26 protein-coding genes and 4 tRNA genes (1 of these 30 only partly in view) are annotated in these 40,587 nt (G+C 34.8%); 27 read left to right on the top strand and 3 right to left on the bottom strand.

Annotated features, from left to right (window positions below; translation table 11 throughout):
• Positions 1-802: the 3' portion of a S8 family serine peptidase gene (locus BC748_RS11520; protein ID WP_133533642.1), read on the top strand. 1,124 nt of this gene lie to the left of the window's left edge; 802 of the gene's 1,926 nt are visible here — the last part of the coding sequence; its start codon lies off the left edge, out of view; it ends in the stop codon at positions 800-802.
• 123 nt (positions 803-925) lie between these two features.
• Positions 926-2,806 carry a putative porin gene (locus BC748_RS11525; protein ID WP_246014039.1) on the top strand — a complete coding sequence of 627 codons (1,881 nt, stop codon included), beginning with the start codon at positions 926-928 and terminating at the stop codon, positions 2,804-2,806.
• Here BC748_RS11525 and BC748_RS11530 read toward each other — a convergent pair.
• Positions 2,783-3,058 carry a hypothetical protein gene (locus BC748_RS11530; RefSeq protein ID WP_133533644.1) on the bottom strand — a complete coding sequence of 92 codons (276 nt, stop codon included), beginning with the start codon at positions 3,056-3,058 and terminating at the stop codon, positions 2,783-2,785. The genes BC748_RS11525 and BC748_RS11530 overlap by 24 nt on opposite strands.
• Between BC748_RS11530 and BC748_RS11535 the strand changes: the two genes are divergently transcribed.
• A complete protein-coding gene (locus tag BC748_RS11535; RefSeq protein ID WP_133533645.1) occupies positions 3,046-4,407 on the top strand; it encodes a pyridoxal-phosphate dependent enzyme in 1,362 nt (453 codons plus the stop codon). The genes BC748_RS11530 and BC748_RS11535 overlap by 13 nt on opposite strands.
• A 71-nt stretch (positions 4,408-4,478) precedes the next feature.
• On the opposite strand, the gene BC748_RS11540 is transcribed toward BC748_RS11535, so the two are convergent.
• A complete protein-coding gene (locus tag BC748_RS11540) occupies positions 4,479-6,125 on the bottom strand; it encodes a GLPGLI family protein (protein WP_133533646.1) in 1,647 nt (548 codons plus the stop codon).
• 55 nt (positions 6,126-6,180) lie between these two features.
• Between BC748_RS11540 and BC748_RS11545 the strand changes: the two genes are divergently transcribed.
• From BC748_RS11545 to BC748_RS14210, 23 genes are all read left to right on the top strand, one after another.
• The gene (locus BC748_RS11545; RefSeq protein ID WP_133533647.1) at positions 6,181-7,449 is read left to right on the top strand and encodes a DUF2851 family protein; all 1,269 of its coding nucleotides are present in this window, start codon (positions 6,181-6,183) and stop codon (positions 7,447-7,449) included.
• A 3-nt stretch (positions 7,450-7,452) separates the two neighbouring features.
• Positions 7,453-7,680: a PspC domain-containing protein gene (locus BC748_RS11550; RefSeq protein WP_133533648.1), complete on the top strand. Its 228-nt coding sequence runs from the start codon at positions 7,453-7,455 to the stop codon at positions 7,678-7,680.
• The gene (locus tag BC748_RS11555; RefSeq protein ID WP_133533649.1) at positions 7,677-8,558 is read left to right on the top strand and encodes a ComEA family DNA-binding protein; all 882 of its coding nucleotides are present in this window, start codon (positions 7,677-7,679) and stop codon (positions 8,556-8,558) included. Before BC748_RS11550 ends, BC748_RS11555 begins: the two co-directional genes overlap by 4 nt.
• Before the next feature lie 30 nt (positions 8,559-8,588).
• A complete protein-coding gene (locus BC748_RS11560; RefSeq protein ID WP_133533650.1) occupies positions 8,589-9,758 on the top strand; it encodes an acyl-CoA dehydrogenase family protein in 1,170 nt (389 codons plus the stop codon).
• Between the two features lie 247 nt (positions 9,759-10,005).
• Positions 10,006-10,200, top strand: coding sequence for a 30S ribosomal protein S21 (gene rpsU / locus BC748_RS11565; RefSeq protein WP_133533651.1), 195 nt, complete (start codon positions 10,006-10,008; stop codon positions 10,198-10,200).
• A 66-nt stretch (positions 10,201-10,266) separates the two neighbouring features.
• A complete protein-coding gene (locus tag BC748_RS11570; RefSeq protein ID WP_133533652.1) occupies positions 10,267-11,163 on the top strand; it encodes a tyrosine-type recombinase/integrase in 897 nt (298 codons plus the stop codon).
• 33 nt (positions 11,164-11,196) lie between these two features.
• Positions 11,197-11,499 (top strand): ribosome hibernation-promoting factor, HPF/YfiA family, encoded by a 303-nt coding sequence (hpf, locus tag BC748_RS11575; RefSeq protein ID WP_133533653.1) that lies wholly within the window; start codon positions 11,197-11,199, stop codon positions 11,497-11,499.
• 90 nt (positions 11,500-11,589) lie between these two features.
• Positions 11,590-11,663: transfer RNA gene (locus BC748_RS11580), tRNA-Thr, on the top strand.
• A 33-nt stretch (positions 11,664-11,696) separates the two neighbouring features.
• Positions 11,697-11,778: transfer RNA gene (locus BC748_RS11585), tRNA-Tyr, on the top strand.
• Positions 11,779-11,858: 80 nt separating this feature from the next.
• Positions 11,859-11,930 (top strand) — tRNA-Thr (locus tag BC748_RS11590).
• Between the two features lie 57 nt (positions 11,931-11,987).
• Positions 11,988-13,175: an elongation factor Tu gene (gene tuf, locus BC748_RS11595; RefSeq protein WP_133533654.1), complete on the top strand. Its 1,188-nt coding sequence runs from the start codon at positions 11,988-11,990 to the stop codon at positions 13,173-13,175.
• A gap of 59 nt (positions 13,176-13,234) precedes the next feature.
• Positions 13,235-13,305 (top strand) — tRNA-Trp (locus tag BC748_RS11600).
• Positions 13,306-13,320: 15 nt separating this feature from the next.
• Positions 13,321-13,518, top strand: a complete 198-nt coding sequence (gene secE, locus BC748_RS11605; protein ID WP_133533655.1) for a preprotein translocase subunit SecE — start codon at positions 13,321-13,323, stop codon at positions 13,516-13,518.
• Positions 13,519-13,528: 10 nt separating this feature from the next.
• Positions 13,529-14,080: a transcription termination/antitermination protein NusG gene (gene nusG, locus BC748_RS11610; RefSeq protein ID WP_133533656.1), complete on the top strand. Its 552-nt coding sequence runs from the start codon at positions 13,529-13,531 to the stop codon at positions 14,078-14,080.
• A 63-nt stretch (positions 14,081-14,143) separates the two neighbouring features.
• Complete coding sequence (gene rplK / locus BC748_RS11615; protein ID WP_133533657.1) at positions 14,144-14,584, top strand: 50S ribosomal protein L11; 441 nt, start codon at positions 14,144-14,146, stop codon at positions 14,582-14,584.
• 8 nt (positions 14,585-14,592) lie between these two features.
• Entirely contained in the window at positions 14,593-15,282 is a 690-nt protein-coding gene (gene rplA / locus BC748_RS11620) for a 50S ribosomal protein L1 (RefSeq protein ID WP_133533658.1), read from the top strand.
• A gap of 23 nt (positions 15,283-15,305) precedes the next feature.
• Entirely contained in the window at positions 15,306-15,806 is a 501-nt protein-coding gene (gene rplJ, locus BC748_RS11625) for a 50S ribosomal protein L10 (RefSeq protein WP_133533659.1), read from the top strand.
• A 53-nt stretch (positions 15,807-15,859) separates the two neighbouring features.
• Positions 15,860-16,234, top strand: coding sequence for a 50S ribosomal protein L7/L12 (rplL, locus tag BC748_RS11630; protein WP_133533660.1), 375 nt, complete (start codon positions 15,860-15,862; stop codon positions 16,232-16,234).
• 263 nt (positions 16,235-16,497) lie between these two features.
• Positions 16,498-20,310: a DNA-directed RNA polymerase subunit beta gene (gene rpoB / locus BC748_RS11635; RefSeq protein ID WP_133533661.1), complete on the top strand. Its 3,813-nt coding sequence runs from the start codon at positions 16,498-16,500 to the stop codon at positions 20,308-20,310.
• A 271-nt stretch (positions 20,311-20,581) separates the two neighbouring features.
• Positions 20,582-24,892 carry a DNA-directed RNA polymerase subunit beta' gene (gene rpoC, locus BC748_RS11640; RefSeq protein ID WP_133533662.1) on the top strand — a complete coding sequence of 1,437 codons (4,311 nt, stop codon included), beginning with the start codon at positions 20,582-20,584 and terminating at the stop codon, positions 24,890-24,892.
• A 3-nt stretch (positions 24,893-24,895) separates the two neighbouring features.
• Positions 24,896-25,207, top strand: coding sequence for a DUF3467 domain-containing protein (locus tag BC748_RS11645; protein WP_133533663.1), 312 nt, complete (start codon positions 24,896-24,898; stop codon positions 25,205-25,207).
• A gap of 285 nt (positions 25,208-25,492) precedes the next feature.
• Positions 25,493-28,141, top strand: a complete 2,649-nt coding sequence (locus tag BC748_RS11650; protein WP_133533664.1) for a MopE-related protein — start codon at positions 25,493-25,495, stop codon at positions 28,139-28,141.
• Between the two features lie 590 nt (positions 28,142-28,731).
• Entirely contained in the window at positions 28,732-28,893 is a 162-nt protein-coding gene (locus BC748_RS14210) for a hypothetical protein (RefSeq protein WP_162846458.1), read from the top strand.
• 702 nt (positions 28,894-29,595) lie between these two features.
• On the opposite strand, the gene BC748_RS11655 is transcribed toward BC748_RS14210, so the two are convergent.
• Entirely contained in the window at positions 29,596-33,711 is a 4,116-nt protein-coding gene (locus BC748_RS11655) for a T9SS type A sorting domain-containing protein (RefSeq protein WP_133533665.1), read from the bottom strand.
• A 410-nt stretch (positions 33,712-34,121) separates the two neighbouring features.
• Between BC748_RS11655 and BC748_RS11660 the strand changes: the two genes are divergently transcribed.
• A partial coding sequence (locus BC748_RS11660) for a MopE-related protein (RefSeq protein ID WP_211338559.1) occupies positions 34,122-40,587 on the top strand: 6,466 nt, incomplete at its 3' end.

The following is a 40,587-nucleotide window of genomic DNA, read 5'->3' on the forward strand; positions in this document are numbered from 1 at the left end:
TGCAGCTACTATAAAAGGTTTAGTTTGTCATACAGCATTAGACGACACTAGTAACATTGGTCCTGATCCATATTTTGGTTGGGGATTTTTGGATGCAAATTCAAGTGCAAGCTTAATAAGTAATGCTAGTTCTCCAAATCCAACTGCTTTAATAACAGAAAGAACTATTTCGCAATCTGGTGTTAATAGTACTTATTCTTTTCAAGTAACTGTTAATGATCCCAAAACATTGAAGGCTACTTTGTGTTGGACTGATATTGCTGGTTCGTCAAGAGATAACCAGCTTAATTCATCAACTAGAGCATTATCTCATGATTTAGATTTAAAGATTATAAAAAACTCGGAAACTTTTTTTCCTTGGAAATTAGATTTAAATAATTTAGCTGGTCCAGCTATTAAGGGTGAAAATTTAGTTGATAACGTTGAAAAAGTTGAAGTAGATAATGCGATTGGTACTTATACAATACAAATAACTAAAAAAGGATTTTTATCTGGAGGTTCCCAAGCATATAGTTTAATTGTTTCAGGTTTTGATCAAGTAAGTCTATCAAATAGTCAGTTTTCGCAGAATAAAATTGCTGTTTACCCAAATCCTGTTAATGATATTTTATATGTAAATAGTGAAGTAAATAATTTTACAGCTTATGAATTATTCGATATTCAAGGTAGACTAATAAAAAAAGAAATAGTTTCAAATTTAAATAGCTTTGAAATTGAAACATCTTCATTAATAAAAGGAGTTTACATGCTAAACTTAAAATCTGACAATGGTGTATTTACACAAAAGATAGTTAAGAGATAATACAGCAGTTATTTTTTTATGTTTAATTTCTCATTACATTTGCTTTGTTAAGTAATTGTAATGAGAAATTTTATTTTATTTTGTTTTTGTATTTATTCTATTAATATTTTTTCCCAAAGATCTTTGAGTATTGGAGGTGGTAAAAGCGAGAAAGACACTACATCCACAGCGAGTAAGGAGAAAAATTTTAAAACTTCAACTTTCGACCAATATCGAATCATAACCCTTCAAAAGGACACAACCTACGTTGATACATCTTTAACCATAAAAAAAGAATACGAATACAATTATCTTCGTAAAGATATTTTTGGACTTTTACCTTTTGCCAATGAAGGGCAAACCTATACAGCATTAGATTATGGTTATAAAAAACAATTTTCGTTCCCTGAAATTGGTTTTTCTGGCAAGCATTTCAATTATATGCAAGTTAACGACATTAACTATTATTCAGTTGCAACACCAATAACTGAGCTATATTTTAAAACCGTCATGCAACAAGGGCAATCAGTTGATGCATTAATAGCGGTTAATACCTCAGAAAGATTTAATATGTCTGTTGCTTTTAAAGGACTACGTTCTCTTGGAAAATACATCAACCAGTTATCAAGTACAGGAAATTTTCGTTTTACGACAAGTTATAACACTTTAAACAAAAGATATTTTCTAAACTTTCATTTTACAGGACAAGACTTTCTTAACGGTGAAAATGGTGGAATAACCACTATTGAAGATTTTGAAGGAGAAAATCCAGACTTTGATAATCGTGCGCGACTTGAGGTTTATCTAACAGATGCCAAAAGTTTTATGAAAGGAAAAAGATATTTCTTAGACCATAATTTTAGAATTAATTCTAAAGCTGCTAGCAATAATCTTTTCATAACACATCAATTCAATTACGAAACCAAGTTCTTCGAATACAATCAACGCACAGTTCCATCTACTATCGGAACAACAAGAATAAATCGTTTTGGAGATTCATATCTAACTGCTGGTATCAATGACCATACGCGCTACAACCGAATGTATAATAAAGTCGGTGCAATATATGAAAACACAACACTTGGAAAGTTTCAGTTCTTTGCCGAAGATTTTCGATATAATTACTTTTACAACAAAATCTTAATTCTAGACTCAGGAATTGTTCCAAGCAAATTATCAGACGAAATTAATACCGTTGGTGGTCAATACGAATACAGAAAAAACAAATGGAACGGAATATTTCAATACTCAAATTCCATTTCAAATCAACCAATGACAAATCTTGATGCGCAACTGACATATAAACTCAACGAAAAAAACGAGTTTCATTTTCAGTACCAAATGTTGAATAAAATCCCAGATCATATCTATAATTTATATCAAAGCAGCTATGTGCAATACAACTGGGCAAATGATTTTAACAACGAAAAAATAAACAATCTTCAAGCAACAGCTAAAACGCAATGGTTCGATGCAACACTAAAAATAAGTTCCATCAACGACTACCTATATTTTAGTAATGCTGCAACAAATCCTCTTCAACAAATCATTTCCCCAAAACAATACGACAAAACCATCAACTACCTTTCCATAAAAGCTAGTCGCGAGTTCAAATGGTGGAAACTTGCCCTAGACAACACCATTTTATATCAACAAGTTGACCAAAAAGACGATATACTAAATGTGCCACAAATCACCACTAGAAACTCACTTTATTTCACTAATTTTTTCTTCAAAAAAGCACTTTTTCTACAAACCGGTTTCACGCTCAACTACTTCACCAAGTATTACATGAATGACTACAACCCAGTCGTTACTGAAGCTTTTGTACAAACCGATAGGAAAATTGGCGACTTCCCAATGCTAGATTTCTTTGTAAATGCACGAATTCGTCAAACAAGAATTTTTCTCAAAGCCGAACATTTTAACACGCTTTTCTCGCCAAACAAATACTATACAGCACCAAATTATCCCTACCGCGACTTCATGGTTCGCTTCGGATTAATCTGGACTTTCTTTCAATAGAAACCAATCGGTAGGATTATCAGCAAATGCAATTCCTGCTGTCCGTTTCAATCTGTCATTGCGAGGAACGAAGCTAATCACATCAACAATTTGATATGCAATGACAGGATTTCCACTACCATCAGGGTTAAACGATAAACTATCCGAATTTTTGGAAACAATACAAATAGCATTACCTTTGTAAAGAAATAAAAGTCTATTATCTATCAGTCTATTATCTCTTTTCTCAAAATTTAAAAATGAAATACGCAAAAAACATACTCGAAACAATTGGGAATACGCCATTAGTAAAACTAAACAAAGTCGTAGAAGGAATTGATGCCTTAGTTCTAGCAAAAGTAGAAACCTTCAATCCAGGAAATTCTACCAAAGATAGAATGGCTCTAAAAATGGTCGAAGATGCCGAAGCCGACGGACGATTAAAACCAGGCGGAACCATCATCGAAGGAACATCTGGAAACACCGGAATGGGATTAGCATTAGCTGCCATTGTAAAAGGATACAAATGTATTTTTGTAATCACGGACAAACAATCCAAAGAAAAAATGGACATACTTCGAGCCGTTGGCGCAAAAGTAATCGTTTGTCCAACTGATGTTGAACCAACCGATCCGCGTTCGTATTATTCCGTTTCAAAACGATTAGGAACAGAAATTCCAAATTCTTGGTACGTAAATCAATACGATAATCCATCAAACGCAACAGCACATTACGAACAAACAGGACCAGAAATTTGGGAACAAACCGAAGGTAAAGTTACTCACTTTGTGGTTGGCGTAGGAACAGGTGGAACCATTTCTGGTGTTGCAAAATACCTAAAAGAAAAAAATCCAAACATCAAAATTTGGGGAATTGATACGTATGGTTCGGTTTTCAAAAAATACCACGAAACTGGGATTTTTGACGAAAACGAAATCTATTCATACATCACCGAAGGAATTGGAGAAGACATTCTTCCAAAAAATGTTGACTTTTCGCTAATCGACGGTTTCACAAAAGTAACCGACAAAGATGCTGCTGTTTATACGCGCAAAATTGCTCTCGAAGAAGGTGTTTTCGTTGGTAATTCAGCTGGCGCATGCGTAAAAGGTTTACACCAACTAAAAGACCATTTCAAACCAGAAGATGTAGTGGTTGTTCTTTTCCACGACAGCGGAAGCCGTTATGTTGGGAAAATGTTCAACGACGATTGGATGCGAGAAAGAGGTTTCCTTGACGAAGAAATTACCAAAGCCGAAGACGTAATCAAAGATCACAAAGACAAGCCATTAGTAGTTGTTCGAACGGAAGAATTAGTTTCTCACGCAATTGAACGTTTGAAAAAATATAACATTTCTCAAATTCCAGTAATTGATACTACAGGTTTTGTAGGTAGCATCGATGAAACTGATTTGTTCCGCAGTTACGTTGAAGATAAAAACATAGCCGAAAAACCAATCCGTGAAATTATGGGAAAACCATATCCAATTGTGAGCGGCAACGCACCAATTGAAGAAATTTCTAAACTAATCAATAAAGACAATCAAGCTGTCTTAGTCGATTTAGGAAATGGTAAACATCATATTATTACTAAACATGACATTATCAGTTCTATAAAATAATTTTTTTAACCAAGATCTACGAGTCAAGAAGTAAGAGTGTTTTCTTTTTTCTTGGCTCTTTTTTCTTTTATCTATTCTCCAATCAAAACTCCCGAAATATTCCAAGAACTAAAACTCGTTCCTTCGGGTAAGCCTTGTGGAATTTTGATTTGAATATCATGTGTTCCAACTTCCAAATCACCCAAATCGATATAAATTGGAAACGTTACCATTCCTGGACACCAATTCGAGCGACTATAATCTGACGATGATAATCCATTTGGAAAATTTCCCGAAGCTGGATTATACAATCGATACGAACCACAATCCTGTCGCCAAGGCGTAAAGCTGAAAGTTTCTTTTCCGTCTAAATAAATAGAATTCTTTTTCGGAACAAATTCGTCGCCGTTTTCCCAACCGCCATGTCCAGTTGTAACATATCGTAGTTTAGCTTTTTTCATAGGTTTGTCGAGCGTGAAATTGACCTCAAGACCTTTTTCGTTGCTGAACATCGTGCCATATTCTTGTCCAGCCATTTCCATTACATTATTGGTGCAAAATAGCGGCAAAATTTCTTTAGCTTTTGCTGAACTTTCCTCAGGATGAATAGTAATATTTGCCAAAACTTTGTGTCCGCCTTTGTCATAATTGCCAATATTGATGCCAATCCAAACTTCTTTTCCACTTATTAGATTTGCCAAATCCGAAATGTCCTGACGATACATCACTTTGTCATGCCAAATTTTATCTTTTAACTCCAAATAATTATATTGCTTAATTCCAAAAGGAGTGAAGAAACGCATCATTTCCACAATTGGATTGTAGTTTTTTGTAGCAACAACACCTTGATACTCTTTTCCATTTCCATTAGAATAAATAGGTAAAGATTTCACACCATTATTCAAACCGTTTAAAAATGAAAGTTCTTTATCAGTAGGAATGATAAAAAACGAACCAGTTCTGTCATAAGCATCGCCATTGGATTGTTCGGTTACATCAGCAAAAATTTGACTTCCCGATTTTATAGCGGGAAATTTTACTTTTCTAACCGCAATTGTTCCATTGGCAAATCGTAAAATACTATCATTCGATATAGATTCGCTAGAAAAGTTGATAATTTGGTCTTTAAAAATTTCAATCGTAGTAAATCGACTTTTCCAAACCAAATCTTTATAAGTTAAAACATCAACATTCTTTTTTGGAAGCGAAACGACCGGAAATGCTTTGATTTTTTCCACTTTGGTTGCGGCAATAACAAAGTTTCCGTTGCGAACCATTTCGAGTACTAATCCAAGATTTTGTCCCAAAATAGTTGGCGCACCATTTACTTTTAAGTCTTCAGTGTACCAAAGTTCAATCGTGTTGGAATTGATAATCGTTTTAGCTTTTTTACAATGGTAACCTAATATTTTTTTGGTTTCCGATAGAAATTCAAAATTTTGTTTTTTTAATGATGTGCTATCTTTTGTGGAAACAATTTCTTTTTCATTCAAATTGGTCATTTGCTGAAAGAAATTATTGTTTCGGTTAATGAAAGTCTGCTCAAAAGGGAATTCACTTTTTTTATTTATGATTCTATCAGAACTAATTAATGATTGACTACTATTGGTAAAAACCCATATAGCATCTTGATTTTCAATCAAATTTCCGTTTGAACTTCTTTGATAAGTGATTTTATATTCTTGCGAAAAACTGGACTTAAAAATAAAAATCAAACTAATGATTAGGAATTTTTTCATAAATAATTTTGAGTATAAAGGTAAATTTCTTACTTTTGATTTTTATTGATAATTTGTGAAAGAAGATTTTCTACATTATGTATGGCAATATAAGAAGTTTGATTTTTCAAACCTAAAAACTTGTGCTGGAGATTCAGTTATAATTGTTAATTCAGGACAGTATTTACAACTTGCTGGACCTGATTTTTTTAATGCTCAAATAATTTTGAACGAACAAAAATGGGCTGGAAACGTAGAAATTCATTTAAAATCTTCCGATTGGTACTTACATCAACATGAAAATGATACTGCATATGATAATGTAATTCTCCACGTAGTATGGGAAAACGATGTGCCAATTTTTAGAAAAGATAATAATGAAATCCCAACATTGGAACTCAAAAATTATGTTTATAAAGAAGTTTTGGAGAATTATTTGAAGCTGAAAACTCAAAAATCATGGATTTATTGTGAAAATCAAATTAAAACGATTGATGATTTTGCGCTGCAAAATTGGCAAGAACGATTGTTTTTTGAACGATTAGAACGAAAAGAAATTCCAATTTTGGCATTGTTAAAAGAAACAGAAAATGATTGGGAAGCTGTTTTGTTTTGTATGTTAGCTAAAAATTTTGGTTTAAATACCAACGGAGAAGCTTTTTTAAAAATAGCCAAGTCAATTCCGTTTTCAGTCATTAGAAAAGAAAGTTTTGAAATAGAAAATTTGGAAGCAGTATTATTTGGAATGTCTGATTTGATTCCACTTGAAGCAGAAGATAATTATGCAAAAGATATTCAAAAAAGATTTGATTATTGTCTTCAAAAATACCAGTTTCAAAAAAAAATAAATCCGCAAGTTCAATTTTTTAAGCATCGACCAGATAATTTTCCAACCATTCGATTGGCTCAGTTAGCAATGTTATATAATACGTATCAAAATTTATTTTCAAAAATTATGGCTATAACAAAAACGGACGATTTCTATAAACTATTTGATATTTCAGTTTCAAATTATTGGCAAACACATTATCAATTTGATAAAGTAAGTGCTAAGAAGAAAAAGAAGTTTTCAAAGTCTTTTATTGATTTACTCATCATAAATACGATTGTTCCAATTCAATTTTCGTATGCAAAAAGTCAAGGAAAAGAAATCACAGAGGTTATTTTAAATATTATGAATTCCATACAGTTTGAAAAAAATAGCATCGTTGAAAAGTTTGCTTTCTTTGGTATTAAATCACAAAATGCTTTTGAAACACAATCATTATTACAATTGAAAAACGAATATTGTAATCAGGGTAAATGTTTGAATTGTGCTATTGGAATTCAACTTTTAAAAAATTAAATTATGTCACCAATAATAAAATTAAAATACTTCTTTGAGAAACACGGTTTTCACGTTTCTTCTCGCTTGGCCGATAAACTAGGAATGCGAGCTTCAAATGTTCGATTGTTTTTTATCTACATCACTTTTGTAACCGCGGGTTTGTGGTTTGGCGTATATCTAACATTGGCGTTTTGGATACGATTAAAAGATTTAATCAGAGGCAAAAGAACTTCCGTTTTTGACTTATGAACACTCAAGACTCCTTTCTACAAACCCTACTAAGTTATTCTAAAAGTCAACGAATTGGAATAATTATGTTGTTTTTATTGATTTTTATTTGCCAACTAATCTACTTTTTTTTCAATTTTAAATCAGTTGAAAACAATGTTAGTGAAAAAGAAAAATGGCTGTCGTATCAAAAAGAAATCGATAGTTTAAAATTGCTAAAGTCAAATTATAAACCAACCATTTATCCTTTTAATCCAAACTTCATTACCGATTTTAAAGGCTATAAACTTGGAATGTCCGTAGCAGAGATAGATAGATTATTAGCTTTTAGAAAGCAAAATAAATTTGTAAATTCAGCTAAAGAATTTCAACAAGTAACCCAAGTTTCGGACAGTTTGTTAAACGCGATTTCACCTTATTTCAAATTTCCTGATTGGGTAAAAAACAAAAAGAATTTTTCCAATTCGTTTGAGAAAAAAGATTTTTCAAAAACCGAAAAGAAAATCATTTTAGATATAAATCTAGCAACGCAAGAAGATTTGATGAAAGTTTACGGAATAGGCGAAGGATTATCTAAAAGAATTTTAGAACAAAAAGAAAAGTTTGGCGCTTTTGTCAGCATGGAACAAATGACTGATGTCTGGGGTTTATCTCCCGAAGTTATTGACAATTTGAATAAAAGTTTTTTTGTAAAAAATACAACAAGCCTAAAAAAGATTAAAATCAATTCAGCTACTATCAAAGAGTTATCTCAGTTTCCCTATTTTAGATATGCTCTAGCCAAAGAGATAGTAACATATCGAAGTATGAACAATGATATAAAAATTGAGGATTTAGCAAAAATTAAAGGATTTCCTGTTGAAAAAATAAAAATAATTGCCTTATATTTGGAATTCTAAAAAAATAGAATAAAAATCAGCATTATTTATATGAATTCATCATACTTTACAGAAGAACACGAATTATTTAGAAAGAGTTTACAAGATTTTTTGCGAGTTGAAGTAGTGCCACACATCGAAAAATGGGAAAAAACGGGTACGATAGAACGCTTCATCTGGAAAAAATTTGGTGAAATGGGCTTTTTCGGGATTGCCTATCCCGAAGCCTATGGCGGATTGAATTTGGATTTGTTTTATACTGTTATATTTTTAGAAGAACTCCAAAAAATAAAATCTTCTGGTTTTGCAGCCGCAATGTGGGCACATTCTTATCTAGCAATGACACATCTAAACGCAGAAGGAGACGAGCGCATAAAACAAGACTACTTAGCAACCAGTATTTCTGGTGAAAAAATTGGAGCATTATGTATCACTGAACCTTTTGGCGGAAGTGATGTGGCTGGAATGAAAACCACCGCAGTAAAAAATGGCGATAAATACATAATCAACGGTTCCAAAACATTCATAACCAATGGTGTTTATGCTGATTATTATGTAGTTGCTGCAAAAACATCACCTGAATTAGGAAATAAAGGAATTAGCATATTTCTGATGGATACCAATTTGAAAGGAATAACAGCAACCAAATTGGATAAATTAGGATGGCGTGCTTCAGATACAGCCGAAATATCATTCGATAATGTAGAAATTCCGCTAGAAAACCTGATGGGCGAAGAGGGAAAAGGATTTCCATACATCATGCAACATTTTGCTTTAGAACGATTAATCATGGCAATCAATGCACACGCTAGAGCCGAATATGCCATAGATTACACCATAAATTACATGTCAGAACGTGAAGCATTTGGCACAACAATAAATAAATTCCAAGCACTAAGACACACTATGGTCGAACATGCAACTGACGTTGAACATTGTAAAATATTCAATTATGCAGCCGTAGACAGATTAAACAAAGGTGAATATGTTGTCAAAGAAGCAACTATGGCAAAACTTAAATCAACCAAAGTAGCCGATGAAACCATCTACAGTTGCCTTCAAATGCTTGGCGGTTATGGTTACATGGAAGAATACCCTTTGGCACGATTACTTCGCGACAGTCGACTTGGACCAATCGGCGGAGGAACATCCGAAATACTAAAGGAAATTTTATCAAAAATGATAATAGACAAACAAAATTATCAGCCAGCAGTCAAGTGATAAATCCAACAAAGATGATAAGAAGCCAATCCAGCTATCCACTATTATCTTTTTTATAAAATTATGTTTTTCTAAATATAAAAAAAGGAGCTTCCGTTGGTCGCTCTTTTTTTATATGAAAAACTATAATTTCATTAAAAAAGGATAACCGTTTCAATCTGGGCTAAAAATAATTAACAAATCACAATTCATAATTCAAAATTATTATTACTTTTGCACCCACTAAACGAGAGGAGGTGTCTAAATTATGTTGATTATACCAATTAAAGACGGAGAAAACATTGATAGAGCATTAAAGCGCTACAAGAGAAAATTTGATAAAACTGGAACTGTAAGACAACTTAGAGCGCGTCAAGCGTTTACTAAACCATCTGTAGTTAGAAGAGCGCAAGTTCAAAAAGCAGCTTATATTCAAAACTTAAGAGACAATGTAGAAGGATAAAAAATCCTTTTAATAATATGACCGTTACATTATAAAGTTTCATAACTTTGATGTAACGGTTTTTTTATGGAAAATTTTAAAAATAAATTTCAAGATTATCTGCAACTAGAGAAAAATTATTCCCAGCACACTTCATTGGCGTATCTTGCTGATCTTAATTTTTTCCATGACTACATTAAAAAAGAATTCGAACAAGAAAATTTATTGGAAGTTAATTATTCTCTAATTCGTTCTTGGATAGTATTACTGTCAGATAAAGGAATTTCGAATACGTCAATAAATAGAAAAATTTCCTCACTAAAAGCGTTTTACAAATTTCTATTAAAAACTAAACAAATAGAATCAAGTCCGCTGCTAAAACACAAAGCATTAAAAACTCAAAAAAAACTTCAAATACCCTTTTCAGAAAAAGAACTTGATGCTGTGCTGAATCAGATACCATTCCAAGATGGATTTGAAGGAGTAAGAGATAAATTAATAATAGATTTGTTTTACTCAACAGGGATTCGAAGAACAGAATTGATCAATTTAAAATTTCAAAACGTTGATTTGTCAAACAATACGATTAAGGTTTTAGGAAAAAGGAATAAAGAGAGGTTGATACCAATGCTTCCAAATTTAAAAAATCAAATCAAGAAGTATTTGATAGAAAGATCGGATTTACAATCTATTAGTGACAAAGAGTATTTTTTTCTATTGTTAAATGGAGTTAAAATGAACGATTCGTTTGTGTATCGAATAATAAATTATTACTTTAGTAATGTTTCTGAAAAAGTAAAAAAGAGTCCGCATATATTAAGACACACTTTTGCGACTCATTTGCTTAACAATGGAGCAGATATAAATTCAGTAAAAGAATTATTAGGACATTCAAGTTTAGCATCAACACAAGTATATACAAATAGTAGTTTGTCAGAATTAAAAAAAGTATATAGCAATGCTCATCCAAGGAATGAAAAATAATTCAAAAAATGTTTAATCAATAAAAATAGTATTATGAAGGTAAATGTTCATGCGGTAAATTTCACTGTCGACAGAAAATTAGTTGATTTCATTCAAGAAAGATTGATGAAACTTAATAAATATTATGACAAAGTTGTCTCTTCTGACGTTTTTTTAAAGGTAGAAAAGACAAGTGAGAAAGAAAATAAAATTGTAGAAGTAAAAATTCATGTACCAGGAGATGATTTTATGGTTAAAAAGCAATGCAAAACTTTCGAGGAAGCAGTTGAATTGTCATCAGAATCTCTAGAAAGATTGTTAGTAAAACGCAAAGAAAAAATCAGAACACATATTTAAATAATTTTTTTATAAAAATGTTTTGATTAAAAGATAAAATCCATACATTTGCAGTCCGTTAGAAATAGCGGGCTTTTTTTATTGAATAATGCCAGCGTAGCTCAGTTGGCTAGAGCAGCTGATTTGTAATCAGCAGGTCGTGGGTTCGAATCCCTCCGCCGGCTCAAAAAGGCATATTGTTTTTGATAAAAAAAGTTGGGGAGATACTCAAGCGGCCAACGAGGGCGGACTGTAAATCCGCTGACTACGTCTTCGCAGGTTCGAATCCTGCTCTCCCCACAAAAGAATTTAGAAAAAAGAATTTGGAAATTTCTAAGTTCTCAATTCTATCCCGAAGTTTCGGGACTGGACTCACAAAAGCCGGTGTAGCTCAGGGGTAGAGTGCTTCCTTGGTAAGGAAGAGGTCACGGGTTCAATTCCCGTCATTGGCTCAAAATTGTAAAATTTGAACACTAATAAATATATAACTAAGTTTAAAATTAATTAAAATGGCAAAAGAAAATTTTAATCGTAACAAGCCACACCTTAATATTGGTACAATTGGGCACGTGGATCACGGAAAAACTACATTAACTGCTGCAATCACTAAAGTATTATCTGATGCAGGTTATTGTCAAGCAAAATCATTTGATCAAATTGATAATGCTCCTGAAGAAAAAGAAAGAGGTATTACTATCAATACATCACACGTTGAGTATGAAACTGCTAACCGTCACTATGCACACGTTGACTGTCCAGGTCACGCGGATTACGTAAAAAACATGGTTACTGGTGCTGCTCAAATGGACGGTGCTATCTTGGTAGTAGCTGCAACTGACGGACCAATGCCACAAACTCGTGAGCACATTCTTTTAGGACGTCAAGTTGGTATTCCAAGAATCGTTGTATTCATGAATAAAGTGGATATGGTTGATGATGCGGAATTGTTAGAATTAGTTGAAATGGAAATCAGAGATTTATTATCTTTCTACGAATATGATGGGGATAATGGTCCTGTAATTCAAGGTTCAGCTTTAGGTGGATTGAATAACGATCCAGCTTGGGTTCCAAAAATTATTGAATTAATGGAAGCTTGTGATAACTGGATTGAAGAGCCAATCCGTGATACTGCTAAGCCATTCTTGATGCCAGTTGAAGACGTATTTACAATTACAGGTCGTGGAACTGTTGCAACAGGTCGTATCGAAACTGGAGTTGCTAATACTGGAGATCCTGTTGAAATCATCGGTATGGGAGCTGAAAAATTAACTTCTACTATTACTGGAGTTGAGATGTTCCGTAAAATATTAGATAGAGGTGAAGCTGGAGATAACGTAGGTCTATTGTTAAGAGGTATTGATAAAGAATCTATTAAAAGAGGAATGGTTATCATTAAGCCAGGTTCAGTAAAACCACACGCTAAATTCAAAGCTGAAGTTTATATCTTGAAAAAAGAAGAAGGTGGTCGTCACACACCATTCCACAATAACTACCGTCCACAGTTTTACGTACGTACAACTGACGTAACTGGAGTTATTTCTTTACCAGCAGGTGTAGAGATGGTAATGCCAGGTGATAACTTAACTATCGATGTAGCTTTATTAAGTCCAATTGCAATGAACGTAGGTTTACGTTTCGCTATCCGTGAAGGTGGTAGAACAGTTGGTGCTGGTCAAGTAACTGAAATCGTAGAGTAATTTATTTTAAATAATAAAAATCCAGTGTTGTTTTTTACAGCACTGGGTTTTTTTAACAAACGGGCGTAGTTCAAGGGTAGAATAGCGGTCTCCAAAACCGTTGATGGGGGTTCGAATCCCTCCGCCCGTGCAAATTTCACAAACAATGACAAAAGTTGTTAATTATATATCGGAAGCATTCGAAGAATTGAAATCAAATGTTTCTTGGCCAATTTGGGCTGATGTTCAGCGCTATACTATAATAGTAGCTGTTTTTTCAATTGTATTAGCTGTTGCTACTTGGGGAGTTGATGAGCTTTTTGCGAAATCAATTGCTGAGTTTTTCAATTGGTTAAAACCATAATATTAAAAACATGGCTGATATTAGTGCAAAAAAGTGGTATGTTGTAAGAGCCGTTAGCGGACAAGAAAATAAGGTTAAGTCTTATATTGAAACTGAAATTAGTAGAATCGGTATGGCTGATTTTATTTCTCAGGTTTTGGTGCCAACTGAAAAGGTTTTTCAAGTTAAGGATGGCAAGAAAATATCCAAAGACAAGGTTTATTTTCCAGGATATGTAATGATTGAAGCTAACCTTACAGGTGAAATTCCTCATATTATTAAATCTATAACAGGAGTTATTGGTTTTTTAGGTGAGGTAAAGGGAGGTGATCCAGTTCCTTTAAGAATGTCTGAGGTGAACAGAATGTTAGGGAAAGTTGATGAGTTGGCTGTTAATACAGATACTCAAAATATTCCTTTCAATATTGGAGAAACTATTAAAGTTATTGATGGTCCTTTCAATGGTTTCAATGGAACAATTGAAAAGATAAATGAAGAAAAGCGTAAACTTGAAGTAATGGTTAAAATTTTCGGAAGAAAAACGCCTTTAGAATTGAGTTTCATGCAAGTTGAAAAAGTATAATTTGTTACACTATTATAAACCGCAATAATTTGCTTCCACATTTTATTGTAAATTTTAAAAACAATGGCTAAAGAGATTAGTAAAGTAGTTAAACTACAAGTTAAGGGAGGTGCTGCGAACCCATCGCCACCGGTTGGACCTGCTCTGGGAGCTGCTGGTGTTAATATCATGGAGTTTTGTAAGCAATTTAATGCTAGAACTCAAGATCAACCTGGCAAAGTGTTACCGGTACAAATTACCGTGTATAAAGACAAATCGTTTGATTTTGTTGTAAAAACTCCACCTGCTGCAATTCAATTATTGGATGCTGCTAAATTGAAATCTGGTTCAGGCGAGCCAAACAGAAAAAAAGTTGCTAATGTAACTTGGGATCAAATTAAGATTATCGCTGAAGACAAGATGACTGATTTAAACGCTTTCACAATTGAATCTGCTATGAGTATGATTGCTGGAACAGCTAGATCTATGGGTATAACTGTAACTGGAGATTCTCCTCTAAAATAAGGTAAGAAATGGCAAAATTGACAAAAAAACAAAAAGAAGCTGCTTCAAAAATTGAGAAGAACAAACTTTATTCATTAAAAGACGCTTCATCTTTATTGAAAACGGTTGCTTCTGCAAAATTTGACGAATCAGTTGATATTGCTGTTCGTTTAGGAGTTGATCCAAGAAAAGCAAATCAAATGGTAAGAGGTGTTGTTACATTACCTCACGGAACTGGTAAAGATACTAAAGTTTTAGCTTTAGTTACTCCAGATAAAGAAGCAGAAGCTAAAGCAGCTGGTGCTGATTACGTAGGTTTAGATGATTACCTTCAAAAAATAAAAGATGGTTGGACAGACGTTGATGTAATCATCACTATGCCAGCTATAATGGGTAAATTAGGTCCTTTGGGTCGTGTATTAGGTCCAAGAGGTTTAATGCCAAACCCTAAAACGGGAACAGTTACTATGGAAATAGGTAAAGCTGTTGCTGAAGTAAAAGCGGGTAAAATCGACTTTAAAGTTGATAAAACTGGAATCGTTCATGCTGGTATCGGAAGAATTTCTTTCGAAGCAGACAAGATTGTAGATAACGCCCACGAAATTATTCAAACACTAGTTAAATTAAAACCAACTGCAGCTAAAGGAACATATATTAAGAGTATTCACATCTCTTCTACAATGAGCCCTGCTATCGCTTTAGATCCTAAAGCAGTATAATTGGTAGTTAAACATATTTTATTATGACAAGAGAAGAAAAATCAATCGCGATAGAAGATTTAACTGCAAAGTTGGCCGAAAGTAATATAGTATATATTGCCGACACCTCTGGGTTAGACGCAGAAACTACTTCAAGTTTAAGAAGAGCTTGTTTCAAAGCAGGTATCAAATTAGAAGTAGTAAAGAACACTTTGCTTGAAAAAGCAATGGAAGCTTCAAGTAATGATTATGGTGATTTGACATCTGTATTAAAAGGAAACTCTTCCATTTTTATTGCAGATATCGCAAATTCGCCTGCAAAAATCATTAAAGATTTTAGAAAAAAATCAGATAAACCAGCTTTCAAAGGAGCTTATATCAATGGTGAAATATACATCGGTGATAACCTTTTAGATAGCTTGGCTTCATTGAAATCTAAAGAAGAAGTTATTGGAGAAATCATTGGATTACTTCAATCTCCTGCTCAGCGTATTATTTCAGCGTTATTAAACAATGCTGAGAAAAAAGGTGAAGCAGCAGAATAATTAGAGCAGACTAAAAAAATAATAATTAAAGAACATTTTAAACGATAGAAAAAATGGCAGATTTGAAACAATTCGCAGAACAATTAGTTAACCTTACAGTAAAAGAAGTTAACGATTTAGCTACAATATTAAAAGATGAGTATGGTATCGAGCCTGCTGCTGCAGCTGTAGTAGTTGCTGCTGGTGGAGGTGCTGGAGCTGAAGCTGCTGAAGAGCAAACTGAATTTACAGTAGTATTGAAAGATGCTGGTGCTTCTAAATTAGCAGTTGTAAAAGCAGTTAAAGAATTAACAGGTCTTGGCTTAAAAGAAGCAAAAGATTTAGTTGACGGTGCACCATCTAATATTAAAGAAGGAGTTACTAAAGCTGAAGCTGAAGGTTTGAAAAAATCTTTAGAAGAAGCTGGAGCTGTTGTTGAATTAAAATAATAAAACACCAGTTTTGGAACTAGGTTTAGGTCTTGAGTTAACCATCAAAGACCTAAACCATTTTTCGTATAATAAAATTATATATATTTTATTACTGCATTAGCTCAAATTACGATGGAGCTTTTAATCATTACGAAGAAAAAAATAGACAATTTTTCCTGGTTTATTTTTAAGAGGTATTGATTATAAAAAAAAGGAAAGTAGAGATTGAACAGTGTTTTTACACAAAAATTACTTTTTTTAAATCAAAATTTTGTCCATTGATGATAACAAATCAGACTGAAAGATTGAATTTTGCCTCAACAAAAAACATACCTCAATATCCAGATTTTCTAGATGTTCAGGTTAAGTCTTTTAAAGATTTCTTCCAATTAGAAACGAAATCTGACGAAAGAGGCAACGAAGGTTTATACAATACCTTCATGGAGAACTTCCCAATAACTGATACAAGAAACCAATTTGTATTAGAATTTTTAGATTACTTCGTTGATCCACCACGTTATACAATTGAAGAGTGTATTGATAGAGGTTTAACTTATAGCGTTCCGCTTAAAGCTAGACTAAAATTATACTGTACAGATCCAGAACACGAGGATTTTGAAACGATTGTTCAAGACGTATATCTTGGTACAATTCCATACATGACACCGAGTGGTACATTTGTTATCAATGGTGCCGAAAGAGTTGTTGTATCTCAGTTACACCGTTCTCCAGGCGTTTTCTTTGGTCAATCATTCCATGCAAATGGAACCAAATTATATTCTGCCAGAGTAATTCCTTTCAAAGGTTCTTGGATAGAATTCGCTACCGATATCAACAACGTAATGTATGCGTATATCGATAGAAAGAAAAAATTACCTGTTACAACTCTTTTACGTGCTATTGGATTTGAAAGAGATAAAGATATTCTTGAAATTTTTGACCTTGCAGAAGAAATAAAAGTTTCAAAAACAGGACTTAAAAAATATATCGGTAGAAAATTAGCTGCCCGTGTATTGAACACATGGCACGAAGATTTCGTTGATGAAGATACTGGTGAAGTAGTTTCTATCGAGCGTAACGAAATTATATTAGATCGTGATACGATTATCGACAAAGATAATGTGGAAGAAATCATTGATTCTAATGTAAAATCAATTTTGTTACACAAAGAGGATAATAATCAAGTTGATTATGCAATTATCCATAACACATTGCAAAAAGATCCAACAAACTCTGAAAAAGAAGCTGTTGAACATATATATAGACAATTACGTAATGCTGAACCGCCTGATGAAGAAACAGCGCGTGGTATTATTGATAAATTATTCTTCTCTGACCAACGTTATAACCTAGGTGAAGTAGGTCGTTATAGAATGAACAAAAAGTTAAACCTTGATATTCCAATGGAAAAGCAAGTTTTAACTAAAGAAGATATCATTACTATCATCAAATATTTGATCGAATTAATTAATGCGAAAGCTGATATTGATGATATTGATCACTTATCAAACCGTCGTGTTAGAACTGTTGGTGAACAACTTTCTCAACAATTTGGTGTTGGTTTAGCTCGTATGGCTAGAACTATTCGTGAGAGAATGAACGTTAGAGATAACGAGGTGTTTACACCAATCGATTTGATTAATGCTAAGACATTATCATCGGTTATCAACTCTTTCTTTGGTACTAATCAGTTATCTCAATTTATGGATCAAACCAATCCATTAGCTGAGATTACACACAAAAGAAGATTATCAGCACTTGGACCAGGCGGACTTTCTAGAGAAAGAGCTGGTTTCGAGGTTCGTGACGTTCACTATACACACTACGGAAGACTTTGTCCAATTGAAACTCCTGAAGGACCGAACATTGGATTGATTTCATCTCTAGGGGTTTATGCAAAAGTTAACGGAATGGGATTCATCGAAACTCCTTACCGTAAAGTAACTAACGGAACTGTTGACTTAACTTCTGAACCAATTTACTTGAGCGCTGAAGAAGAAGAAGGTAAAATGATTGCGCAAGCAAACATCGAAATGGATGGAAAAGGAAAAATTACTGCTGATAAAGTTATTGCTCGTGAAGAAGGTGATTTCCCAGTTGTAGATCCAAATGAAATTCATTACACTGACGTTGCACCTAATCAAATTGCTTCTATTTCGGCTTCATTAATTCCTTTCTTGGAACATGATGATGCGAACCGTGCCTTGATGGGATCAAACATGATGCGTCAAGCCGTTCCATTATTACGTCCAGAAGCTCCAATCGTTGGAACTGGTCTTGAAAGACAAGTGGCTTCAGATTCAAGAGTTTTAATTAACGCAGAAGGAAACGGAACTGTTGAATACGTTGATGCTAATATGATTACTATCAAATACGACAGAACGGAAGAAGAAAGAATGGTAAGTTTTGACGCTGATGAAAAAACATACCAATTAATTAAATTTAGAAAAACGAATCAAAGTACTTCTATTAACCTAAAACCTATTGTAAGAAAAGGAGATAGAGTTAAATTAGGTCAAGTTCTTTGTGAAGGATATGCTACTCAAAATGGAGAATTAGCACTAGGAAGAAATCTTAAAGTAGCGTTTATGCCATGGAAAGGTTATAACTTCGAGGATGCAATTGTAATCTCTGAAAAAGTAGTTCGTGATGATATTTTCACCTCAATCCACGTAGATGATTATTCATTAGAAGTTAGAGATACTAAATTAGGTAACGAAGAGTTAACTAATGATATTCCTAACGTTTCTGAAGAAGCAACAAAAGATTTAGATGAAAATGGTATGATTAGAATTGGTGCTGAAGTAAAACCTGGCGATATTCTAATCGGAAAAATTACACCTAAAGGAGAATCAGACCCAACTCCAGAAGAAAAACTTTTAAGAGCTATCTTCGGTGATAAAGCTGGTGATGTAAAAGATGCATCGTTAAAAGCATCTCCTTCATTACACGGTGTAGTTTTGGATAAAAAATTATTCGCTAGAGCGGTAAAAGATAAAAAGAAACGTACCAAAGATAAAGATGATTTGACATCTTTAGAAATGGAATTTGAAACTAAATTTGTTGAGTTAAAAGACAGATTAATCGAAAAATTGTTTGTAATTGTTGATGGTAAAACATCGCAAGGAGTAATGAATGACTTAGGAGAAGAAGTACTTCCAAAAGGAAAAAAATACTCTAAAAAAATGTTGCAATCAGTTGAGGATTTTGCTCACTTAACAAAAGGGCAATGGGTTTCTGATGACGAAACTAACAGATTGGTTAACGACTTAATTCACAACTACAAAATCAAATTAAACGATTTACAAGGTGCGTTAAGAAGAGAGAAATTTACCATCACTGTTGGAGATGAATTACCAGCTGGAATACTGAAATTAGCAAAAGTTTATATTGCTAAAAAACGTAAACTAAAAGTGGGTGATAAAATGGCTGGACGTCACGGTAACAAAGGTATTGTTGCACGTATTGTTCGTCACGAAGATATGCCATTCCTTGAGGATGGAACGCCAGTTGATATTGTATTAAATCCACTTGGTGTACCTTCTCGTATGAACATTGGACAAATTTATGAAACTGTTCTTGGTTGGGCTGGAATGAATTTGGGTAGAAAATATGCTACACCAATTTTTGACGGAGCAACTTTAGATCAAATTAATGAATTAACAGACGAAGCAGGAATTCCAAGATTTGGTCATACGTATTTATATGATGGAGGAACTGGAGAACGTTTCCACCAAGCAGCAACAGTTGGAGTTATCTATATGTTGAAACTTGGACACATGGTTGACGATAAAATGCACGCACGTTCAATTGGACCATACTCACTTATCACGCAACAACCACTTGGAGGTAAAGCTCAATTTGGAGGTCAGCGTTTTGGAGAAATGGAGGTTTGGGCACTTGAAGCATACGGTGCGTCAAGTACACTTCGTGAAATATTGACTGTTAAATCGGATGACGTAATTGGTAGAGCTAAAACTTACGAAGCAATCGTAAAAGGTGAAACTATGCCAGAACCAGGATTGCCAGAATCATTCAATGTATTAATGCATGAATTGAAAGGTCTTGGATTAGACATCAGATTAGAAGAATAAACAAGTAAACAGTATAAGTTTCAGTTAGCAATAATGCTGACTGAAACTGAAAACTGGATACTTTTTCAAAATAAGTTTTTAAAGATTTATACCCGTAAACCGTTCCGATTTTTTATATAATAGTAAGTTGTATAACTAGCACTTCAAGGTGAAAGAGACTTGAGGTTTTGAGAAGTAACTCGAGGTAGTAGCTGAATGATATACTCTTTTTAAGAGGAAAATCATAAATCTAAATTCAATTTTAATTGCAAATAAATCAATAGTAAAAACTATGATGAATAATAGAAACAATAAGGACAATAAGAATACTATCAAAAGATTTGATAGAATTTCAATTGGTTTGGCTTCACCAGAATCAATCTTGGCAGAGTCAAGAGGTGAGGTTTTAAAACCGGAAACTATCAATTATAGAACTCACAAACCAGAACGTGATGGTCTTTTCTGCGAAAGAATTTTCGGACCAGTAAAAGATTTCGAATGTGCTTGTGGAAAATACAAAAGAATTCGCTACAAAGGAATTGTTTGTGACCGATGTGGTGTTGAAGTTACAGAGAAAAAAGTACGTCGTGATAGAGTAGGACACATCAATCTTGTTGTGCCAATTGCTCACATTTGGTATTTCCGTTCACTTCCAAACAAAATTGGTTACATACTTGGATTGCCATCTAAGAAATTAGATATGATTATCTACTACGAAAGATATGTAGTAATTCAAGCAGGTATCGCTCAAAATGCTGAAGGAGAATCACTTCAAAGACTAGACTTTTTGACTGAAGAAGAATATCTAAATATTTTAGATACACTTCCAATGGAAAATCAATATTTAGATGATAATGATCCAAATAAATTCATTGCCAAAATGGGTGCTGAATGTATTATGGATTTATTAGCGCGTACAGATTTAGATGCATTGTCTTATGATTTAAGACATAGCGCTAATAACGAAACATCTAAACAAAGAAAAACAGAAGCGTTAAAAAGATTGCAAGTTGTTGAATCTTTCCGTGAAGCAAATCTAAATAGAGAAAACCGTCCAGAATGGATGATTCTTAAAGTTATACCAGTTATTCCACCAGAATTACGTCCGTTAGTGCCACTTGATGGTGGTCGTTTCGCGACATCTGATTTGAATGATTTGTACCGTAGAGTTATCATCAGAAACAACCGTTTAAAAAGATTAATGGAAATCAAAGCTCCAGAAGTTATCTTAAGAAACGAAAAGCGTATGTTACAAGAATCTGTAGATTCATTGTTTGATAACACACGTAAAGCTTCTGCAGTTAAAACAGAATCAAATAGACCATTAAAATCACTTTCTGACTCGTTAAAAGGTAAGCAAGGTCGTTTCCGTCAAAACTTATTAGGAAAACGTGTTGATTATTCTGCACGTTCAGTAATTGTTGTTGGACCAGAAATGAAATTGTTCGAATGTGGTCTTCCAAAAGATATGGCTGCTGAATTATACAAACCATTCGTTATTCGTAAATTAATCGAAAGAGGAATTGTTAAAACAGTTAAATCGGCTAAAAAAATAATTGATAAAAAAGAACCAGTAGTTTGGGATATTTTAGAAAATGTAATTAAAGGACATCCAGTATTACTGAATCGTGCTCCTACATTACACAGATTGGGTATTCAAGCTTTCCAACCAAAATTAATTGAAGGAAAAGCTATCCAATTACACCCATTGGTATGTACAGCATTCAACGCGGATTTTGATGGTGACCAGATGGCAGTTCACTTGCCACTTGGACCTGAAGCTATTTTGGAAGCACAATTATTAATGTTGGCTTCGCACAATATCTTGAATCCTGCAAATGGTGCGCCAATTACCGTTCCATCTCAAGACATGGTTCTTGGTCTTTATTATATGACCAAAGAAAGATTATCAACTCCAGAGCATCCAATTTTAGGTCAAGATTTGACATTCTATTCTGCCGAAGAATGTAATATTGCATTAAACGAAGGAAGAGTTGAATTGAATGCAAGAGTTAAAATTAGAGCTAAAGATTTTAATGAAAATGGAGAATTAGTTTATAAAATTATTCAAACAACTGCAGGAAGAGTTCTATTTAATGAAGTGGTTCCACAAGCTGCAGGTTATATAAACGAAGTATTAACTAAAAAATCTTTACGTGATATTATTGGAAAAATCTTGTCGGTAACTGATGTTCCTACAACTGCTGCTTTCCTTGATGAAATGAAAGATATGGGATATAAATTCGCTTTCAAAGGTGGTTTGTCATTCTCATTAGGTGATATTAGAATTCCTGAACAAAAAACTAAATTGATTGCTGATGCAAGAGAACAAGTAGAAGGAATTTCGTTAAACTACAACATGGGACTTATTACCAATAACGAACGTTACAACCAAGTTATTGATATCTGGACTTCTGCCAATGCGCAATTAACAGAATTAGCAATGAAGAATATCCGTGAGGACCAACAAGGTTTCAACTCGGTATATATGATGCTTGACTCTGGAGCGCGTGGATCTAAAGAACAAATTCGTCAGTTAACTGGTATGCGTGGTTTGATGGCTAAGCCTAAAAAATCTACTGCTGGTGGTGGTGAAATTATTGAAAACCCAATTCTTTCTAACTTTAAAGAAGGTCTTTCTATCCTTGAGTACTTTATTTCTACTCACGGTGCGCGTAAAGGACTTGCGGATACGGCTCTTAAAACTGCCGATGCAGGTTACTTAACTCGTAGATTACATGACGTTTCTCAAGATGTTATTGTAAACTCTGTAGATTGTGGTACATTAAGAGGAATTGAAGTTTCTGCTTTAAAGAAAAACGAAGAAATTGTTGAAACATTAGGAGAAAGAATTTTAGGACGTGTTGCACTACAAGACGTTATTAATCCTCTTGATTCAAATATATTAGTTCACGCTGGTGAACAAATTACTGAAGCTATCGTTAAAGCAATTGAAGAATCTCCAGTTGAAAAAGTGGAAGTTCGTTCACCATTGACTTGTGAAGCTAAAAAAGGTATTTGTGCTAAATGTTACGGAAGAAACTTAGCTACTGGAAAAATGACCCAAAAAGGTGAAGCTGTTGGTGTTATCGCTGCACAATCTATTGGTGAGCCTGGAACACAGTTAACATTACGTACATTCCACGTTGGTGGAGTTGCTGGAGGAGTTTCGGAAGAATCAACAATTGTAGCAAGATTTGGTGGAAAACTTGAAATTGAAGATTTAAAAACTGTAGTTGGTGATGATAACGATGGAAATAAAGTTGATATTGTAATCTCACGTTCTACGGAATTGAAATTAATTGATGTTAAAACTGGAATTCTATTAAGTACTCACAACATTCCTTACGGTTCATTTATCTATGTAAAAGATGGAGATGTGGTTGAAAAAGGAGCTGATATTTGTAAATGGGATCCATATAATGGAGTTATCATTTCTGAATTTACTGGAAAAGTTGGTTACGAAGATTTAGAGCAAGGACAATCTTTCATGGTTGAAATTGATGAGCAAACTGGTTTCCAAGAAAAAGTAATCTCTGAAGGAAGAAATAAAAAATTAATACCAACTTTACATATCTATGGAAAAGATGGCGAATTAATCCGTACTTACAATTTACCAGTTGGAGCTCACCTTATGGTAGAAGATGGAGAGAAAATTAAAGCAGGAAAAATTCTTGTGAAAATTCCTCGTCGTTCTTCAAAAGCAGGTGATATTACTGGAGGTTTACCAAGAATTACAGAGTTGTTAGAAGCTCGTAATCCTTCTAATCCTGCTGTAGTTTCAGAAATTGATGGAGTTGTTTCTTTCGGAAAAATCAAAAGAGGTAACCGTGAGATTGTAATTGAATCTAAATTTGGAGAGATTAAAAAGTATTTAGTTAAACTATCAAATCAAATTCTAGTTCAAGAAAATGACTTCGTAAAAGCTGGAGTTCCTTTGTCTGATGGTGCTATAACACCAGAAGATATTCTTAGAATTCAAGGTCCATCTGCTGTTCAACAGTATTTGGTTAACGAAATCCAAGAAGTGTATCGTCTGCAAGGTGTAAAAATCAATGACAAACACTTCGAAGTTGTTATCCGTCAAATGATGCGTAAAGTAAGAGTTGAAGATCCAGGAGATACATTATTCTTAGAAGAGCAATTAATTCATACGGCTGATTTCATTGTTGAAAACGATAAGTTATACGGAATGAAAGTGGTTGAAGATTGTGGAGATTCTGATGTGTTGAAAGCCGGTCAAATTGTCTCTCCACGTGAGTTGAGAGATGAAAATTCATTATTGAAACGTAATGATAAGAACTTAGTAGTTGCTCGTGATGTAATTACAGCTACTGCAACTCCAGTTCTTCAAGGTATTACAAGAGCTTCGCTTCAAACTAAATCGTTCATCTCTGCGGCATCGTTCCAAGAAACTACTAAAGTATTAAACGAAGCTGCTGTTGCAGGTAAAGTCGATACATTAGAAGGATTGAAAGAAAATGTAATTGTTGGACATAGAATTCCTGCTGGTACAGGTATGAGAGATTACGATCATACTATTGTTGGCTCAAAAGAGGATTTCAATGAAATTATGTCTAAAAGAGAAGAATATATATACTAAGTTATGAGTGATAATAATCAACAACAAGGACAAATCAATATTGAGCTTGATGAAAAAACAGCTGATGGAATTTATTCTAATCTAGCCATTATAAATCATTCAGCATCTGAATTTGTTTTAGATTTTGTTACTATTATGCCGGGAGTTCCTAAGGCAAAGGTTAAATCTAGGATTGTTTTAACTCCACAGCATGCAAAAAGGTTTCTTAAAGCATTGGGTGAAAATATCCATAGATTTGAAGTGAACAATGGTGAAATAAAAGACACCGATCAACCTCAAATTCCTTTGAATTTTGGTCCAGCTGGTCAGGCTTAATTATAAGTTTTTTTTAAAAAAATGCCTCTCAAATTTGGGAGGCTTTTTTTTTACTATAATTTTAACTTTTATTAAATCATTAATTTTCCCTCTTTTTATTTTTGTTATTGATAGATAATTAACTTAAAAATGATTATTTATCAACACGAAAACGTTATAGTTATCAGGGCTGTTGTTGTTGAATAATCTTTCTCATGTAAATGTGTTAATTTTATGTTGTCAAATTGTGAATATAAATATTTGCGGTAAGATGATTTGTCAAATTTTAACTTAAATCATTACAATATGAAAAGATTTTTACACAAAGGATTACTCTGTTCATTTTTTGTTTCTGCTTCATTGTTTTCAGTTGATGCAATAGCGCAAAACATTTTTAGCGGAGAACCAGTTCAAGTTGTTGGTTCGTTTAATGGATACGCTACAACACCGTACAATTCTGATTATAGAACGACTAGTTTTAGAAGGGTTTCTGTCTCAACAGGAACTCCAACTGATGGAAGAGGTCAATGGGCTACCACAATCAACGTACAGCCTTCAGGAGGCAATGTTACTCCTATCAATATGCTTGGTGGTGGTGGAAATGGATTTTTATTCATTTCAGGACCTTCTGGGAGTCGTTTTCAAAACAAATGGGTGTTTGATGGAATTGGTCAAGGTGCTTTGAACGCTGTTAACGGAACAGTTTACAATACTGGAAATGATATGGGACTAAACATGAGTACTGCCGGCAGATATACTTTTGTTATGAATGATGTGGGTTACACAGGAACAAATTCTAGATATTATGTTGGTTATACAACCAATGCTCCAGTAACCGTATCAAGAACAAGTCAAAGTTTTAATCTAACTCAAACAGTAGTCAATATTACTACTAGCGCAACGCCTTCAAGTGGTGAAAATGTTTATGTGCGCTATAGAGTAGGAACAAACAATTTTTCTGCATCAACTGCTGTAGTGCAAGCGACAGGTTCTGGAACATCTTGGACTGCAACTTTACCTGCTCAAGCTTGTGGAAGTACTGTTCACTATTATGTATATACTAGTACAAGAACTTTAGCTCAAATCAACTCTGATTCTGAAACTGATCGTTCCTTAGCTACCTTGCGTTATGATGATAATGGAGGAACAAACTATTCTTCTACTTTACCAGCAGCAATTACTTATTACGCAGATGCTGATGCTGATGGTTTTGGAAATCCATTAGTAACACAATCTAGTTGTACAGGTGCTCCAGTTGGTTATGTGTCTAATAACACTGATTGTAATGACAGTCAAATTCAATATTTTGATGGTGATGGTGATGGATTTGGAGTTAATGTTCAAGTTGCTTGTGGTGTTTTAAATACTACTGATTGTGATGATGATAACGAAGAAGTTTATCAATTAGGAAACTTTTATGTTGATGCGGATGGCGATAATTATTCTACAAGTGAAACTACAACTGAATTGTGTTATGGTGCTTCAGAGCCGATTGGTTACAGTGCAATCAATTTAGGATTAGACTGTGACGATACAAATGTAGCGATCTATCAATTAGGAAATTTTTATGTTGATGCTGATGGCGATAATTATTCTACTAGTGAGACAACTACTGAACTGTGTTATGGAGCAACTGAACCTGCAGGTTACAGTGCTATCAATTTAGGATTGGATTGTGATGATACTATTGCTGCTGTTAATCCTGGTATGGCAGAAATACCATACGATGGTTTAGACAATGATTGTGATACTGTCTTAGACAATGGATTTGCTCCTTTTGTATCAACTATGTTAAATTGTGGAACCACTTTATCTAATATTGGTTCTTTAATATCATGTGTTGGAACTGTTAATGCTGCAGAATATAGATTTGAGGTTACAGGTCCAAACGGAACAGTAACTATTGATAGAAATGTTCAGTACTTTAGTTTAACACAATTGGCAGATTATCAATATGCTACTACTTATTCAGTTAGAGTAATGCTGAGAAGAGCAGGACAAACTAACTTTGTAGGTTACTACAGTTCACCTTGTTCATATTCTACGCCACCAGTTACTTCACCAGTTGGAGGAGTTGGTTCAACACAGTTGCAGTCATACTGTAATGGTACATTGCCAACTTTGGCTACATTGATAGCAACTACAAGTTTACCAGGAGTAACAGGATACCGTTTTAGAGTTACCAACACTGAAACAGGAACTGTTCAAACTTTAGATAGAAGCTTACACTGGTTCTCTTTAACAATGTTAAATGAATTCCACTATGGCACTACTTATTTAGTAGATGTAGCCGTTAGAACAACTGCTGCATTCCCTGCTGAGCCAACATTTGGTGCACCATGTTTTGTAACTACACCAGCGTTACCAAGTTTAACAGCTTATTGTGGTGGCGTTGTTCCAAACAAAGGAATTACAATTCCAACTACTAGTTTGAATAGAGCTACTTTGTATCGTTTTGAGGTTACACGTTATTCAGATAATACTTTAAATACTATCTTGAGTGTACAACAAATTGATAGAACGCAACACTGGTTTAATTTTAACTTAGTTACAGATTATGTTCCAAATGGAGTATATGGCGTAAGAGTAAGCGTGATGACATCAGGTTCTTTCCCTGGTTCATCAGTACTTGGTCAGTTCTTATATGGTGATACTTGTATTATTACTTCACCAAATATTGCTAGAGAAGCTACACCAGTTGCAACAAGTAGGTTTGAAGCTGTTGGTTATCCAAATCCATACGATTATGAGTTTGGTATCAAATTAGACACTACTAGTGATAGTATGGTTAGTATTAAGGTTTATGACATGATTGGAAAACTAATCGAACAAAGAGAAGTTGCACCAATTGACATTCCTGTACAAGCTATCGGAGAGCGTTATCCAACTGGAGTTTATAACGTAGTTGTTAGCCAAGATGGTAATGCTAAATCATTACGTATGATTAAGAGATAATCTATTTTACTCTTTTTATTTTATACCCTGTCAAGCGATTGACGGGGTATTTTATTTTAGTATTTATATCTTCTATAATTACAAAACTCATTGATTGTTACTAGCTAGTGCTTTTTTTGTTGTGTAGTTTCATGATCTTTAAGATTGTTTTTCTTGATTATCGATCTCTATACCTGTTATCCATTGGATATTTCTTGGGTAAATGCATATTCTATTCATTTTTAATCTGCTTATAGTGCTCGTTTTTAGTTAATGTTTACTGTTATTACCTTATACTTAAATACGATTTATATACATATTATATACGACATATACACGACATATATAGGTATTATATCTGGAGTAAGTATAACTTTATTATTTTTTATATATGACATAAGAATATTGTTCTATATCATTTTTTCTTTCTTAGAGTTATTTTTAAGCTATAATTGGCTGAAATGTTCAAAATGGTTAGAATGGATATTAATCACGATTGGCAAAATACTTTTTTATGTTTTTTTTCAGTTTTTGTAGTGTAGGCAATAAAGTCTTGTGTTTTGATTTTGTTGTTTACTTCACTGATTATCAATTTAAAATTTTAATAAGACATGGCTAAAGCAAATAATATTTTAAAGATTGAAGCTACGGTTGGCGAACTTACTTTTTTTAAGCTTGGGATCAAAAGCTTTATTAGCAAAAAAGGTAGTGTTTCAAAAGAAAGTATTGAAACGGATACTGGTGTTGTTCGTACGAGAGAAAACAAAAATTAGTTATCTCTATGTGTTGGCTTTGGTCGATTACTTCGAATGGGTTTGGTTAAGGCAGAAAACAGCCAAATGTCAAGTTGGTTGTTTCAAACACCTTATAGTGTTAAACTGCTATATTATACTGTTTCTTAGAGAGATTAACGTAATGTTGTTCTGGTGTTGCGACAGTTGAAAGTAAGCTTGCATTGAAAGGATTTGATTTTAATGTCAACGCGCCGTTGAATAGTGTGCTTTTTACTCCTTATGATTTTAGATCTGTTAACTAACTCTCTTTCCTATCAAAAATCTTGTTGCTATGGAGCAATTGAGTTTTCCTTAAAGTGCAACACATATTAGTTTTCAATTGGCGGGTTTTGGTATTAATTTTGAAGCTCAAGAAACCGATTTGGTTCTTATTTCTAATGAAAATGTAACTTTGACCATTATGGCAGGTGATGTTATAATTATAATGAGGATTTTTCTATTATGCTGGTTTTTGATATGGTTTATTTTTTTTATTTATCTCAAGAGTTTATTCTTTTTGGGATTAGTTTTTAGTGGTTAGTTTTTTTTGTTCTCTATACTATTCCACGGTCTGAAAATTGTATTTTTATTTTTTAAATCATTTGAAAAGAGAGCTCTAATTGATGAAGTTTGGAGTGTTTTTTAACAAAAAAAAGTAGTGCTTTCGGCACTACTTTTTATTATTATTGTTATCGAATTTTATTAGTTCAATAATTTTCTTGTAATTATTAAACCTGAGCTTAATTTAATCTTTGCTAAATAAACTCCATTTGGATAGTTGAATACTTCTCTGAAACTTGTGCTGTCTCCATTCAATGCTGTTGAACTTAGAAGTTTTCCTGAAACGTCATACAAATCTACTTGAGCAATATTTTCTGTTGATTGAATATTGATGTAGTTGTTTTTGATATAAGTAAACGTGTTGTTTACTGTATTGTCATTTGTTCCAAGATTAGCATTGGTGTATCTTAACACAAATCTGTTTTCAAAACTACCTGTTGCTGATGTAAACGAATATGGTGTAGCACGTAAGTCGTGAATGATACCATTAGTTGTATCTTCTAGGTAAATTTCTTGATTAGCGTTTGCGAAAATACCTTCTGCAATATCAATTCCAATTTTATATGTTCCTGATTGTGGCACATTGTATCCAATGTTTACTCTGTCATTTACGTCAAATGAAGGACGACCTTGAATAATGTAAGCATCATTTCCAATTTTCGAATAAAAATTATAAGCTGCAACCTTATCACCAAATGCATCATACATTCTATCTTTTCCAATGGTAGCTCCATCAACATATCCTATTAAGGTTGTTAATTTGCTATTGTTTTGATCTACAATGTTCAGCCAAAGTCTGTCTTTTTGTTGGATGTTTTGTTCTTCTGCTTGTCTGTAGAATTGTGAATTGTCATAAGGACTTGTCACCGTACTGTAACGCATAGTGTTGTCAAAATAGATTATTTCTCCAGATGCTTCACTTTCTAGAAGGTTTACAAAAAATCCTTGACCAGAAGCGATTTTTCCATTATATCCTGGTGGCACAGAGCCAACTCCAGGAGTATAGGTTATATAATCGCTAGCAGCATAACTTAGTTGTGCACTACCGTAGAATGATGCTCCATTTGGACCAATTTGTGTTCCGTGTGACCATATTTTAACGAAACCATCTAGAACACCATTAGCAGAAATAAAAGTATCGGCATCTATTGCGGATGGGTAAGGATTTCCTAATAAATTCCAGTTGTCATCTTCCGCTGTTATAGGGAATCCATTTGTTCCAGTTAATCCAGTTGAAATTGTTCCTTTTAGTGCTGGTATATCTACAAGTCCATTGTTTGGTTTTCCTGAGAAGCTGAATGTAAAGTTAGTTGGTGTTGAAGGATGTCCGCTTGGACCTCTAACAATGTATCCTTTACCTTTAACTGCTGGCAAAATAAAATCATTTCCAGGTGCCCATTTACCTTGTCCACCGTTATTATTTGTTGCATTTGTATCCCATTTGTAGATATAATTTATACCTGATGTTGGAGAGAATTGGTAGGTGTATAACGATTCAAAAGGTGATGACCAATAGATGTAGTCATAGTTTCTTAGTGTACCTATTCTAGTGTAAGTAACACTATTATTATTACCCACATTGTTATTAATAGCTACATTTGTGATTTGTACTAAATTAGCATCGTCTTGTAGTGTTATGTTTCCACCGGCTGCTACTCTAATTTCATCGGTTACTATTAATGAATTTCCAGAGTTTACTACTAAAGTTGCTCCAGTTGCTACATTTAGTTTACCAGCAAAAGCATTATAGGTTGTTCCAGTTACCACAGGAGGAAACGCACTTACACCTATAGATACACAATCTGTGTTGCTAGGTATTCCTACTGGAAGCCAGTTGGCTGCATTACTCCAATCACTAGTGCTAATTCCGTTCCATGCTTTTCCAGTTACCGTTGCTGTACCTGTTCTGTTTACTGGTAAAGAAGAAGGACAATTTGCATCTCGTAAGGCAGTTACTGTGTATGAGGTTGTTACACCAGGACTAACACTAAATGTATAAGGGTTTGTTGATGTTGTAACTGTTACTGGAGTTGTGCCGTCAGTATATGTTAATGTCCAAGGTGCCACACCTGTTAATGCTATACTGATAGTAGTGTTAGCACAAGCTGAGCCTGTTCCAGAAATTACTGAAGTTGGTCCTTGAATTACAAAGTTAGTAGCTGTTCTAATGTTTGGAAATGAAGAACAAGCAGCATAATAAGTGTATGTTCCCGGTGTATTTGTATTCGCTAAACCTGAACCTGCCACTCCAACTGGATTAAATGGAGTTCCTGTTGCAATGGCTGTACCACCTGTTGCTGCAGTATACCACTGTAGTGCACCAGCAGTTGAAGCAGAAATATTTGCTCCTGGCGGACCATTTACAAACCAAGTATAATTTCCAGTAATAGCTGTGTTACCAAATGCCCAAATAGTAGAATATAAAGTATATATTGTTCCAGCAGTTAGTGGAACATTAGTCATTATAGGTTCGCTTCCGCCACTATCATCATCACCATCAACCCATGTTCCTGAGCCAGGACATTGTCCTGCAACGAAAGAACCAGTAGTTATATAACCCATTCCGTCAAAAGCGGTATCGTTACCCATGGTAAAGGTGTAATTTCCTGAAATGTTAACTGTAAAAGTTAAAGCAGTATAATTGGAAGTTACTGTAGCAAAATTACATGTGCTTGGGCTTGTAATAATTGTAGCTGGTCTAAAAGCTACTGGATCTGTTGCTGCATTCCAAGAACCTGATATTGTCATTCCTAGACTAATAAAATTTGTACAAGTTGCTGTAGCACTTATTGTTCCGGTTCCACCAGCACAAATAGTTGTTCCAGTAGTAACTGGAGGGTTAATCAAAGTTGTAAACGAGCTTGAAACCCAAGGACTAAAATCACCAGCACCACAATCACTTCTTATAAAGAAATAATAAACCGTATTTGGTGTTAATGAACCTATTGTAACCGTTGTTGCAGTTGTTGCTGTTCCTGAAACAGGAGTAACATTTGAAGTAGAAAGTACATATTGATAACCAACAGCTGGAACAAAGGTTGGTGTCCAGCTTATTGCAGCCGATGTCGTTGTTGGTGTGATAGGTGCGGAAATTGTAGGAGCAAAACACGTTGGTGAGCTTACACACAAACCGAAGGTTCCAAAACTATCACCACCATATTCCCAAACTCTAATATATACTGTAGAACCCGCAGGTCTTGTAATTGTTAAAAACGAATCTAAACCTGGTCCACTATCATCATCACAGGCAATAGAGGTTAAACTACCACACGTTCCATAATAGGCTTGCATTACTGTATCGGCAATTCCACCGCCAATATCAGAGGCATTTATGGTTACAGAACCACTGACTGGCATAACAAAGCTATACCAAACATCGCCACCACCATATAATCCACAACTTGTAGCAGGTGTTGCACTATCTGTTGCGCCAACATTAGTAAATGTTTTAGGTACACATGTAGAAGTTACAGTAATTGGTCGAGCAGTAGCACAATTATCAGGTAAAGGATAAGAAACTAGCGATATATCATCGACTGCTGCAGGCGGTGCTGTTCCTAATGATGCGTTATTAACCCATTCAAAAATTACTCTTACTACGGTACCAGCATAAACAGCTGGTATTGTAATTTCTGGTGAAGTTAACCAAGTAGCTTGATTGTTATAGTCTAATCTTCCATTGGTTGGGTCTAAAGTATTTACAGTTAGTCTGGAATTGATGCCACCAACAACACCATTTGCAGTAATTGGTGTGCCATAAGTTGGTACAAAAGTTGGAGTCGATGTAAGGTTAGTAGGGTGTGTTACAAACCATATTCTCATTCTGTCAAAAGTTGTTTCTCCTGCAGCAATCCAACGAAAATTTAGTTTAATATCATCTTCTGTAGCTGGAATTGTTATATCTCTGTAAAAATGAGTTGCTCTTGACGCTGTTAAAGTGTATGCATGTGGATCAGGTGTTGCACCTGTGTTATTTGTCACAAAGGCACAGTTTGTTGCAGTTCTTCCTACAACGCCTGTATCAACTGTCCATTGATTTCTAGTAGCTCCTCCAGCTGCAGGTGAAAACCAACCATTCAAAAGTAATGTGTTTCCAACTTCAAAACCACCATTCCCAGTAGGTGAAATATGTGTGGTTTGTGAATAAATAGTATTTATACATGAAAAGAAATAAACCAATACTATGCTAAAAGTTAGTTTTGAATTAGCATGCACTATTTTCCACCATGATGAATTAAAAGAATAATTTTTTCTCATATTATTGAGTATTAAAAATGTTGATTTGAAACAGAATAATTAACAAATTTACTTTTTTTATTGATGTATGCAAAAAAATGTCGATAACTTTCAAGATAAGTTAACGTTTATTGTTTGAATAAGTATCTTTTTTTTGGTAAATAGTTCTTTTTTGTAAATTTAAATAATTGATTTTTAGGTTTTTATATAATTTGTGTTGTGCTATTGTAATTAATTAATTGTAAAGGTAATGTTGTGTTTTTTCGAACAAAAGTGAAAACTTATTAACAATTTGAGTTTTAGGATGTAGTTCAACGATAATTTATTGCGTTTTATCGAATAACTAATGAAATTGCGTTATATTTTTATTTTTAGTTAAAAAGTTCTTAAAATATTATCTATTTTTAACTTCTTAATTTTAATCAATAACTATGTACAAAGATTACTTTTCTATGAGTTCTCGTAGGGATACGAGGCTCAGAAGTGACGTTTCTGAATGGCTTGGCTCACCGCCAACTAATTCAGTCACAACACAAAGTAACAGTTCCTTTCTAAAAGGATTGCTGATTACTGTCTTATCGTTATTTGCATTTTCGACAAATGCACAAGTTTCGGGTTATTCGTTCGCACAAACTAGCGGAACTTACACTGAAATTACTGGTGGTACACTTCTAGGAAGTACTGCGGATGATGATCAATATTTCGTGACTACAGCAACACCACTTGGTGGATCTGCTACATCGGGTATTGGATTTCCAATTGGTTTTGACTTTACCTATAATGGTGCAGTATATGATCGATTGGGTGTAAATTCAAACGGTTGGATTGCTTTAGGGCAATCAGCTCTCTCGCCTGCGGTAAATATGAACAGTACATCGGCATACACTGCATTGGCTTCTACCGCTACGGTAACGCCAAGCGTTCTGCGTGCTCGAATATCGGGGATGAATGCTGACTACATCAGTCAAACTGGTTCATCACTTCGTATAGAAACAATTGGTACTGCGCCAAATAGAACTTGTGTGGTTCAATTTAAGAATTACAGAAGGTTTGGTTCAGCAGGTACAGGGCAATCAATTAATTTTCAGATAAGATTAAATGAAACGTCAAACACGGTTCAGGTAATGTTTGGTACAAATACCTTTAATACTACCCTTTCTGTTGCTCAAGTTGGTCTAGGAGGTTCTTCATCTGCTGATTTTAATTCAAGAACTACAACAACTAACTGGAATGCAACAACTGCTGCAACTATTACTACTACTAGTACTTCCACAAACAATGCGGGTAACTTGCCTATAAGAACTACAGGAGTTACTGCACCAGCAAGTGGGTTAACATTTACTTGGACTGCGCCTAATTGTTTTGCTCCATCTGGTTTGGCGGTTACTGATATAACAGCTACAACTGCAGATATTGCATGGGTTGCACCAGGTTCAGGTTCTCCAGCATCTTATGAGTATGAAATTAGATCAAGTGGTGCTGCTGGTAGTGGTGCTACTGGTTTGGCAGCTACAGGAACAACAACCGCTCCTACAGTTAGTGTAGACAACGTTGGTGGTTTAGCAGCATCAACTGCATACAACTTATTTGTTAGAACAGTTTGTGCAAGCGGTGCTGGTACATCTGCATGGACATCTGCTCAAGCATTTACTACTCTTGCATTGTGTAATAGACCAACAGGAATTACTGTTACAGATATTACAGGAACTACTGCTGATATTGCATGGGTAGCTCCAACTTTTGGATCTACTGCTAGCTATGAGTATGAAATTAGATCAAGTGGTGCTGCTGGTAGTGGTGCAACTGGTTTAGCGGCATCAGGAACTACAACTGCACCAGTTGTCAGTGTAGATAACGTTGCTGGATTATCACCAGCAACAGCATACAACTTATTTATCAGAACTGTATGTTCTGGTGGTGATGGTACTTCTCTATGGACAGTGGCAGTTCCATTTACTACAACTTTAAACTGTGCTACTGCAATACCTCTAACAGCAGGTGTTTCAGTTACATCAGGGAATTTAGGAACTACTGGCGGTGCGTATAATATTAGCTCTTGTGGTTTTTCTACACCAGGAAAAGAATTACTATATACTTTTACTGCATCAGCAACAGGAACTTATACCTTAGAAATTACTAGTGTAAATGGTGGTTCAGAATATATTGAATATTTCTTCAAAGATTCTGCGTTAGGTTGTGGACCAACAGGTTGGACTTGTATTGACGATAACAATGCAGTGGGAACAGATACATTTACTTTAAATGCTGGTGTTACCTATTTCATTTTATTAGATGCTGAAAGTTCTTCTACTCTTGGGAATCATACCTTTAGAATAATTGCTCCTGTACTTTGTGATGGAACAACTACTGCGGGTACTGTTACTCCAGCGGCATCAACATTGTGTCCTTTAGGTACAGTAACGTTAACGCCAACAGGAATTACGCCAAGTAGCGTTTCAGGTTTGACATATCAATGGGAGACATCAGCTGATGGTTCAACTGGTTGGACTAATGCGCCAGGTACAAGTACTAATGCTACGTATGTTGCAACTGTAACTAGTGTAATTGCTTATTATAGATTGGCACTTACTTGTTCATTTACAACTTCAACGGTGAATTCAACTGTAGCATCGGTTGCTCCAGCTACTACACCAACAGTTCAAATTACTAATTTAGTTGCAACAACAGCTACTAACACTAGTATTACTTTATCATGGACTAACGGTAGCGGTAATAACCGTTCGGTTTTTGTAAATGCAGCTAACACTTTTGTTGACCCAATTGATGGAACTGTTCCAGGAACAGCAAGTACTGTTTATGGTGGTTCAGGTCAACAATTGGTATACAATGGAACTGCTTCAACAGTAACTGTAACTGGTTTAACGGTTGGAACTACTTATTATTTTAGAGCTTACGAGAGTTTATTGTGTACATCACCAAATTATTTATATAATGTAACTGGTGCTTCTGTAGCTTTAAATACTGCAGACAGACTAAAATATACTATTGCTCGTGCTGATGGTGTTTCTTACTCGCCAGTTTCAGGAAGTGCTATCACTTTAACTAGCGGAACAGGAGTTCAGGATGATACTAACTTTGGTGTTGTTTCTTTCTTCCCATTTAGCTATGCAGGAACAACTGTTTCTCAGTTCCGTGCAACTACTAATGGTTTTATGACTTTGAATGCAGGTAATTCTAATTCAACCTTTGGTAATGGTATTGCTGCAGCTGCAGGAAACAATTTTGTTTTAGCGCCATTCTGGGAAGATTTATATGTAAACAATAATACACCAAATACTCAGTTTGTTAAATATGAAATTACCGGTACTGTTGGTAGTAGAGTATTAACAGTTCAATGGGAAAACTTAGAGTTATTTAACTATCCTGGCCCAAGTTTAAATTTCCAAGTGAAATTATACGAAGGAACAAACGTTATTGAATATGTATATGGAGTTATGCAAGGTTTTGACGGATCTAATCCAAATAACGCTGCAGTAACTAACGGTTTAGCATTTAACTACACAGTTGGTATGTCAGCTGCTGCTTGGGCTTCGCCTGCTGCTGCTGGTGAAATTATTGGATTGCAAGAAGCCAATTCTTTAAGCTTTACTAGTGTTGGAGGAGTTACTCCAAATGAAGGTTTAAATAAATTATCTGTTTTACCTAATTGTAATAGTAGTTATACTTTCAGCCCAAGTGCAAGTATTAGAGCTAATGATGCTGCTCCAGCTATTCCAGCTGCACCATCTAATGATGAGCCAGCAGGTGCTGTTGTGTTAACAGCTTTACCAAGTGTTCCAGCTAATTTCTGTGGAACTTTCTACAGTTCTGCTTTTGCGACTGCTAGTGCGGGAGTTCCAGCGGAAATTCCTTCAACTATTGCTGATGATGATGTTTGGTTCAAATTTACTGCTATTTCTACAAACACTACAATTACATTACGTGGTTCAGGTGGTTATAATGCAGCAATGCAATTGTTAAGTGCAGATGCAAGTACTGTTTTAGCAAGCAAAAATGCTAATGGATTAACAGGTGTTTCTTTAACAGAAACTATCAATGCAGCTGATTTTGCTACAGTAATTGGTGATACTTATCTAGTAAGAGTTTATCACGCTGGTGGAGGAACACAAGCTACTGCAACTGCTACAGTTTCTGGAGGTGTTATTACTGGTTTTACTGGCTTAACTGGTGGAACAGGATATACTACGTCTAATGGTGGTGCAGGTGTTACTGCAACTCCAAAAGTATACATAACAGATGCTACAGGATCTGGTGCAGTTGCCGCGGTAACTATCGCTTCGGGTGTTGTAACAGGTATTACTTTACAAGGCTCTCAAGGTGGAACGGGTTACACTGCTCCAGTAGTAACTATTTCTCCACCTAACTTTGGTGTAACTGGAGATTTTTCTATTATTGTTAACGCAACTCCGGAAGCTCCAGCAAATGACAATATTTGTACTGCTACTTCATTAACAATTGGTACAACATGTACTACTACAGCAGGAAATACTTCAACAGCATCACCATCGCCACAAGCAGGTTGTGCAGGAAATCCTGATGATGATGTTTGGTATAGCTTTGTTGCAGCAGTTCCAAATCCTGTTATTACGGCTACTGGTTTAGCTGCTGGATTTGATGCTCGTGTTCAAGTTTTCTCATCTTCTGATAATACTTGTACAGGTACTTTAACTTCTTTATACTGTCAAAGTACTACAGCTGGCGGTGTTGCAGAAGTAGTAAACACTAGTGGTTTAACTGTTGGAAATACTTATTTTGTTAGAGTATATCACAATGGTACAGGTTCAGGTTCAGGTTCATTTACTATCTGTGTTACTGGAAATGCTCCAGCTTGTTTAACTACACCAACTGCTCCAGCTATTGCTGCTTCAGTCTGTGAAGGTACTCCAACTGTATTAAGTTGGGCTGCTGCATCAGGTGCAACGAGCTATGATGTATTTGTTGATAGTGTTTTAGTGTCTGATGATCAAACAGCGTTAACGTTTACTACAGCTGTTCTAGCAGCTGGTGCGCACACTTGGTCAGTTGTTCCATCTAATGCTTTAGGTTCAGCTTCAGGTTGTACTAACTGGACATTTACAACTATTGCTCCTCCAACTGCGGGTACAATTAGTGGACCAACGGCTTTATTTACTGGAAATCTAGGTACATATACACAAACTGGTGGTGCAGGTTTTACTTCACTTCAATGGAAAGTAGGTATTGTATCTGGTGGACCTTATACTAATATTACTGGTGCAACCACTAGTTCAGAAGAACTATCGCCAAATACTTCAGGAACTTTATACCTAGTATTGGCTTATATCAATGGTGCTTGTGAAGTATTATCGAGTGAATTGGCGATCGTTGTTTCAACCCAATATGATACACCTTGTGCGGCAGCTGTTTTAGCTGTTGGAGCTAACGGACCATACAGTAATGCAGGTTTAACAGGAGATGTTGGTGAGGTTGTTCCAGTTGGAACTAACTGTGATTCACAAACAACATGGTGTAATGCTACAGGAACTGTAAACAGTTTGTGGGCAACCTTTACTCCAACTGTGTCAGCTACGTATAGCTTTGAAACACCTGATTTTGATACACAATTAGCAGTTTATTCAGCTACCGATTGTGATGATTATTCAACATTTACTTTATTAGCGGCAAATGATGATGGTGGTACAGGAGTTTTTGGTTCTTCATTAATTGAATCAATTTGTTTAACAGCAGGTACAACATACTATGTTTTACTTGATGGATATAATGCAACTACTGGTTCTACAGAATTAATTGTATCACAATCTGGTGGTGGAAGTAATATTGCTGGTGCAGTTGCCACAGCAGCTTCTCCATCAATTTGTGAAACACAAGGAACTACACTATCAGTTACTGGTGGTACAATAGTTCCTGGTGATGTTTGGACATGGTATGAAGGTTCTTGTGGTGGTACACCAGCCGGAACTGGAGCATCTATTTCAGTTTCTCCAGGTGTTGTAGGTGTATATACATATTACGCTCGTTTAGAAGGTTTCTGTGTTCCTACAGCTTGTGTTCAAGTGACACTAACAGTTACTGAACCAGGATTATTGTATCTTGATGCTGATGGAGATGGCTATGGAGATCCTACTGATTCAATAACAGGATGCGTAGGTGATCCTTCTACTGAGGGTTATATTGCTAACAACACTGACTGTGACGACACATTAGCGTCTGTTAATCCTGGAGCTACTGAAGTTCCATATGATGGTATTGACAATGATTGTGTTGGTGGATTAGATAATGGATTTGCTCCATTCACGTCAACAATGTTAAATTGTGGAACTACATTATCAAATATTGGTTCTGTTATTTCATGTGTTGGAACAGCAAATGCTGCTGAGTATCAATTTGAGGTACGTAGAGTAGTAAATGGAGTTCCTTTGACAGATGAAGAAGAAACACCACAAACTATCAACAGAAATGTTCAGTACTTTAGTTTAACACAATTGGCAAACTATCAATATGCTACTACTTATTCAGTTAGAGTAATGTTGAGAAGAACAGGACAAACTAACTTTGTAGGTTACTCTAGCGCGCCTTGTTTATATTCTACACCAGCGGTTACTACGCCAGTTGGAGGAGTTGGTTCAACACAGTTACAGTCTTACTGTGGAGAAACATTGCCAACGTTAGCAACTTTAATTGCTACAACTAGTTTACCAGGAGTTACACAGTACCGTTTTAGAGTTACTAACACTGAGACAGGAGCTGTTCAAACTTTAGATAGAAGCTTACACTGGTTCTCGTTAACAATGTTAAACGAATTCCACTATGGTACTACTTATTTGGTTGATGTAGCCGTTAGAACAACTGCTCCATTCCCAACAAATCCAACATTTGGAGCGCCATGTACAGTTACTA

The organism is Flavobacterium dankookense (genome assembly GCF_004362665.1).
In the GTDB taxonomy this organism is placed as follows: domain Bacteria; phylum Bacteroidota; class Bacteroidia; order Flavobacteriales; family Flavobacteriaceae; genus Flavobacterium; species Flavobacterium dankookense.

Excerpts from the sequence above, each read along its gene's own strand:
- BC748_RS11555 (WP_133533649.1), top strand. The coding sequence starts at position 7,677 with ATGAACACTCAAGACTCCTTTCTACAAACCCTACTAAGTTATTCTAAA.
- rplJ (WP_133533659.1), top strand. The coding sequence starts at position 15,306 with ATGACAAGAGAAGAAAAATCAATCGCGATAGAAGATTTAACTGCAAAG.
- BC748_RS11645 (WP_133533663.1), top strand. The coding sequence starts at position 24,896 with ATGAGTGATAATAATCAACAACAAGGACAAATCAATATTGAGCTTGAT.
- secE (WP_133533655.1), top strand. The coding sequence starts at position 13,321 with ATGACAAAAGTTGTTAATTATATATCGGAAGCATTCGAAGAATTGAAA.
- BC748_RS11560 (WP_133533650.1), top strand. The coding sequence starts at position 8,589 with ATGAATTCATCATACTTTACAGAAGAACACGAATTATTTAGAAAGAGT.
- tuf (WP_133533654.1), top strand. The coding sequence starts at position 11,988 with ATGGCAAAAGAAAATTTTAATCGTAACAAGCCACACCTTAATATTGGT.
- rpsU (WP_133533651.1), top strand. The coding sequence starts at position 10,006 with ATGTTGATTATACCAATTAAAGACGGAGAAAACATTGATAGAGCATTA.
- nusG (WP_133533656.1), top strand. The coding sequence starts at position 13,529 with ATGGCTGATATTAGTGCAAAAAAGTGGTATGTTGTAAGAGCCGTTAGC.
- BC748_RS11650 (WP_133533664.1), top strand. The coding sequence starts at position 25,493 with ATGAAAAGATTTTTACACAAAGGATTACTCTGTTCATTTTTTGTTTCT.
- hpf (WP_133533653.1), top strand. The coding sequence starts at position 11,197 with ATGAAGGTAAATGTTCATGCGGTAAATTTCACTGTCGACAGAAAATTA.
- BC748_RS11540 (WP_133533646.1), bottom strand. The coding sequence starts at position 6,125 with ATGAAAAAATTCCTAATCATTAGTTTGATTTTTATTTTTAAGTCCAGT.
- rpoB (WP_133533661.1), top strand. The coding sequence starts at position 16,498 with ATGATAACAAATCAGACTGAAAGATTGAATTTTGCCTCAACAAAAAAC.
- BC748_RS11550 (WP_133533648.1), top strand. The coding sequence starts at position 7,453 with ATGTCACCAATAATAAAATTAAAATACTTCTTTGAGAAACACGGTTTT.
- BC748_RS11535 (WP_133533645.1), top strand. The coding sequence starts at position 3,046 with ATGAAATACGCAAAAAACATACTCGAAACAATTGGGAATACGCCATTA.
- BC748_RS11655 (WP_133533665.1), bottom strand. The coding sequence starts at position 33,711 with ATGAGAAAAAATTATTCTTTTAATTCATCATGGTGGAAAATAGTGCAT.
- rplL (WP_133533660.1), top strand. The coding sequence starts at position 15,860 with ATGGCAGATTTGAAACAATTCGCAGAACAATTAGTTAACCTTACAGTA.
- rplK (WP_133533657.1), top strand. The coding sequence starts at position 14,144 with ATGGCTAAAGAGATTAGTAAAGTAGTTAAACTACAAGTTAAGGGAGGT.
- rplA (WP_133533658.1), top strand. The coding sequence starts at position 14,593 with ATGGCAAAATTGACAAAAAAACAAAAAGAAGCTGCTTCAAAAATTGAG.
- BC748_RS11570 (WP_133533652.1), top strand. The coding sequence starts at position 10,267 with ATGGAAAATTTTAAAAATAAATTTCAAGATTATCTGCAACTAGAGAAA.
- rpoC (WP_133533662.1), top strand. The coding sequence starts at position 20,582 with ATGATGAATAATAGAAACAATAAGGACAATAAGAATACTATCAAAAGA.
- BC748_RS14210 (WP_162846458.1), top strand. The coding sequence starts at position 28,732 with ATGGCTAAAGCAAATAATATTTTAAAGATTGAAGCTACGGTTGGCGAA.